The sequence below is a fragment of the Amycolatopsis marina genome (assembly GCF_900111885.1).
In the GTDB taxonomy this organism is placed as follows: Bacteria; Actinomycetota; Actinomycetes; order Mycobacteriales; family Pseudonocardiaceae; genus Amycolatopsis; species Amycolatopsis marina.
Map to the genome: position 1 here is coordinate 115,344 of NZ_FOKG01000004.1, position 55,990 is coordinate 171,333.

Below are 55,990 nucleotides of genomic sequence, written 5' to 3' on the forward strand. Positions count from 1 at the left end.
CACCCCCGAATTCGTCCCGCCCGAATGGCTGGATCCGGAGCGGAAGCCCATACGCAACACCGCACACCACCCGCCCAGCCGACGCGGACGGACATACCTCGCCAACGGCAGGCAACCTCAGCGCCCATACCGGCCGTGTAGGGCACTTTCACCGGAAAGTGCCCTCGACACCTGAGTGCGAGTCACGCCACCGTGCTCAGGTGTCGAGGCTGTCCCGGTCAGCCCACTCGAGCAGAGTGTCCAGCACGTATGCGGTGTCGTCGATGCCGTCGTGCAGGTCGCCGAGCTCCGCGAACCGGCCGGGAACCGTCGCGATGGTGCAGTCGCGTGGCTCGACGTCGTCCACCTCCTGCCAGGTGATGGGGGTGGAAACGGTCGCCTCTGGCACCCCGCGCACGGAGTAGGCGCTGGCGATGGTGTGATCTCTCGCGTTCTGGTTGAAGTCCACGAACACCCGCGCGGGATCGCGGTCCTTGCGCCACCACGCGGTGGTGACCTCGCTCGGCGCGCGGCGTTCCACCTCCTTGGCGAAGGCGAGCGCCGCCCGCCGAACCTCGGCGAAACCCCAGCGCGGCTCGATGCGGACGTAGATGTGCAGGCCGTCGCCGCCCGAGGTCTTGGGCCAGCCGACCATCCCCAGCTCGTCGAGCACCTCGTGGGCGACGTGTGCGACGCGGCGCACGGTGTCGAAGTCGCAGTCCGGCATGGGGTCGAGATCGATGCGCCACTCGTCCGGCCGCTCGGTGTCGGACCTGCGCGAGTTCCACGGGTGGAACTCCACGGTGGACATCTGCACGGCCCACACCACGCTCGCCGCCTCGGTCACGCACAGTTCGTCGGCATGGCGTTTGTACCGGGGGAACTCCACCCGCACCGTCTCCACCCAGGACGGAGCACCCTGCGGAATCCGCTTCTGGTGCACCTTCTCCCCCGCGACTCCGGACGGGTACCGGTGCATCATGCACGGTCGTTCCCGTAGCGCCCGGACGATGCCGTCACCGACGGCGAGGTAGTACCGAGCGAGGTCGAGCTTCGTCTCGCCGCGAGCCGGGAAGTACACCCGATTCGGGTTGGAGATACGCACCGTCCTGGTCCCGACCTCGAGTTCGATCGCGGGATCCTTCGCGTCCTTCGCCATGGAAAGAACGTAACCGGAATCGGGCGGGCCGGCTCCACGAATTGAGGGAGTGCCAGTCACATAAGAGAATGCGCCCTTGATGTGAGCACCGCTCTCGATCTGGAATTGCTCTCGCAGCCGCTCACGGCCAGCGCCGGAGGGGTTTCTCGGAGGCGAGTTCACCTGACCCCGGCGCCGGAGCCCCGCCGGGCAGTGGAGTGTTCCGGACCTGTGGTGGGATCGGCTGCCCGCCGGGTGGGGTGTACGCCCCGTTCGCGTCAGGGATGCGCGGCTGGTGCTCGGCGGGATGACCAGCAAGCGCGTTCTTTTGATCGCGACGTGGCGGGCGGCGGAGGAGCCCGAACAGACCCAGCAGGCCGGCGAGGCCGAACAGGCCCCACAACCCGTCGTTGTTCTCGCCGGTCCGCTCGATCTCCTGAGCCTGTGGCGGTGCCGCGTACCCCTCGTCCTGTGGCGCAGGCTGGGCCGCGGCCACCGACGAGAAAGACATCGCGGCACCGATGGTCGCAGCCGCCACCCACAGCCGAATCCTTTTCGACATCTCGCCAGAGCTCCCAACGTCGAGCACAGCCCCCGAGCCGATCTCCGGGGCGAACCGCCGACATACCCAGTCGCGTGGCGGATCATCAGGTGATCACTCGAATGTGTGTCCGTTTTCGCCGGTTCGGGTGGCGCCACCACGTCTGGAATACCAGACGTAATCTCCTTGTCCACTCTGGAACCGCCATCGTCCGCGGGGTGCAATGGGCCAACTCGGTGACCGGCCGACCGGTCACCGCAACCCGGAGTCGGAGGTGTCCACGCGCGATGACGACGACAGACCCAGAAAGCCCCGCCGTCACCCGCAGACTCGTGCTCGCCACCGTGGGCGGCGCCCTCTTCTTTCTGCTCCCGGTGCGCTGGGACGGGAGCTGGACGGTCCCGTTCGACGTCGCGGTCAGCACGATCACGGGTGAACTCACCTGGCTCGTCGAGTACTACAGCCTCGCCATCATCCTCGGCGCTCTCGCCCTGACCGTCGCGGCGTACGGGCCGCTCGGCGCGCGCTGGTCGTTCGTGCGTGGCTTTCGCGCGCACTGGCTGATGATCGTGTTGCGCGTGGCCGGCGCGGTACTTGCGCTGATGATCGTCACGGGAACTGGCCCGGCCGCTGTGCTCGACCCCTCGGTCGGCGGCCTGATGTACGGCAAGCTGGTCGCCGCGGTCGCGGTGATCGTGCCGATCGGCGCACTCTTCGTGACGCTGTTCGTCGCGTTCGGTGGACTGGAACTGATCGGCACCCTCGCCCGGCCGGTGATGCGCCCGCTCTTCCGGGTACCGGGAAGGGCCGCACTCGACGGCCTCGCGTCCTACGTCGGCAGCTACTCCGTCGGGCTCTACGTCACGAACAAGATGTACCTGGAGTCGCGGTACTCCGCCCGCGAGGCCGTGGTCATCGCCACCTGTTTCTCCACGGTCAGCCTCGGCTTCTTCGCCGTTGTCGCCTCCACCCTGGACCTGCTGCCGTACTTCGGCCTCCTGGTGCTCGTCGTCTCGCTGCTCACGCTCGTACTCTCGGCCATCCTGTGCCGGGTGCCGCCGCTGTCCCGTATCGCCGACACCTACGTGGGCGAGCCGGTCCGGGAAGCCGAAGTGCCCGGCCGGCTGTGGCCCGCGGCGGTCCGTGCGGGCCGCAACCGTGCGGCGGTGTCCGACTCGGTACCGCAGGAGGCGAAAAGGGGCCTGCTCGACGGCTTACGACTGGCCATGACAGTCGTACCCGCGATCCTCACGGTCGGCGTGCTGGCCATCCTCGTCGCGAACCACACTCCGTTGTTCGAGTGGCTCAGCGCGCCGGTGGAGCCGCTCATCTCGCTCGTCGGGATTCCGGACAGCGAGGTGGTCGCCCAGTCCACCGTGATCGGGATAAGCGAGATGTTCCTGCCCGCGCTGCTGGCCGTCGACGTCTCGCTGCAGGCGAAGTTCTTCGTGGCGGCCATGTCACTGACGCAGATCTTCTTCTTCAGCGCCACCATCCCGCTGCTGCTCTCTCTCGAACTACCGGTGCGGTTGTGGCACTGCCTTGTGCTGTTCGTGCTCCGGACGCTGATCAGCATCCCGATTCTCGCGGTCGTCACCCATCTGCTGTTCTGACCGAAGTCCTGTTAGGAGGTCCGTGTTGTGCACGAAGGCGCCAATAGCGCTGCGGGCAGTGCCGCGCTACCTACTTTCGACGGGAAGATTGTATCTCACATTCGGGTACAGAATGGACAGAGAGCGCTAATATCCGGAGGTCAAATCGAGCTAGAGAGCGGACAGATCATGAAGCTTCGTCGTGCCACGGCTGTGGCCCTGATGGCCGCATCGGTCACCATCGCACCAGCCGCGCTGGGGGGTGGCGCCCAGGCGCTCGCGGCGTGCCCCGAGGTGGGAAACGTGTACTACTCCATCTCGAACGGCGCCAAGAGCTGGCTGAAGACCAACCTCCGTAGCGACTACCTCAGGGGCCCGGGGACGATCACCTACAACAAGACCACCACGTCCTCGGTGAACGCGTCGGTCTCGGGCACGACCAGCGCCGAGGCGGGTGTCGTCTTCGCCAAGGCCAGCGTGTCTCTCAGCGTGACCGTTGGTGGAAGCTACTCCAAGTCCGACTCCTGGTCCTACGCCGCCCACGTGGCCTCGGGACAGACCAAGCGCCTGCAGCAGTACAAGGAAAGCCGCTCCTTCACCGCGAAGAAGACGCGCATCGTCGCCCCCTGCACCACGCGGACGGACTGGACGCGCAAGTTCAACGCTCCGGTGAAGAGCGCCACCTACAAGTGGCAGCTCACCAGCTGATCTCGCGGTGGCGGTAGCCCCGGCACGGCCTGGCGAACTCGTTCGCCAGGCCGTTTCTGTGAGCCAGGAAACGCGACGGGGGTCGTGTCGAACACGGCGATCGGGGGTACCGCCCAGGTATCGGCGAACCGAAGGAGGACCATGAGCGAGCAGCGCGGTCGTGACGAGGGTCAGGTGTCCCCGACCCCGGAGAAGGATCCCGGCGACTGGGTCACCGGGGACGAGCCGATGACCGGACCGCAACGGTCGTATCTGCACACCCTGGCACAGGAGGCAGGTGTCGAGGTGCCGGACGGACTGTCCAAGGTCGAGGCGTCCCAGTGGATCGACCGGTTGCAGGAACAGACCGGCCGGGGCGACTGACCGCGGGCCACTCACCCGCGCAGCGGCACGAACCTGCCCGTCTTGATCGCATCCAGCACGGGCAGGGTGTCGAACCTGCGCACGTTCTCATCGCGCATGAAGAGCCGGTCCGACACCTCCCTGCACTCCCCGAGATCACGGGTGACCAGGATGACCAGGTAGTCCCACTCCCCGGCCAGGTCGTAGCACTGCTGCACCCGTGGTTCGGCGAGCATGCGTTTTCTGAAGGACGCGTGATGTTCCGCGGACTCCCGGTCCAGCGTCACCAGGACGGCCGCGAGCGCCGTACTTCCGGCCCTGCCCGGATCGATCACCGCGACCTGCCGCGTCAGGAGTCCCGCGGCGCGGTACCTGGTGAGTCTGCGCTGCACCGCGCTGGGCGAAAGGCCCACCTCGGCGCCGAGATCGTGCAACGGGCGGCCGGCGTCCTGTTGAACCAGATCCAGGAGATGCCGGTCGATCGCGTCGAGAACGAGTGGTTGTTGCACGCAATAATCTTGCGCGATCGCGGGAAAATATTCAATCGTGACCACCGATGGCCGTCCTAACGTGGGGTTCGTCGGCATCCGCCCTGAAGAGGAGTTTCCGTGCGAACCATGTCCCATCGCGACGACGAAGCCGTCGCCGAACTGTCGCTCACCCGCATCGCGAAGGCACACAGCGTGATCGATCCGGTGTTCCGGGACACCCCGCAGTTCGTGGACGAGCAACTGTGCGCGGAGCTGGGCAGGCGAGTACTGGTGAAGGTCGAGACGCTCAACCCGCTGCGCAGCTTCAAGGGACGCGGGGCGCAGGTGCTGGCACAGCGTTTCGCGGGAGGCACCACCCTCGTTTGCGAGTCCACCGGCAACTTCGGGCAGGCAGTGGGCTATGCGGCACTCCGCAGGGGTCTGCACGCGCACGTGTTCATGACCGCAGGGGGAAACCCGGCCAAGATCGCCCGGATGCGGGGCTTCGGCGTGCGCGTGCACGAGACGTCGGGTGACGCACGGGAGGCCGCCGTGGCTTTCGCGGCCGAACGGGCCGACCGGGTGTTCGTGGAGGACGGCGACGATCCGGCGATCGCCGAAGGCGCGGGCACGATCGGCGTCGAACTGCTCGCGTCGGGCCCTGTCGACACTGTGGTGGTGCCCGTCGGAGACGGCAGCCTGATCACCGGCATCGCCCGCTGGATCAAGGACCGCTCCCCCGGCACCCGAGTCGTCGGTGTCTGTGCCGCGGGGGCGACGAGCGTCGCGGAGAGCTGGCGGACCGGGGAGGTGGTGAGCAGGCGGCCGGACACGATCGCCGAGGGGATCCGGATCGAGCGGCCCGTGCCGTCTTCGCTGGCCCGCATGCGGGGTTTGGTCGACGACATCGTCCTGGTCGACGACTCGGCGATGCTGACCGCGATCCACACCGCCGCGGTCACGCTGGGCATCGTGCTGGAACCCTCGGGTGCCGCGGGGCTTGCCGCGATCGCCGGGCATGACCTGCCGGGTGATCTCGTCGCGACAATCCTCACCGGGTCGAATCTCGACCCTTCCCTGTTCGGGACGGTCTTTCCGCGCTGAGCGTGCCCCTGCCCGGGGGAGACTCCGACGGCGTCGGGGTGGTGGGCCACAATGACGCGGTGACCACTTTGCTGGACGTGAGTACCCCCGCCACCCGTTTCCGGCTCGTCGCCGTCGCCGAGGCGATCTCCTGGGCAGGCCTGTTGACCGGCATGTTCTTCAAGTACGTCGTGGTGCACAACGAGATCGGCGTCAAGATCTTCGGGCCGATCCACGGCGCGGTCTTCGTCGCCTACATCGCGATCGCGCTCTGGGTGACCCGGCCACTGGGATGGAGCAAACGCACGATGGTGATCGGGCTTCTCGCCAGTATCCCGCCGTTCGGCTCCGTGTGGTTCGAGCGCTGGGCGGCACGGCGTGGCGCCATGGGTGAGCTCTCCACCGGACAGGGCGAGCCGAAGGGGTGAAGCGGTGGGCCGCATGTCCGGCCCACCGCCGCATCACCCCTGCCGCGACTCAGGTGAGCACAGCGGGCTGCTGTGTCCTGCCGTCGGCGGGTGCCGCCGCGCCGGTGACCGTGCTCCGGAACGCACGCAACCGCAGGCTGTTGCTCACCACGAAGACCGAGCTGAAGGCCATCGCGGCCCCCGCGAGCATCGGGTTGAGCAGACCGGCCGCAGCCAGTGGCAGGGCCGCCACGTTGTAGGCAAACGCCCAGAACAGGTTTCCCTTGATCGTGCGCAGTGTCCTCCGCGACAGCCGGATGGCGTCGACGGCCGCCCGCAGATCACCCCGGACCAGCGTGAGGTCCCCTGCCTCGATGGCCACATCGGTGCCGGTTCCCATGGCGAGGCCCAGGTCGGCCTGCGCCAGTGCCGCCGCGTCGTTCACCCCGTCGCCGACCATGGCCACCACGTGACCTTCGGCCTGCAACCTGGCGACAACGTCGACCTTGTCCCTCGGCAGCACCTCGGCGATCACGGCACCGTCTCCCTCGATCCCCACCTCGGCGGCTACCGAGCGGGCGACGGCGTCGTTGTCGCCGGTGAGCAGCACCGGGGTCAGCCCGAGGCCACGTAGCTGGGAGATCGCCTCGGCCGACGTCGGCTTGACGGTGTCGGCGATCACGAGAATCGCCTTCGCCCGCCCGTCCCAGCCGACGGCGATCGCCGTGCTGCCCTGCCGTTCGGCGGCGGCCTTGGCCTCGGCCAGTTCGTCCGGCAGGTGCACGCTCCACTGCTCCAGCAGCGCGGTCCTGCCCGCGATCACCGCGTGACCGTCGACCACTCCCTGCACCCCGAGGCCCTCGGTGCTGGTGAAGTCCTCGACGTCACCCAGCTCACCGACCCGGTCCCGCGCCCCTCTGGCGATGGCGCGGGCCACTGGATGCTCCGAGGCGTTCTCCAGCGCTCCGGCGAGGCGCAGCACCTCGTCGGACTCGACGCCGGGAACGGTCAGCACGTCCACGAGGGCCATCTGCCCCGTCGTGATGGTGCCGGTCTTGTCGAGCACGATCGTGTCCACCCTGCGAGTGGATTCGAGCACCTCCGGCCCCTTGATCAGGATGCCCAGCTGGGCACCCCGCCCGGTGCCGACAAGCAGCGCGGTCGGCGTGGCCAAACCGAGCGCGCAAGGGCAGGCGATGATCAACACGGCCACGGCGGCGGTGAACGCCGCCGACACCGGGCTGCCCGCACCGAGCCAGAAGGCCAGCGTCCCGACGGCCAGTGCGATCACGATGGGCACGAACACCGCGGACACCCGGTCCGCCAGGCGTTGCACGGCGGCCTTGCCCGTCTGCGCCTCCTCGACGAGGGTGGCCGGCCATCTGCGCGAGTTGCGTGTCGGAGCCGATCCGGGTGGCACGCACGACCAGCCGCCCGCCAGCGTTGACCGTGGCGCCCACGACGTCGTCACCCGGGCCGACCTCGACCGGTACCGACTCGCCCGTGAGCATGCTGGCGTCGACCGCGGAGTTGCCCTCTTCGATCACCCCGTCGGTCGCGATCTTCTCCCCTGGCCGGACGACGAACCGGTCGCCGACCGCCAGCGCACTGGTGGGAATCCGCTCTTCACGACCCTCGCGGAGCACGGCGACGTCCTTGGCGCCGAGTTCGAGCAGTGCCCGCAGGGCCGCTCCGGCCCTGCGCTTCGACCGCGCCTCGAAGTACCGTCCCGCCAGGATGAAGGTGGTGACGCCGGCTGCCACCTCGAGGTAGATGTTCGCGTCCCCGCTCATCCGCTCGATGGTGAACTCGAACGGATGCGTCATTCCGGGGACTCCCGCGCTGCCGAACAGCAGCGCGTACAGCGACCAGAGGAACGCGGCCGTCGTACCCATCGACACCAGCGTGTCCATGGTGGCGGCACCGTGCCGCAGGTTCGCCAGCGCTGCCTTGTGGAACGGCCACGCTCCCCACACCAGCACCGGCGCGGCCAGCGTGAGTGAGATCCACTGCCAGTAGGTGAACTGCAGCGCGGGCACCATGGCCATCGCGATCACGGGTACCGACAGCACGGTGGCGACGATCAACCGCTGCCGCAGGGGCCCGGTGGCGTCCTCCCGCTCGGCGACCGACTCGCCGTCCGGCTCCTCCCGCCGCGGAGCGGGCAGCGCCGCGGAGTAGCCCGCCGCCTCGACCGCTTCGATCAGCACACCCGGGTCGAGTTCGGCAGGACCGGTGACCTTGGCCTTCTCGGTGGCGTAGTTGACCGTGGCGCTGACCCCGTCGAGCTTGTTCAGCTTGCGCTCGATGCGCATCGCGCACGAGGCGCAGGTCATGCCGTCGATCGTGAGTTCGAAGTCCCGCCCCGCTACCTGCTGGGTGTCGCGCACGTTGGCGCTCATCGTGGCGCTCCTTCCGTCTCGCGCTTCAGCCGTGGCCATGTCCGTCACCGCCTTCGCCATCAGCGTCCTGGGACGTGACCTGCGGAGCCGGGACGCGGGAAGCGTCCGCGGTGCTGACGGTGAACTCCGCGGTACGCACCTCGCCCTCGTGCCGGAAGTCCAGGAACAACCGGTAGGTGCCCGCGGAGGGAACCTCGGCGTGAAAGGTGACACCGGGTCCCGCCGCCGTCCTGCCGTCACCCGGAACCCCGTCCGGATGCACGTGGAGATAGGCGAGATCGCCGGCCCGCAGCGCCACCAGGTGCCCGTAGGCGCCGAGGTAGGGCCGCAGGTCGGTCACCACACGACCGTTCCTGGTCACCGTCGCCGTGACGGGCGACGACTGTCCGGGCACGAGGTCTCCGGAGAGGCGCACCTGATAGCCGTCCACGTTCGCCGTGGCGGAGGGCTTGTGGTCGACGGGCCGGAAGTCACCGGGGACCGCCAGGTCGACACCTAGGGTGACGGCGTCCCCGCCGGTGGGGGCGAAATCGGCGAAGGCCCGGTAGCTGCCCGCCATGGGGACGGACAGCGGCACCGTCCAGGTGCCGTCGGCCGCCATGGTGGGGTGCACATGCTGGAACTCGGCGGTATCGCGGCGCACGACGATCAGATGCATGCGCTTCTCGTGTTCCACGTCGAACCCGGTGACGGGCCGCCCGTCCGGACCGAGAACGCGGAAGGTGAAGGGCTGGTTCGCACCCGGCTCGAGCGTCGTACGAGTGGGCGTGAGGGTGTAACCGCCCCTGGACGACGCCAGCCCGCCGGGCTGGTTCTGCTCGGCTCCCGCGACGGTGTCGCTGTGGTCGTCCCCGCGTGCGGCGTCCTCAGCGCCGAGCGCACCGGCGGTGCCGGTGAAGGGACCGACAGCGGAGCCGATCGCCATGGCGCCACCAGCGACCAGGACGAGCGCCACACCGTAGGCGGAAAGCTTGATTGCAGTGTTCATGTCCGTTCCTCACAGCGGGCTGCGGACCCGCGGCTTGAGGAGCTGACGCCTCAGGCGGTCAGCTCGTATCCGGCTTCCTCGACGGCAGCGCGTACCTGCTCGGTACCGACTTCCCGCGCGCTGGTGACGGTGACCGCGCCGGTGGGCAGGTCGACCGACACGTTGGTGACGCCCTCGATCTCGCTGACCTCCTCGGTCACGGAGCGAACGCAGTGGCCGCAGGTCATGCCCTTCACTGTGTAGGTGCTCTCAGCCATGGTGATGTCTCCTTACTCGTGGTGAACGGGTTCTGTGCGACTGAAGACGTCAGGAGCGGACCAGACGGGCGATGGCCTCGCTGGCTTCACGGACCTTCTCGTCGGCCGTGTCGCCGCCCTGGGCGACCGCCTCGGCGACACAGTGCCGCAGGTGCTCGTCCATCAGGCCCAGTGAGACCGACTGCAGTGCCTTGGTGGCCGCCGAGATCTGCGTCAGCACGTCGATGCAGTACTCGTCGTTCTCCACCATTCGCTGCAGCCCGCGAATCTGCCCTTCGATCCGGCGCAACCGCTTCAGGTACGCGTCCTTGTCTCCGGTGTATCCCCGCATGAGCCTCTCCTCTGCTTCTGCCGACGGCTCCACAGACGATACCCCTTACCCCTACTGACCGGAGTCCGGAGCCACTGTTTCACCGACAGCACATTTGTACCCCCTGGGGGTATCGGCGTCAAGGTGACGCATATCGCCGCCGCAGCACAGCCGAAGTGTCCACTGGTGACCAGTGCGGCCACCAGAATGCCGATACTTCTTGAGCTTCCAACGCCAACCAGGGGGCCGAGGCTTGACATTAAGCGTCAATGTGGACAGCAACGGAATACTCCGCCGCCGCATGTGGTTCACTGCTGCCAACACGCTCACATACCCCCCACCCGTAAGGAGTAGTACCATGTCGGCGTCCGAGGACCTCATGCGACACCTGGACCCACTGGAACCCGCGGAGGCGCCACAGAAGTCACGCGAGCTGCTGACCCAGATCATCGAGCGTCACGGCTCGGCGGGCGACATGATCCGCACCATGGCTCACTCCCCCGCCGTGCTGCAGGGCTACCTCGACTTCTCTCGCGCCATGAAGCGGACCAGGCTCCCCCGAGCGCTCAGCGAGAAGATCTCCCTCGCGGTCCAGGAATGGATCGGCTGCGCACTCTGCCTCGAAGCGCACGCCGAGGCGGGCCGCGCCGCGGGGCTGACCGAGACCGACATCGCGCTGGCCCGGGATGCGACAGCGACCGACCGGCGTGAGGCCGCACTGGTGTCGTTCGGACTACGTGTGCTGGCAGAGCCCTCGTCGATCACGAACGACGACGTCGCGGGACTGCGGGCCCACGGATGGAGCGACCGGCTCATCGCCGACGTCGTCGGACTGGTCGCACTCAACCAGCTGACCGGCTCGTTCAACCTGGTTGCGGGTATCGAGCCGACCGCCCCGAACTAGACGTTTGGCTATCGCCGAACCGAGCAACCCCCTTCTGCGGCTGGTCACCCCCCGGCACGGGGGTTGCCGTCTGCCCCCACATCAAGTCGCGGGCGCAGACGCGGAGGAATACGGTCAGAAGTTCCGGCACGAGCGAGCGGGAGGTGCAGGACCGGGTGAATGTCGAGGGAACGCTGCTCCTGCTCGCACTGACCCTCCTGGTCACCGCGGGCATGTACGGGATCGCGTTCCTGGTCCGTCTGGGTAGGACGATCGCCGACGTGCGCCCCTTTCTTTCCGGGCATCCCCCCGCCGAGCACGCGCTCTCCCGCTATCACGTGCGCTGGTACGCGGTCACGATGATCTTCCTCGCCTTCGACATGGAGATGGTGTTCATGTACCCCTGGGCGCTGGTGGTCGCGAAGACCGGCCTGTCGGCGGTGGTGGAGATGTTCGTCTTTCTGGCGATCCTCATGGTCGGCGTCGTCTACGCCTGGCGAGAGGGGGCGCTGCGGTGGACCTGAGAGAGCTTCTGAGAACGACGCTGACGTGCGGTGGCGAGTGGAAGAACGCGTATGGCGAAAGCCCGCGAGCGGGGAGGCGGGGCGCATGAACGACGATGGTGACGTTCGCACACCAGGCCCGGGCCTCGCCGAGTCGATCGTGTCGCGCGTTCGCAGATCAGCACCGAGATCCTGGTTGCTCCGCCGGACGCCGCCGCGCGCCCTGCTGGTGAACACGCCGGGCGGAACCGAAGCGCGGCTGGCTGTCGAGTGTCTCGTGCGGGAGCGAGGATGGCGATTCGCGGTCAGTCCGGCCGAGGCGAACCTGCTGGTGGTGACCGGAGCGGCGGTTGACGGCTTCGAGCGGTACCTCGATCCGGTCTGGCGGGCGATTCCCGCGCCGCGGGTCCGGGCAGACGTGGCGACCGCCCCGGACGCGCTCACCGAACTCGAGCGCGCGGTCGGCGAACTCCGGGACGTGCGCGGACAACGGGCACAGGCACGTCAGGCCGCGAGCGCACCCGAAACCGACCATGACGAACCGCACGACGACAGCCGTACGGAGCACCACAACGACCACGGCGGTCATGGCGAGCACCACGGCGGGCACGGGCATGACATGGGCGGGATGGAGATGCCGGGTGGGATCCCGATGGCCGAGCGGGCCGAGGATCGTGACGGCCTCATGCTCGACCAGCTGCACGTGCCGCTGGGCCCCGTCCTGACCGCCTGGCCCGCCGGTCTGGTGCTCGACACCACCATGCAGGGTGATGTGCTCACCGAGGTCGGGGTGCGCACGGTTGGCCTCTCCGAAGTGCCGGGGAACGCACCGTGGACACGCGTGTGGCGGCGGATCTCGGCCGGGCAGAACGTGCCCGCCGCGGAGCCCGCCCGCCAGGAGCTGGCCCGGCACCTGGACGCGTGCGTCTCCCTGCTGTCCGTAGCGGGCTGGGAGGACGCGGCAGGCAGGGCGAGACTGTTGCGGGACAACGTACTCAGGGAGACGGCGCGCCCGGATGCCGCCCGTATCAGGTCGTGGGCGCGCCGCGTACGGCGTTCGCGCACGCTGCGCTGGCTGCTGTCTGACGTCGGCGCGATCGCGCACGATCCCGGAACCCCGCAGGCGTTGACCGGTGATGCGCTGTCCAGGCTGAACCGATGGCTCGACACGATAGGTGAACTGAGCGAGCACGACGAACCGTGTGAGCCGAGTCCGCAGGACGGTGAAGGCAGGACGGCAGAGCGCGAGCACGAGACACGATGGACGCTGGATGCTCTGCCAGGACTGCTGTGCGGCAGCGAGCTCGCCATCGCGCGGCTCATCGTCGCAAGCCTCCACCTCGATCTGGACCTCCTTCCCGCCGCCCACGGAGTGAGTCATGGCTGAGGTGGTGGCGACGGGCTGGGTGGGCGCACTGCTGCTCCCCGCCGTGCTGTTGGCGTTCGCGCTGGCCGCGGTGACGTTCGACGCCGTCCTCGCGGCACGGGCGGCCGGAGCTCCACTGGCGGACTCGGCCCGTGTGCCTGTGCGGGCGGTGGCGGGGCTGCTGGTCCAGCAGCGGCGGCGGACGCTGGCCGCCGACGATCTACTGTGGCGCCTGGCCGGCGTGGTGCTGCTCGCCGCCGCGGTCATGGCCGCACTGGTCACGCCGCTCGGGTGGCACGCGGTCGCTGATCTCTCCGTCGGCATCGTCTGGTTCAACGCCATGGAGATCGTGGCGTGGGCGGCGGTGTGGCTGGCCGGGTGGAGCGCGAACTCCGCGTTCGGCCTGGTCGGCGGCTACCGGTTCATCGCGCAGGGCGTGGCCTACGAGTTGCCGCACATGTTCGCTCTGACCGCGGTGGCGGTCGGCGCGGGTTCACTGCGTGTCGCGGACATTGTCGCTGCCCAGCAGGATCTCTGGTTCGTCGTGTGGATGCCGCTCGCGTTCGTCGTATTCCTGCTCTCCGTACTGGCCATGGCCTTCTGGGGCCCGTTCGACCAGCCCGTGGCCCGTGATGTCGCGGGCGGCGCGGTGGCCGAACTGTCTGGTGTGGACCGGCTGGTGTTCCTGACAGGACGGTGGGTCCTGCTGGTGTCCGGTGCGGCGATGGCGGTGCCGCTGTTCCTCGGCGGTGGAGCGGGACCGGTGCTGCCCGCCTGGTTGTGGTCGGTACTCAAGACCGCGGCGGTGCTGGCGGCTCTCGTCTGGGTGAGCCGCAGGCTGCCGACGATCCGGATGGAGCGGTTCACCGAGATCTCCTGGATGGTGCTGATCCCCGCGACCCTGCTGCAGGCCCTGTTCGTGTCCCTCGTGGTGATCGGATAAGGAGGCACGGAAACTTGTCAGCCGACATCGCGTTCTGGTTGTGTGCCGTGGGAGCGGTACTGACCGGCATCGCCGTCTTCCGGGTCGACTCCATGGCGAGGGCGACATTCGCGTTGCTGGCATCGTTCGTCTTCGCCGCGGGCACGGTACTGCTGGTCGAACTGACCTACCTCGGGGTGCTGGTCATCCTGATGATGATCATGGAGATGGTCATCATGGTGGTCTTCATGTTGATGTACATGATGAATCCCGGCGGGCTGATGCCGATGACGATGGTGCACAACCAGAAGGGATCACTGGCGATCGCGGCCGGCACCTTCGCCGTGCTCGCCGCGGGCGTCATCCTCGTCGACTGGCCGGATTCCCCGCCACCCCGTCCCGCGGATCCGACCCTGGCACTCGGCGAGGCGCTCATGGGGTCGAAGATGCTGGTGATGATCGTGCTGGGACTCGGTCTGTTCGCCACGATCGTCGCGACCGTGGTGCTCTCCACCCAGCGCGGCCGCTATGACCGGTTCGGCGACCGGCTCGATCGCGGGAAACCCGACGATCCGGTTCAGGGAGGAACCGGTGGCCGACGGCGAGCGCGGCAGAAGACATGAGCCTTCAGGACTATCTACTTCTCGCCTCGGCCCTGTTCAGCGTCGGGTTGTACGGCGCGCTGTCGCAGCAGTCGATCGTGATGGTGATGATGGGCCTCGAACTGATGATCAATGCGGTCATCGTCGGGGCCGCCGCGTTCTGGTACTTCACCTCACCGGCGAACCCGGACGGGCAGGTGGTCGTCGTGCTCGCCGTCACCGCGATGGCCATCGAGATGGCCATGGGTTTCGCGGTCACCACGGCCCTGTTCAGGGCACGCGACGTCGACATGACCGACATGGCCGCGGATCTCAGGGACTGATTCGATGCTCTGGCTGCTGATCGCCGTGCCATTGGTGGTAGGCACCGCACTGCTCCTCGCGGGCAGAACGGCGAACCGGATCGCACCCTCGGCCGGAATGTGCGTCGCCGTGGTGACACTCGTGCTCGCGTCGCTCACCGCTGTGCGGCGGCCCGGGGTCTCGGCGGCCCTGCTGGACGGTGTTCCTTTCGGTCTGCGGGTGGACGGCCTGTCGTCGGTCATGGTGGTCACGGTGGCGGTCGTCCTGCTCGCGGTTCTGGTGTTCGCCACCGGTGAGTTCGCGGGCACGGAGACCTCCGCTCGGTTCTTCGGACTCATGCTGCTGTTCGCGGGTGCGATGCTGGTGACGGTCACAGCGACGACGTTGCTGTCCCTGCTGATGGCATGGGAGGTGATGGGTGCGGCGTCCTACGCGCTCATCGGCTTCTGGTGGCGTGACTCCCGCCGGGTCGATTCGGGCAAGATCGCCTTCCTGACCACCCGCGGCGCGGACCTGGGGCTGTACCTGGCAGCGGGCGCCGCGCTCGCGGGCGGAGCGGGAGGACTCGCGCTGAACGAACTGTCCGGGCTCCCACCTGGCTGGCGGGACGTGGTCACCGCGGGAGTGGTGTTGGCCGCGCTTGGCAAGTCGGCGCAACTGCCGTTCAGCTTCTGGCTCTCCCGTGCGATGGACGGTCCCAGCCCGGTGTCGGCGATGCTGCATTCGGCCACAATGGTCGCGGCAGGTGCGTACCTGCTGCTGCGGCTGGAACCACTGTTGTCCGCCACAGCATGGGCGGGCGCTCTTGTCGCGTGGGCGGGTGTGCTCACCGCGCTCGCGCTCGGCGCCGTCGCCGTGGTCCAGCAGGATCTCAAGCAACTGCTCGCGGCGTCCACCTGTGCGCAGGTGGGATTCATGGTGCTGGCCGCCGGCCTGGGTGCGGTCGCGGCAGGCAGCGGGCACCTGCTGGCCCACGCGCTCACGAAGAGCCTGCTGTTCCTGACAGCGGGCGCCTGGCTCGCCGCACTCGGCACGAAGAGTCTGCCCGCGCTGCGCGGGGTCGCCAGGCGGTACCCGGTGGTCGGCATCAGTTTCACCGTCGGCGCGGTCGTCCTCGCCGGGATACCACCGCTGTCGATCTGGGCGACCAAGGACAGGGTGCTCGCCGCCGCCGTGCACGAGTCCGCACCACTGTACCTCGCGGGTCTCGCGGCGGCGGCGCTCAGCGCGGCTTACGCGGGTCGCGCTGTGGCGCTGGTCTGGTCCGCCGTGCCCTCCACGGAATCCAGCAAGACCGAAAAGGACGGTTCACCGCGGGGATCAGGCAGGATCACCGACGGCCAGTGGCTGGCTCTGCCCCCACTCGCCGCAGGCGCGGCAATTCTCGGTGTGCTGGCCGTTCCGCGAGTGTGGGCCGAGTTCTCCGGAGCAATCGGGGCGCCTGGCGAACCGGCACCCCGATGGTGGGAGGTCCTGGTGTCGGCCATTGTCGCACTGAGCGTGGCGGGGATGGCGGCAACCGTCGTTCGCCGCCGCGGTGATGTTCCGGACCAGCCGAAGCCGCGCGAATGGTTCGGCCTCGAGACCCTGGCCACGCGGGCGGTGGCCGCTCCCCTGCTCGGAACGGCACGGGCGCTGGCCCGCTTCGACGACCGCGTGGTGGACGGGGGTGTCCGGGCGACCGCCAGGTTCACCGCGCTGCTCGCCCGCGGGGCGAACCTGCGGGTCGAACACGCGGTGGACACGGCGGTGCGCCTCGTCGCCAGGAGCTTTCGCGGGCTGGGTTCACTGGCCCGGCGACCGCAGACCGGGCAGTCACACCACTACTACGCCCAGGCCGTCGTCGCCCTCGCCGCACTCGCGGCGCTGCTGGCGGTACTTCGATGAGCCGCGAGCGTCAGATGAGCCAGGACACAGGTTTCCCCAACCGGGCTGTGAGGTCGGATCAGCGTGCTTAGCATCGTGGTTTTCCTGCCGCTCGCGGTGGCGGCGCTCCTGCTCGTGCTCCCGAGGACGAGTGACACCGTGGCGCGTTGGGCCTGGATCGCGACGAGTGCGGTCGACCTGCTGCTGGTCGTCGCGCTCTGGATCGGCTATCCGCGAGCGGGCGCGTTCGGCGGGCCTGGCTACGAGGTGAACGTGCGGTGGATCCCGAGCGTGAGTTCGGGCTATCACATCGGCGTCGACGGGCTGAGTCTGCCTCTGGTCGCCTTGACCGCGACGATGTTCCTGGCCTGCGCGATCTACTCCCTGCGACAGACGGAACGAGTCCGCTCGTTCGCCGCGTTGTTCCTGTTCCTGGAAACCGTCTGTCTCGGGCTGTTCGTCTCCCTCGACCTCATTCTCTTCTTCGTCTTCTTCGATCTGTCCATTGTGGGCATGTACCTCGTGATCGCCGGATGGGGACACAAGGACGCGGCGAGGGCGGCGCTGAAGTTCTTCCTCTACACCTTCGTCGGATCACTCGCATTGCTCCTCGGCTTCATCGGGCTCTACCTCGCGGCCGAACCACACACCTTCGACATGGTTCTGCTCGCCGAACAGAACCCACTGGCGGGCCAGGGCGCGAAGGGCACGCTGGTGTTGCTCGCACTGGTCGTCGGGCTTGCCGTCAAGACGCCGACAGTGCCGTTTCACACCTGGTTGCCACCCGCGCACACCGAGGCACCGACAGCGGGCTCGGTGATCCTGGCCGCGGTGCTGTTGAAGATGGGGACGTACGGGTTCGTCCGGATCGTGCTGCCGATGCTGCCCGAGCAGTGGAACCGGTACGCACCTGTCATCGTCGTCGTCGGCGTCGTCAGTGTCCTCTATGGAGCTTTGGTGGCGCTGGCCCAGCAGAACTTCAAGCGGATGATCGCCTACACCTCGGTCAACCACATGGGCTACGTGGTGCTGGCCGTCGGCGCTGCCGGATTGATCTCCACCTCCGACGCGCAGGCGAAGAGTCTCGCGGTCACCGGCGCGGTGACGCAGATGGTCAGCCACGGGCTGATCACCGGCGCACTGTTCCTGCTGGCCGGAGTGCTGTACGACCGGGGCGGCACCTACGACCTCGACTCCTACGGCGGTCTGGCCGCCCGCACGCCCAGATTCGCCGGTCTGGCGGCCATCGCCGCGTTCGCGTCACTGGGACTGCCCGGCTTCGCGGGCTTCATCGCGGAGTTCCAGATCTTCACCGGCTCACTGGCGGGCGCACCGGTGGCCACGGCGCTGGCGTTCCTCGGAATTCTACTCACCGCGGCGCTGTTCCTGCGCGCCTACCAGCGAATTTTCCTTGGCGCGGAAGGAAAGGGCGTTGGAGGCATGGGAGACCTCAGATCGAGCGAGGCGGTGTCGATCGTGCCGTTGCTCGCACTCGCCGTCGTGATCGGGTTGTTCCCACGCTTCCTGTTGGACGTCATCGAGCCCGCCGCACGGGCACTCGGCCTGGAACTGGGCCGCTGAGATGGCGTCGATGATGACCCAGGATCTCATCCGGCTGTTGCCCGAGGCGTCGCTGGCAGGTAGCGCCGTGGCCGGGCTCCTGCTCGGTTCGTATCTGCCCCGGCACCGGCAGTGGCCGGTACGGGCGCTGGCCGTCGTGGCCTGTGCCGCCGGGCTGGTGCTGACCGTGGCGTCCTGGCCCGGTCCCGGGATGACCGTTTTCGAAGGCACCTACGCGGTCGATGTGCCGACGGCTGGCGCGCGAGTGGTGGTCCTTGTCTCGGTTCTGTTGATACTGGCCATCTCGGCCGAGCAGACACGGGGTGACCGAAGGGAGAGCGAGTTCGTCGTCCTGGTGCTGCTGGCAGCGCTCGGCGCTGTGCTGCTCGCGGGCGCGGGCGATCTCCTGCTGCTGATGGCGGCATACCTGCTGGCGAGCGTTCCGCTGTACGCGTTGACCGGATTCGCGAAGGACGCCCCGGGGACGGAGGCGTCGCTGAAGTACTACCTGCTCGGTGCGCTGCTGGGTGTCTGCATGCTGTTCGGGGTCATGCTCCTGTTCGGCGCCGCGGGCGCGACCCGGTACCCGGAGCTGCACGAGCGGCTCGCGGGCGCACCGGTGGCGCTCGTCGTGGTGGGCGCCGTCCTCCTGCTCGCTGGGCTGCTGTTCAAGGCAGGGGCGGTTCCCGCGCATTTCTGGGTACCCGACGTCACCGAGGGCGCCCGCCCACCCGTCGGCGCCCTGGTCACCACTGTGCCGAAGGTCGGCGCTGTCATCGCGATCTATCGGCTTGTCGAAAGCGCACTGCAGCCGAGCGGCCTGAACTGGGCGTTGCTGGTGGCGGTGATCGCGGCGGTCACGATGACGCTGGGCAACCTCGCCGCGTTCTTCCAGACAAGCGTGCGCCGCCTGCTCGCGTACTCGACGATCAGTCAGGTCGGGTACCTCCTCATGGCCGTCGCGGCCGCTGGCCACAGCACACTGGCCCTGCCCGCCGTACTGCTCTATCTCGGCGCGTACGCGGTCACGAATCTCGGCGCGTTCGCCGTGGTGTGCGCACTGCCCGGCGCACGCTCCCTGGACGACTACCGCGGACTGCGCGGGCGACATCGCTGGCTCGCCCTCAGCTTGGTGGTATGTCTGCTCGGGCTGGTCGGTACCCCGCCGACCGGCGTTTTCGCGGGGAAACTGACCGTGTTCACCGCCGCGTTCGACGCCGGGCTGGGCTGGTTGGTGGTGCTCGCCGCGGTGAACACGGTGGCCAGCCTGTTCTACTACCTGCGGTGGCTCGCACCCGCGCTCGGCGCGACCCCGGGAACAAGCCCGATCGAACGGCCGGGCAGGTGGGCTGCGACGACGGCGTACGTCGCAGCCCCGTTGTCGGTCGCGGCCGGGATCCTTGCGGGCCCGCTCCTCTCGGCACTACACGGTGAGCTGCTCATGTAGCCAGCGGCAGGGTTTCGCCCCGCCGGAGCACCCGCACCGAACTTCCGAGGCCCCGCCGCTCGGTTTCCACGAGGAAGTTCGACAGCGGCGAACCGAAGACCCCGTAGTCGTCGAAGTGCACAGGCACCACGTGCCCAGGGCGCAGCAACTGCAGCAGGTCCGCTCCCTGCTTGTCGTCCATGGACAGCAGAATCCCGAGCATGCGCGCACCACCGAGATGTAGCACGGCCAGGTCGATCTCCGGGAAGCGCTCGTGGATCCGCCGTAAATCGTCGTGCATCACGGTGTCCCCACTGACGTACAGCCGCAACGGAGTCACGTCCGGAGCCGACCGGTACTCGTACACGCTACCGATCACCGGCGGGAGCATCCGGTTGACGATTCCGGCAGTGTGTCGCGCGGGGACGGCGGTAATCGTCAGCGTGGCATCGCCTTCGGTCAGTGTCTCGCTCGACCAGGTGGGCAGGGCGACGGTCTGCCGGAAACCCCGCCTGCTCAGGCGATGTGCCGCGTGGCCGGTGGTCAGTATGGGCAGATCGGCGGACAATTCCCGGCCCGCGATACGGTCAAAGTGGTCGCCGTGCAGGTGCGAGAGCACGACAGCGTCCAGCGCGGGCAGGTCCGCAACCTGAGCCGCGGGCTCGGTGCGCCGTCGCGAGACCATGCCTTGGCCGAGGTACGACCACTGCCCGCGGTGGAGGAAGTTGGGATCGGTCAGCACGGTGAACGGCCCGAGCCGGAGCAGGACCGTCGCCGTGCCGATAAAGGTCAGGCCATCACTCATCCAGGCCGGATACCCGTCGCGCACCTGGTGAACCGGGGGACCTTCCCGGCAAGTGTGGATGGGGGTGGTTGGCGGCATGGCTGATCTTGCTTGGTGGTACTTGCGGACGCCCCATCCCTGTACCGCACTTTCCCGGGAAAGTGCGGTACCCCGCGCACGCAACTAACGCACTTTCCCGGGAAAGTGCGGGGGTTAGGTTTCCTTCTGGGGGTCACTGGCGTCGGAGGCCTCCTCGGAGGGGGCCCTTGTCTGCTGGCGGGGACGGTTGCCGAACATTTCGGTCACGTGGTTCTGGTTGCGCAGTTGCTCCACCGTTCCCGGGTAGTGCAGTTCGAACGCGGGCCGTTCGGAGCGGATTCTCGGCAGGTCGAGGAAGTTGTGCCGTGGCGGCGGGCTGGAGGTGGCCCACTCCAGCGAGTTTCCGAATCCCCAGGGATCGTCGACAGCCGCGGGTTCGCCGAAGCGGTAGCTGCGAGTGACGTTCCAGAGGAAGGGCAGCACCGAGAGGCCGAGAACATACGCGCCGATCGTGGACACCACGTTCAGCGCGGTGAATCCGTCGCTGGCCAGATAGTCGGCGTAGCGCCGGGGCATGCCCTCCGCGCCGAGCCAGTGGTGCACGAGGAACGTGGTGTGGAAGCCGATGAACGTCGTCCAGAAGTGCAGCTTCGCCAGCGGCTCGTCGAGCATCCGGCCAGTCATCTTCGGGAACCAGAAGTAGACGCCGGCGAACGTGGCGAACACGATGGTGCCGAAAAGGACGTAGTGGAAGTGCCCCACCACGAAATAGGTGTCGGTCACGTGGAAGTCCACGGCCGGGGCCGCGAGCAGCACGCCGGTGAGTCCGCCGAACAGGAAGGTCACCAGGAAGCCAAGGGACCAGAGCATCGGTGACTCGAAGGTCAACTGCCCCTTCCACATCGTGCCGATCCAGTTGAAGAACTTGATGCCCGTCGGCACCGCGATGAAGAACGACAGAATCGAGAAGAAGGGCAACAGCACCGCCCCGGTCGCGAACATGTGGTGCGCCCACACGGTGGCCGACAGGCCGGTGATCGCCACCGTGGCCCAGACCAGCGCCTTGTAGCCGAACAACGGTTTTCGGCTGAACACGGGGACGATCTCGCTGATGATCCCGAAATACGGCAGGGCGACGATATAGACCTCCGGGTGGCCGAAGAACCAGAACAGGTGCTGCCACAGGATCGCCCCACCGGTCGAGGGGTCGAACACGTGCGCACCGAGATGCCGGTCGGCCAGCAGCCCGAACAGTGCGGCGGTGAGGATCGGGAACGCCAGCAGCACCAGGATCGCCGTGAAGAGGATGTTCCAGGTGAAGATCGGCATCCGCCACATCAGCATGCCCGGCGCCCGCAGGCACAGGATCGTCGTGATCATGTTCACGGCGGCCAGAATGGTGCCGAGGCCGCTGACCAGCAGGCCCGTGATCCACAGGTCACCGCCGACGCCGGGCGAGAATCCCGCTCTCGACAAGGGTGTATAGGCGAACCACCCGAAGTCCGCCGCGCCGCCCGGCGTCAGGAACCCGGCCATGAGGATCAGCCCACCGAACAGGAAGAGCCAGTAGGAGAAGGCGTTCAACCGGGGAAACGCCACGTCCGGCGAACCGATGTGCAGCGGGACGAGGAAGTTGGCGAAACCGAACGCGTTCGGTGTGGCGTACAGCAACATCATCACCGTGCCGTGCATGGTGAACAGCTGGTTGTACTGCTCGTTCGACAGGAACTGCATACCCGGCTGCGCCAGCTCACTGCGCATCAGCAGCGCCATCGCGCCGCCCGCCATGAAGAAGCCGAACGAGGTGACGAGGTAGAGGAGCCCGATCTCCTTGTGGTCGGTGGTCTTGAGCAGCTGCAGGAACCGGGCGCCGCGCGGTTCCTGCTTCCGGGGCCGGTGAGCGGTTGCTGTGGGAGTGGTGAGCACGCCCTGTCCACTCATCGAATCGACCACCGTCCGCACCTTCCGCTCGCGCCGTTCAGTCCGCGACGCGCGGCTACCCCGTCCTCCACTTCCCTACTCCTGCGATCTCCGCGCAGGTGGCGCGCGGATGCCCGGTTTGACCGTCCCGGACCGGGTACCCCGACGACAACCGCCGCTCGACCGCCGCGTTAGTGGGGAGGAAGCATGTCTTCTCCTAGCAGGGGCCCACTGCTGCCTCGGCTGATCGCTCTGGTGATCGGCCTTGTGTACCTGACCCTCGGCCTGCTCGGGTTCTTCGTCGCGGAGCCGACACACATGGGCCACGATCCGGGCAACGCCGTCTGGATCTTCAGTACCAGCGCACTGCTCAACATCGTGCACACCGCGGTGGGAGCACTGGGGATCGCGGCGGCGACCAAGACCGCGGGCGCCCAGTTCTACGGCTGGGCACTGTTCGTGGGCTTCACCGGCTTCACCATCTACGGGGTCTTCGCCGCGGCCGCGGGCAGCCCGGGCGACCACGTGAACATCGACTGGGCGAACAACTGGTTGCACGGCGGCACCGCGGTGCTGGGGCTCGTCCTGGGTTTCCTGCAGCCCAAGAAGCAGCCGGCTGACGCCCGCGAGGCCCGAACCGGTCACGCCGAGTAGTAGTACTCCGGCACGAGGTTTACCCAGCGGCACAGCGGCAACTACTCCTTCATGCTCGACATGAACCGAGAGTTGCGGGTGCTGGTGTGGCACGTGCATGGATCCTGGACGACCTCGTTCGTCCAGGGCCGGCACCAATACCTCATCCCCGCACTGCCCGAAGGCGGCCCGTGGGGCCTCGGCCGCTGCGGCCGCCCATGGCCCGACCGTGCGCACGAAGTGCACCCGGACCAGCTCGACGACCTCGATGTCGACGTGGTGGTCCTGCAGCGCCCCGAGGAGATCGAGGTCGCCGAGCGCTGGCTCGGCAGGCGTCCCGGCAGGGATGTCCCCGCCGTGTACGTCGAGCACAACACGCCTCGCGAAGCGGCGGCCACGACCCGGCACCCGCTCGCCGACTCGGACGGCATCCCGGTCGCGCACGTGACCCACTTCAACGACCTGATGTGGGACTGCGGACGGGCGCCGACCTCGGTGATCCCGCACGGCATCGTGGATCCCGGCCATCGCTACACCGGTGAACTGCCACACGCCGCGGTACTGATCAACGAGCCGGTCCGGCGCTGGCGCATCACGGGTACAGATCTGCTGCCCGCGCTCGCGGAAGCCGCGCCGATCGACGTGTACGGCATCGGCGTGGACGGACTCGCCAAGTCCTTGCCCGCAACCACCAACCCGGTGCGCGGCATCGCGGACCTCGATCAGGAGACCCTGCACACCGAGGTCGCGCGCAGGCGGGTCTACATCCACACCGCCCGTTGGACCTCGCTGGGCCTCTCCCTGCTCGAAGCCATGCAGCTGGGCATGCCGGTGGTCGCACTCGCCACCACCGAGGCCATCGCGGCCGTGCCCGACGAGGCGGGAGTGATCTCCACCGACATCACCGCCGTCACCGCGGCGGCCAGGCGGTTCGTGCACGAGCCGGACCTCGCCGCGGTCGCCGGAAAAGCCGCGCGGGAGTACGCACTCACCCATTTCGGGCTGGAGGCATTCCTGCGGAACTGGGACGTCCTCCTCTCGGAGGTCGTGCGATGACAACAAGAGAGTCCGGCTCCGGGAGGGAACCGATGAGAATCTCCATGGTCTCCGAACACGCCAGCCCATTGGCAGCACTCGGCGGAGTCGACGCGGGTGGGCAGAACCTGCACGTCGCCGAGCTGTCGGCCGCACTGAGCAGGCAGGGACACGACGTCACGGTGTACACCCGCCGCGACGACCCCGACCTGCCGGAGGAGGTGCGGACGCCCTCGGGCTACCGCGTCGTACACGTGCCGGCCGGTCCGCCCAGGACCCTGCCGAAGGACGACCTGTTGCCACATATGGGTGACTTCGGCAAGTTCCTCCGGGAACGCTGGTCCGCGGACCGCCCCGACGTCGTGCACGCACACTTCTGGATGTCCGGCCTCGCCGCCGTGCTGGCCTGCAGGGAACTCGACATCCCAGTGGTTCAGACCTTTCATGCGCTCGGCGTCGTCAAGCGCCGCTACCAGGGCGCCAAGGACACGAGCCCGCCGGAACGGCTCCAGCTGGAGCGGCTCATCGGCAGCAACGCCACCAGGGTCGCGGCGACCTGTTCCGACGAGGTGTTCGAGCTGGCCAGGATGGGCGTCCCCCGCTCGCGGATGTCCGTCGTCCCGTGCGGGGTCGATCTCGAGCGGTTTCGTCCCAACGGCCCGACGGCGCCGAAGTACCAGCGGCACCGGGTGCTGACGGTGGGCAGGCTGGTGCCGCGTAAGGGTTTCGACACGGTCATCGAAGCACTGCGGCTGCTGCCGAACACCGAACTCGTCATCGCGGGAGGGCCCGAGGAAGGTGCTCTCGCCGATGATCCCGAGGCGCAGCGGCTGCTCGACCACGCCGACGAGCTGGGTGTCCGTGGCCGGGTGCTGATGGCGGGTCAGGTGTCCCGCGACGAGATGCCCGCGCTGTTGCGCTCGGCCGACGTCGTGGCCTGCACGCCGTGGTACGAGCCGTTCGGCATCGTGCCGCTCGAGGCCATGGCATGTGGCGTCCCGGTGGTCGCGTCGGCGGTCGGCGGGCTCACCGACACCGTCGTCGACGGCGTCACCGGGCTGCTGGTCCCGCCACGCAGTCCGGAGGACCTCGCCGCCGCGCTGCGGCGGTTGCTCACCGACCGGACGCTGCGCGAGGGCTGCGGAATCGCGGGGTGCGACCGGGCGGCGTCCCGGTACTCCTGGGACCGGATCGCGGCCGACACGCTACGGGTCTACGACCGCGCGGTACCCACGGCGGCGCCGGTCACCGCGAGTACGGAACTCTCGAGCGCAGGGCAGGTGGCCAGGTGAGCGCGGCGGTCGACATTCCTGCCGGTCGCGAGCAGGACGCCCAGGACGCTGCGGTGATCGAGATTCACAATCCGGACGACGGCCAGCTCGTCGGCACCGTGCCGATGGCGACGCGGACGGAGGTCGGCGCCGCACTGGACAAGGCCAGGCAGGTGCAGCGGGAATGGGCCAGAGAAGCGCCCGCGGCGAGGGGCGAGATGCTGCGGGCAGCCGCTGCGGCACTGCGCGAGCAGGTCGACTCGCTGGCCGCGCTGAACGAGGCGGAGACGGGCAAACCGCGTTCCGAGGCCGTCGAGGGAGTACTCGCCGGCGCGGGGACGCTGGAGCAGTACGCCGAACTCGGCCCGGTGCACCGGGGCAAGAGCCTGCGCGGTGAGTTCTCCGCGACCGACCTCATGGTGCCCGAGCCACGGGGTGTCGCGGTCGCGCTGACGCCGTGGAACGACCCGGTCGCGGTGAGCTGCGGGCTGATCGGCGCGGCGCTGGTCAGCGGTAACACGGTGATCCACAAGCCGAGTGAACGGGCGCCGTACACGGGTGCCGTACTCGGCAGGGTTATCGCGGGCGTACATCCCGAGGGTGTCCTGCAGACTCTCGACGGCGACGGTTCGGTGGGCGCCATGCTCACCTCCGACGACCGGGTGGACGTCATCGCGCACGTCGGCAGCACCGCGACCGGCAGGGCCATCGCCGCCTCGGCGGCCCGGACCGGCGCGAAGACGCTGCTGGAGAACGGCGGGAACGATCCGCTGGTCGTCGACGCCGACGTCGACCCGGAATGGGCGGCCGAGCAGGCGGCACTGGGCTCGTTCGCCAACTCGGGGCAGATCTGCGTCGCCGTGGAGCGGATCTACGTGCACCGGGCCGTCGCGGAGCCCTTCCTCGACGCGCTGGTCCGGCAGGCGGAGGACCGCAAGCTCGCTCCGCTGGTGGACGTCCGCCACCGTGATCAGGTGCACGAGCACGTGGTGGATGCCATCGAGCAGGGTGCCACCGTGCATACCGGCGGCAACGTCCCGAACGGTCCCGGCGCGCACTACCCGGCCACGGTGCTGAGCGGTGTCGAGCCGGGGATGCGGGTGCTGTCGGAGGAGACGTTCGGGCCGATCGCGCCGGTCCGGGTCGTCGAGGACTTCGACCAGGGGCTCGCCGAGGCCGCCGAGGGCCGCTACGGGCTGGCGGCCACCGTGCTGACCGGCTCGATGGCACACGCCCAGCGGGCGTGGCGCGAGCTACCCGTCGGCACCGTGAAGGTCAACGCCGTGTTCGGCGGGGCGCCGGGAGGTGCGGCCGAGCCGCACGGCGAGAGCGGGAACGGGTTCGGATTCGGCCCGGAACTGCTCGACGAGCTCACCCAGACCAAGGTCGTCCACATCGAGCCACCGCCAGATCTCCCGCGGTGAGGCCGTTCGGGCTTCCCTGCCGCGTTCCCGCGCGCAGGGAAGCCCGAACGTCTGTCAGGCGGGCTCCGCGGCACCCTCCGTCACGTCGAAGGCGAGGGAGTCCCCCGTGCTGCTCACGCGGACCCGGGAGCCGGCCTTGACCCTCCCGTCCAGCAGCATCCGCGACAGTTCGTTGCCGACCTCGCGTTGGATGGTGCGCCGCAGCGGCCGCGCGCCGAACTCGGGCTGGTAACCGGTCTTACTCAGCCATTCGACGGCGCTGGTGTCGAACTCGAGGCGCACGTCCTGTGCGTGCGCACGACGCCTGGTGTCCTCGAGCAGCAGCTCGGTGATCTGGTTGAGCTGCTCGGACTCGAGCCTGCGGAACACGATGATGTCGTCGATCCGGTTGAGGAACTCCGGCCGGAAGGACTCGCGCAGCTTGCGCATCAACCGCTCGCGCAGCGGTCCTTCGGTGTCGTCCTCACGGACGGGCGTGAAGCCGAGCGCGCCCTGGGTGCCACTGACGATCAGCTCCGAGCCGAGATTGCTGGTCATGATCAGCACGGTGTTGGTGAAGTTGACCGTCCTGCCCCTGCCGTCGGTGAGCCTGCCGTCGTCGAGCACCTGCAGCAGCACGTTGAACACCTCGGGGTGCGCCTTCTCGATCTCGTCGAGCAGCACCACCGAGTAAGGCTTCCGGCGCACGGCCTCGGTCAGCTGCCCGGCGTCGTCGTAGCCGACATACCCCGGCGGTGCGCCGATCAGCCTGCTGACGGTGTGCCGCTCGCCGTACTCGCTCATGTCGATCCGGATCATCCGGTCCTGCTGCCCGAACAGCGCCTCGGCGAGTGCCCGCGCCAGTTCGGTCTTGCCCACACCGGTGGGGCCGAGGAACAGGAAACTGCCCGAGGGCCGGTCCGGCTCGGCCAGGCCGGCGCGCGAGCGCCGCACCGCCTCGGCGACCGCCTGGACCGCCTCGTCCTGACCGACCACATGGGTGTGCAGGTGTTCCTCAAGACTGAGCAGCCGCTCCCGTTCCTCCTTGGTCAGCTGACTGACCGGAATGCCGGTGAGCCGGGCCACGACCTCCGCGATGTCCTCTGCGGTCACCTCGATCGAGTCCACCGGACTCTCGTCGTCCGTGCGCGCGCTGCGGATGCGCTCGCGCAGTTCCGCGATCTCGTCCCGCAGGATCGACGCGCGCTCGTAGTTCTCCTCGCTCACCGCCTGGTCCCGGTCCCTGCTCAGCTGGTCCAGCCGGGACTCGAGATCGCGCAGTTTCGCCGGTTGCCTGCCCGAGCGCACCCGCACCCTGGCGCCGGCCTGATCGACCAGGTCGATGGCCTTGTCCGGCAGGAAACGGTCGGCGATATAGCGGTCGGACAGGGTGACAGCGGCGTGCAGCGCCTCGTCGGTGAACCGCACCTGGTGGTGCGCCTCGTACTGGTCCCGCAGACCATGCAGAATGGACAGCGCCTGGTCCACTGAGGGCTCGGGCACCAGAATCGGCTGGAACCGGCGCTCCAGCGCGGGGTCCTCCTCGACGTTCGAGCGGTACTCGTCCAATGTGGTCGCGCCGACGATATGCAGCTCGCCACGGGCCAGCGCGGGCTTGAGCATGTTGCCCGCCCCCATCGAACCCTCGGACGAGCCCGCGCCGACCACCGTGTGCAGCTCGTCGATGAACACGATGAGCTCTTCGCGGTGCGCGCGAATCTCTTCGAGCAGCTTCGTCATCCGCTCCTCGAAGTCGCCCCGATAGCGGGTGCCGGCCACCATCGCCGTGAGATCGAGTTGCATCAACCTGCGGCGGGTCAGGTTCTCCGGCACCTCACCGTTGACGATGCGCCGCGCGAGCCCTTCCACGATGGCCGTCTTGCCGACACCGGCCTCCCCGATCAACACCGGATTGTTCTTCGTTCGCCGGGACAGGACCTCGATCGTCTGCTCGATCTCTTCGTCGCGGCCGACGACCGGGTCGATCTCGCCGTTCCTGGCCATCGCGGTGAGGTCCCGGCCGAACTGGTCGAGCGTCTCCGTCGCGGACGGTCCCTGCTGCGGTTGCCCGCCGGCACGTGACCCCTCGGGCGCGGGTCCGCGCCGCATCGACTCCGGTGTGACACCGTGCCGGGCGAGCAACCGGCCGGCCGACGAGTCCGGGTTGGCCGTCATCGCCAGCAGCAGGTGCTCCGGTCCGATGTACGACGAGCCGAGGCCTCGGGAAATCTGGTGCGCGTCGAGCAACGCGCGCTTGGCGCCCGGCGTCAGCATGGCCGGCGGGCGGCGCGTTTCGCCGCTGCCTTCCACGGAGCCACCGCGGTCGAGTTCGGCGGCGAGCACGTCGGGATCGGCACCAACCCGATCCAGCAGATCCCGGCTGCCCGGCGCCTGTGTCGCCGCCCACAGCAGGTGCGTCGTATCCAGCTCACCGCTGCCCTGCTCCGCCGCACGCGTGGCCGCGGCTGTCAGCAACTGCCGTGACTGTTCACTCATCAACCGGGTGATGTCGACGGCGTAGGGACGGCGACCGCCCCCCGCACCGCCGAAGAACTGCGTGATGAACTCGTCGAACGGGCTCCCACCGGGGCCGGGAGCGAAGAAGCCGGTCATTCGCTGCCTCCATCCAAGGCGCGGTCGTGTGCCTCGATGGACTTTCCGTAACCGGGGCCGGGCAAACCAGATCGGCCGGTGACCCTGTCCCGAATACGGGGTGCCCGGCGCGCCAGCGCGCGGTCGCAGGAGAAGTCGCTCCGCTGAGTAGCAGCATCCTGGGGTTTTGTCCTCGTCCGGTTTAGCAGTCACTGCGGGGGGTAGCGCTAGACCGAGAACGGGTAGCGCAGAGCGACCCGGATGGACCGGATCAAGGAGGGCGGATGTCCGCACCAGGGACCGGCACCAGCGTCCGCGACACACTCGCGGACGCCCCTTTGCGCGCCCCTGTCCAGACCCCCGCCGCGCTCCTTTTCGACCGCGACGACACCGTTATCGTGGACGTCCCCTATCTCGCCGACCCCGCACTCGTGCGTCCGGTGCCCGGCGCCGTCGAGACCCTGCGATCGTTGCGTGCGGCCGGAGTTCCCGTCGGCATCGTGAGCAACCAGTCCGGTGTCGCACGAGGGCTCATCACACCGGCACAACTCGACGCCGTGAACGCACGCGTCGAGGAACTGCTCGGGCCGTTCGACACCTGGCAGGTTTGCGTGCACGGTGACGACGACGGCTGCGAGTGCCGCAAGCCCGCGCCCGGCCTCGTCCACCGCGCGGCCGCAGCACTCGGCGTCGACGTCCGGCGCTGCGTCATGATCGGCGACACCGGTGCCGACGTCGCCGCGGCCTCGACCGCCGGGGCGCGTGGGATTCTCGTGCCGACCCGGCGGACGCTGCCCGTCGAGATCCACGACGCCCGCAGGAACGCGACCGTCGCGGGCGACCTCATCGAAGCGGTCCGGGCGGCGATGGCGGGTGAGCCGGGATGAGGGGACGGGTGCTGGTGGCCCGGATGGACAACGTGGGCGACGTCCTGCTCTCGGGGCCCTGTGTGCGCGCTGTCGCGGCCGGGTCCGATGCCGTGACGATGCTCGCCGGCCCCCGCGGCAGGGCGGGCGCGGAGCTGCTCCCCGGCGTCGACGACGTGATCGAGTGGTGCGCCCCGTGGATCGACCCTGAGCCACCGGAACTGACCGACGACGCCGTCGACTCCCTGGTCAAGCAGGTCCGGGACGTGCGGCCGGACGCCGCACTGATCCTCACCTCGTTCCATCAGTCCCCGCTACCGCTGGCACTGGTGCTGCGGATGGCGGGCGTGCCGTGGATCGGTGCCATCAGTGAGGACTACCCGGGGTCGCTGCTCGATCTCCGGCACCGGGTGAACGGCGACCCGCCCGAGGCCGAGCGAGCCCTCTCGCTGGCCGAGGCGGCGGGCTTTCGCCTGCCTGACCACGATCATCGTGCACTGGCCGTGCGCAGGCCGTTGCCGGACACCACGGAGCTCACCGGCGAGGACGGCTACGTGGTGCTCCATCCGGGTGCCTCGGTACCCGCACGGCAGTTGTCCGCACACCGCTGCCGCCAGGCGGTGCGGGCACTCGCCGACGCCGGTCACCGCGTCGTCGTCACCGGCCACCCCGGCGAACGGGAGCTGACCGCGGAGGTCGCGGCGGACGTCGCGCTCGACCTCGGCGGCGCGACGGACCTCACGGGCCTGGCGGGCGTGCTCGACAGGGCGTGCGCCGTCGTTGTGCCCAACTCTGGGCCCGCGCATCTCGCCGCCGCGGTCGGGACCCCGGTGGTCTCCCTGTTCGCCCCTGTCGTGCCGGCTGCCAGGTGGGCCCCCTACGGCGTTCCCACCGTGGTGCTCGGAGACCAGACCGCCCCGTGCCGCGACAGCAGAGCACGGGAATGCCCGGTTCCCGGCCATCCCTGCCTGGAATCCATCACTCCAGGACAGATCGTCGCGGCCGTGGCGGAACTCACGGAAGGCGGGCAACGGACCCGCCGAACAGGAGGTAGGTCGTGATCGAGGAACACTTCACGGCGTTGGGGGCGGCACTGGACAGCGCCCGCTCCGCCGCACCACGGATCGAGCGCTGGGGACGGCACCTCGCGCACGTCTTCGACCAGGGCGGGCGGCTGCTCGCCTGTGGCAACGGTGGCAGTGCCGCCGAGGCCCAGCACCTGACGGGCGAACTGGTCGGGCGTTTCCTGCACGACCGCAGGCCCCTCTCCGCGATCGCGCTGCACGCGGACACCTCGGCGGGCACCGCGATCGCCAACGACTACGGCGAGCACGAGTTCTTCGCGCGGCAGGTCCGGGCGCACGGACGTCCCGGCGATGTGCTTGTCGCCCTGTCCACGAGTGGGCGCAGCCAGAACGTGGTCGCCGCGGCGAAGACCGCACAGGAGGTCGGCATGATGGCATGGGCCCTCACCGGTCCCGCACCCAACCGCCTCGCGGCGCTGTGCGACGACGCGATCGCGGTGGACGCGCCGAGCGTCGCCACGGTCCAGGAGATCCATCTCGCCGTCGTGCACGCGCTGTGCACCGTGCTCGACGAGTCGCTGGGGGTGCCCGCATGAGGCCGCTGGTCGTGGTCGGGGACGCGCTGCTCGACATCGACATCGACGGCAGCGCCGAACGGCTGTGCCCCGAGGCGCCGGTACCGGTCGTGGACATGGGCCGGGAATGGTTGCGCCCCGGTGGGGCCGGTCTGGCCGCTCTGCTCGCCGCGCGCTCGGCGTCGGAAGTGGTCCTGCTGAGCGCATTCGGCGAGGACGGAGCCGGGCGCAGACTGATCGAGCTGCTCGAACGCGAGGCCGATGTCGTGCCGCTGCCGCTGACCGGCAGCACCGTGTGCAAGACACGGGTTCGCGCCGGTGGGCAGTCAATGCTGCGTCTGGACTCCGGTGACGGCAGGGCCGCGCACACCGCCCTGCCGGCACGCGCCGAGCGGGCGCTGCGTGGCGCGGGAGCCATCCTCGTCGCGGACTACGGTAGGGGGATGGCGGGCCATCCCGGTCTGCGGGAGCTGCTGACCGAACTCGCGCCGACGGTGCCGGTCGTGTGGGACCCCCACCCGCGTGGGCCCGCCCCCGTGCCGGGTACCCGGCTGATCACGCCGAACGAGTCGGAGGCCGCCGCGCTCGCGCCGGGCACCGGATCCCCCGAGGTGCTGGCGAAGAGCCTGCGCGAGCAGTGGTCGTCGGACGGGGTCGCCGTCACGATCGGATCCCACGGCGCCGTGCTCGCCGACGCGAAGGAGACGAGGACGTTCCCGATAACCGGAACCTCCCGGCTCGTGGGGCACGCGAGGCCGGACACCTGCGGTGCGGGTGACCGGTTCGCGACGGCCGCGGCGGCCGCCCTGCTCGGCGGCGCGGATCTGGCGGGTGCCGTCACCGAGGCGGTGGACGCCGCCGCTCGCTTCGTCGCCGCGGGCGGGGCCGCCGCACTGTCGCTCGCCGACGGTCCCGGCACGTCCCCAGGACGTCCTGACGGTGCTGCTCGCGCCGAGCGCAACGCATTCGAGGTCGCGGCCAGGGTCCGGCGCGACGGCGGCAGGCTCGTCGCGACGGGTGGCTGCTTCGATCTGCTGCACCCCGGCCACGTGACGCTGCTGCGCAAGGCACGGGCGCTCGGCGACGCACTCGTCGTCTGCCTGAACTCCGACGAGTCCGTACGCGCGCTCAAGGGCGAGACCAGGCCCATCGTGACGGCCACGGACCGGGCCAGGCTGCTGGCCGAACTCGAGTCCGTCGACGCGGTTGCGGTGTTCGACGAGACCTCCCCGGCCACCCTGCTGGACCGACTCCGTCCCGACGTGTGGGTCAAGGGCGGGGACTACGCGGGCACCGACCTGCCCGAGGCGGACGTCGTGCACCGCCACGGCGGCGAGGTCGTGCTGATCCCGATGGTCGAGGGCTATTCGACCTCGCGGCTCGTCGCGGCCGCCAACTCGGGCAACTGATTCGACAGGAAAGGAGTTCGATGAACTCGCCAGGCAATGTGCTGATCACCGGCGGGGCCTCCGGCCTCGGCGCCGCCACCGTCGAGGCGGTACGCCAGGCAGGCGGCAGGCCGTTGGTGATCGACAAGACGGAGCCGGCGGCTCCCGTGGACCACGTGATCGCCGACCTCGCCGACTCCGCGGCCACCGAGAACGCGGTCGAGGAACTCGTGCAGCGCGCGGGAAACCACCTCGACGGTGTCTTCACCGCCGCGGGCATCGACGCGTGCGGCCCGCTCGGCTCGGTCTCGACGAAGGACTGGGAGCGGGTCATCCACGTGAACCTGCTCGGCACAGCGGCCGTGGTGCGCGCAGCGTTGCCACACCTGGAGCGTTCGCACGGCACGGTCGTCACCTGCTCCTCCACGCTCGGGGTGAAGGTGGCCGGGGACGCGACGGCGTACTGCGCGTCGAAGTACGGCGTCGTCGGCTTCACCAAGGCCCTCGCCGCGGAAACCGCGGGACGGGTCGGGGTGACGCTGCTGATTCCGGGCGGGATGCACACGAACTTCTTCAACGACCGGGACGAGCAGTACAAGCCGCCACCCGACGCGAAGCTCAACCAGCCGGAACACGTGGCCCGCACGGTGCTGTTCGCCCTGAGCCAGCCGCCCGGTTGCGAGGTCCGCGAGCTGGTCGTCTGTGCCTCCGAGGAGGGCTCCTGGCCGTGAGCGGAACCGACGCCGAAGGCGTCCTGATCCTGCGCGCGCTGGGGATCGGCGACCTGCTGGTCGCCGTCCCCGCGCTGCGCGGGCTGCGCGCTGCCTTCCCCGGCGAACGCCTGGTACTGGCGGCGCCGAAGTCACTCGGCGAGCTGGTCGAGCTGATCGACGCCGTCGACGAACTGCTGCCCACGGCGGGTCTCGGCACACTCGACTGGCCGGGTCCGCCACCGCCGGCTGTCGGGGTGAACCTGCACGGCAGCGGTCCGGAGAGCACCAAGGACCTGACCGCGACGCAACCGGAACGGCTGATCACCCACCGCCATCCGGACGTCGCGGGAAGCGCCGGCCCGGAGTGGGTCGAGGAACAGCACGAGGTCCAGCGGTGGTGTGGGCTGCTGGAATGGCACGGCATCGCCGCCGACCCCGCCGATCTGACCCTGCCCGCTCCGCCCGGTCCGAGCCCCGCGCCCGACGCCGTCGTCATCCATCCCGGTGCGGGCCTGCCGCCACGCCGCTGGCCGGCCGAGCGGTTCGCCGAAGTGGCCCGTGCTCTCGCGGCGGAGGGACACTCCGTCGTGGTCACCGGTAGTCCTGGCGAACGGGAACTCGCACACGAGGTGGCCGGAAAGGCCGGCCTTTCCGCGGACTCCGTGCTGGCAGGCCGCACCGAACTCGCCGAACTGTGCGCCCTGATCGCGGGGGCCGCGCTCGTCGTGTGCGCGGACACCGGAGCGGGCCATCTGGCCACCGCGTTCGGCACGCCCTCGGTGGTGCTGTTCGGCCCGACACCACCGCAGCGCTGGGGTCCACCTCCCGAACGCTCCCAGCACGTCGCGCTGTGGGGCGGCAACGTGGGCGATCCGTTCGGCAGCGAGCCGGACCCCGGCCTGCTGCGGATCTCCTCCGGTGACGTACTGGCCGCGGCTCGCCGGGCCGTGGCACATCGGGCCTGACACATCGAGAAGCCCCTGAATGCACTGTTTCGCATAGAGCCGATCGGCGGCGAACCCTGGACCGAACAGGGCAACTGCGGCCATTTCCGTTATCCCCGCTTCGGTCCTGGGTAATGGACGCCGGGTGATGGGCATACGTCGTCGCCCCGTAGGAGTGGCCGTGACCGGCATCCGGCAGTGGTACCTGACGACGTCCGTTGCCGTGGCCACGGCAACCGGCGTCGCGATCATCAGCATCGCGTTCTCCCCGGCATTGGCGCTCGTGCTGCTGCTGACGGTCGTGGGCACGTTGCTCGTGTTCGCGGCCGTGACCGCCCTGCGCGGGGGAGAGCGCAGCCTCAAACGAATCCTGCGCGAGGAACTGGACCGCCGGTGACGCTGTCAGAGACCGCACTTTCCCGGGAAAGTGCGATGCTTGCGCGCGCACGTGTCGCACTTTCCCGGGAAAGTGCGGTTGGTGTAGCGGTGCCGCGCAGCGGGTATACCCCAGCTCATGAGTGGCATCAGGGTCGTCGTGACCGGCGCGACCGGCAACGTCGGTACCAGCGTGGTCGAGGCGCTCAGCGAGGACGAAAGGGTGGAGTCCATCACCGGGCTCGCTCGCAGATCCACGCAGTGGTCCCGGCCAAAGCTGCATATGTCCACTGTAGATCTCGGGACGGTGCCGGACGGGCGGCTGGACCGGCTGCTCACCGGTGCCGACGTCGTAATTCACCTCGCCTGGCTGTTTCAGCCGACCAGGGATCCGGCGGTGACCTGGCGGACCAACGTACTGGGCAGCATCCGGGTGTTCGAGGCCGCCGCCCGGTCGGGGGTCAAGTCCGTGGTTTACGCCTCGTCGGTCGGCGCCTACTCCCCTGGTCCACAGGACACACGGGTCGACGAGACGTGGCCGACCCATGGCTGGCCCGGTGCCGCCTACACGCGAGAAAAGGCCTATCTGGAAAGGTTCCTGGACGGATTCGAACGGAGCCATCCGGATCTGCGGGTGGTCCGGATGCGTCCGGGGTTCATCTTCAAACGGGAGTCAGCGTCCGAGCAGCGCAGGCTGTTCGCGGGACCGCTGCTGCCCGGCCCGCTCGCTCATCCCGCCCTCCTGCCGGTCATCCCCGAACTGCCGGGGCTGCGTTTCCAGGCGTTGCACAGCAGTGACGTCGCCGATGCGTACCGCAGGGCGGCCCTCAGCGACGTCCGCGGCGCTTTCAACCTGGCCGCGGAGCCCGTCGTCGACGCGCGGTCGCTGGCCGGACTGCTCCACGCGAGACCGATCTCGATGCCCGCCTGGCCGGTTCGCGCCGCGGTGGCCGCGGCGTGGCGGCTGCACGCCATCCCGGCGGCGCCGGGACTGTTCGACGCGGTGCTGCGGCTACCGTTGATGGACACCTCGCGAGCCAGGACCGAGCTGGACTGGGCGCCCCGGTTCACCGCGCTGGACGCACTCGCCGAGTTCCTGAAGGGGCTCAGGGAAAAGGCAGGAATGGCCACCCCTCCGCTTGCCCCCAGCGTTCGTGGCGGCAGGCTGCACGAACTGCGTACCGGAGTCGGCTCCCGCCCCTGAACCACCGCCGGGTCCGCAGCCCTCGAGCGTGCGCCTGCCGACCGAAGTAAACGGACAAAAAGCCTTCAAACAGTCACCGGCCCCGACAGAGTCACAGTGGACCACGGCCGAACACCGTGCCGGGTCGGTGTGGGCGAGTGCGGGTGTGGGTACCCGGATGAGCAGCAGAGCCCGGGCTGCGCCGGGCAGCGTGAACGACTGGAGGTGGCCGTGAGCCAACCGGGCGTACTCGACGACCTCGGGACCCTGTTCGACAACATCGTGGAGCTGCGAATCCCGGCCGATGTCGCGCAGCTGGCGATTCCCCGCACGGTGGCCGAGACCCTCGCGATGCGACAGGACTTCGACCTCGACACCGTGGCGGACATCAAGCTTGCCACGGACGAGGCGTGTTCCACCCTTGTCTCCGTCGCTGTACCGCACAGCATGCTCACCTGCCGGTTCGAGATACTCGCCAGTTCGCTGGCCATCGGCGTCTCCACCACTGTCACGCGGTCAGGGGCCCCTTCGACCAGCGAGTTCGGTTGGTATGTGCTCGAGATCCTGACCGACACGGTGAGCGCGACCCAGGCTCCCCATGACTCGGTCAAGGGCGGTTACCCGACGGTGATCGAGTTCACCAGGTCCGGAAACAGGGTCGCGGCGTGACGGCCGCGAACCAGCAGGGCGGGGGGTCCTCACACGCCAACGACTACAGCGACGTAACCCCCTTGTTCGAGAAGATGGCCGCCCTCCCGACCGGCGATCCCGGCCGGGAGGGCCTCCGTGAGCAGATCATCACCCGCTGCCTCCCCCTTGCCGAGCACATCGCCCGCCGGTTCAGCGGCCGGGGCGAGGCCAGGGACGACCTGGTACAGGTGGCCAGGCTGGGGCTGCTCAATGCCGTGGACAGGTACGAGGTCGGCAGGGGCAGCGAGTTCATCTCCTTCGCCGTCCCGACCATCATGGGCGAGGTTCGCCGTTACTTCCGCGATTCCAGTTGGGCGCTGCGGGTACCGCGCAGGCTCAAGGAGCTGCACCTGGCGATCAGTCAGGCCAGCGGGGTGCTGGCCCAGCGCCTCGGCAGGGCGCCGACCCCGAGTGAGCTCGCCGCCGAACTGGACCTCGATGCCGAGGAGATCGCCGACGGCCTGCTGGCAGGCAACGCCTACCAGTCCATCTCCGTGGACAACACCGTGGGAGACAAGGAGGACGGCCTCGCGCTGGTCGACACAATAGGCGACTACGACGCGGACCTGGAGAACGTGGAGAACCACGAGGCGCTGCAGCCACTGCTGCGGGAACTGCCCGCCCGCGAGCGGAATGTGTTGATGTTGCGGTTCTTCGGCAACCTGACGCAGACCCAGATCGCCGAGCGGGTGGGCATCTCGCAGATGCACGTTTCCCGGCTGTTGTCCCGCACGCTGCAGCACCTGCGCGAGGAACTCACGGAGTGACGACGACGACCCGCCCAGCGCGGGATAACGCCAGGAGACCTGGGTATTCGTCCGGAATGCGCCTTCGCCGCAGTGATCCCGACGCTCCCGGCATCCGCAGGCAGCGCTGCGGCCGCGGCTTCCGCTACTTCGCGCCCGACGGGTCACCACTGACCGACGAGGAGACACTGGGACGCATCCGGCATCTCGTGATTCCCCCCGCATGGCGCGAGGTGTGGATCTGCCCGCAGCCCGGCGGGCACATCCAGGCGATCGGAACCGATGACGCGGGCAGGCGCCAGTATCTCTACCACGAGAAGTGGCGGGAGAGGCGGGAAACCGAAAAACACCAGCGGGTACTGACGCTGGCCCGCAAACTACCCCGATTCCGTGCCTCGGTCATGGCGGATCTGTCGGCCAGCGGTGTCGGCCGGACAAGGATGCTCGCCGCTGCTCTGCGCATGCTCGATATCGGGATCTTCCGAACCGGCAGCGAGGAGTACGCGGAGGAGAACGGCACGTACGGTGTGGCCACATTGCTCCGCAGCCATGTCACGGTTCGCGGCGACGATGAACTACTCGTCAGCTACAACGCCAAGGGCGGGTTGGCACGGTCGGTGCGAATCCGCGACACGGATCTGGTGCGGGTGGTCAGGGCAGTGCGCCGGGCACGTCCACCGACCGACCGACTGCTGGCCTACCGGGAGAACGGGAGCTGGCACGAGGTGCATGCCGATGACATCAACAACAGGTTCAAGGAACTCGTCGGCGATCAGTTCACCGGCAAGGACCTGCGCACCTGGAACGCCACCGTACTCGCCGCGACGGCGTTCGCCGAGATCGACCGCCCGCACAGCCAGCGTGGAATGAAGCGAGCGAAGTCGGCGGTGATGCGGGAAGTCGCCGAGGAACTGGGCAACACTCCCGCGGTTACTCGACGCTCCTATGTGGATCCTCGGGTGGTACGGGCCTTCGAGCAGGGAATCACGGTGCGGAAGGCTGTGGCCCGCGCCAGGGCGAAATCCGAATCGGATTCCGGCGCCAATGGTATGGATCCGGCAGAAAGCATGCGCACCACCATCGAACGCGCGGTGGTGCGCATGCTCAGCGAGATGGATCCGGAGCCACCGTAACGGCTGCGGGCCCGTCAGTCTCCCGGCCAGTCGCCGGTCGCCTTGCGGTAGCCCTCCGCGCCCGCGCGGTCGACGGCGGCCTTCACCGCGCCGAAGATGGCTCCCTGGATGGCCGCGGCCAGCACGACCTGCCGCCAGTTGTACGAGCTGTCCGTCGCTTCCGGCGGCTCCTCACCGTTGCCGATCCGCTTCCAGACCTGCTTGAACGCCGCGGTGGCAGCGACCCCGCCGAGCGCGCCGACGACCATCCCCAGCGGCTTGTAGAGAACCTTGTTCATCCGGACTTCCTTCCACCTTTCAGCTTGCGAACCAGGATCACCAGCACAACGACCGCCGCCGCCGTGGCCAGCGGGTTCTGCCGCGCCACTGCTACCAGTTGCTCGGTGCCGGCCACCACGGGCTGGGGCAGCCGCTCCCGCAGCTCGTCAGCCGTGTGCCTGGCCTGTTGCCTGGCCTGCTCGGGCACATTGACCTTGTGGGCGAGTTCCTGCACGGTCTCACCCAGTTCCTGCCTGGTCAGGTCTCGGTCGACCCGCGCCTGCTCCGCGTCACGGGGAAACTCCGGCGGGGACTTGTCTTCCTTTGAGCGTTTGCTCATGGGCGGGCGTTCTCCTTCACTACCTGGACGTCCTGTTCGATTCCGGCTATCGCCTCACGGGGCAGTGGCGGCGTGGCTCGCTTCAGCTGCTTCCCGCCGACGGCCCCCAGAACCGCGGCCACCAGCAGCAGACCCGCGCCGACGATCAGCGCCGCCGCCCACGCGGGAAGCACCAGCGCCAGTGCCAGCACCACACACGCCACGAGCGTGCCCGCTCCGAGCATCGCGGTGACACCTGCGACACCGGCCAGCCCGGCGCCGATACCGGCTCGCTTTCCCTTGGTCCGCAACTCCTCGGTCGCCAGCCGCAGCTCATCTCGCACGAGCCGGCTCATCTGCTCCGACATGTCCGAGACGAGTTGGGAGATCGAGCGCTCACCGTGCTGCGGCGAGCCGCTGTCCACCTGTTCCGTCATCAGTCACTCCTGCCACTCCGTACTGAGGACTACCCAGCGCGCAGGACCGTCAATCCCCCGAACGAGCACGAGGTGCTGCGATGTGTAGTCCTGCTACGGCACGGGTACGTCCTCCCGGTACGAAGGGAGTGACGATGAATCTAGATCGTGCCGATGCCGCGAAGGCTCACCACGGTGACCCGCTGCGTCCGGTCATGGAAGCGGACGAGCCGGCGCGCGCCGAAGGCCCGTCGGTCGTGTTCGAGGGCAACGAGGCCGGGCCCACGGTACTGGTCCTCGACCCTGCGGGAGCCGCGAAACACGCCGAGGTGCCCGCCACGTGGCGAGGTCTCGCCGAGGAGCGCAAGCTCGTGTGGTGCAGGTTGCCCGCCGACGGATCGCTGTCCGAGGCGGAGGAGCTCCTCGCCGATCCCGACGTGTTGCGAGGCCCCATTGACGTGGTCACCAGCGGTCCCGCGGTACCTGTCGTCGTGGACCTGTTGAGCAGGCACGCCGATGTCGTGCGGTCGCTGCTGCTGATCGATCCGGGCGGCGGTGTCGGCGATCGCACGGAGCCGCCCGCCGTGACGCGCAGGCGCGAGGAACTGCGGGAGGCCGGCGTCACGATCGAGACGGTCGCGCAGAGCCCCGGTGGCACCAGGGACCGCGTCGAACCGCCGATGCCGCTCGGCCATCCCGACGTCCTGGACGCCGTCGAACGCGCACTCGGCTCCCTGGACTGGCAGAGCTGAGCCCGAGGCGTTCAGGTCCGCCGACCACCCGTTCAACCGCTCTCTCCCGGAAGGAATCCGTATGACGCTGCCGCTCGCGCCGTTGTCGAACGACCGCCTCGACCGGCTGGACGAATACCTGGGGGCCGCCGCGGACGATCTGTTCAAGAACGACGACCGCGTCCGGGGACTGGGAGTTGAGGTGTCGTTTCACGGCGGAGTGGCGCACGTGACGGGCTCGGTGGATCACCAGGAGGACCTGGAGCTGGTTCGCACGCTCGTCGGCAGGCTCAGCGGAGTACTCGGGGTGTGGGACCGGGTCCGGGTGGCTGGCAGGGATCCGGTGATTCTCGACATCGGCTGCGGTGACACCAAGCAGTACCCGGGCAACATCGGCATCGACGTGCGGGAGGCCGACGGTGTGGATGTCGTCGCCGATCTTTCGAATGGCATCCCGTTCCCGGACGACTCGGCGGACCGGGTGTTCGCCGTGCACATCCTGGAGCACCTGGTCGACTTCCTCCCGTTGGTGGACGAATGCCACCGCGTGCTGCGGCCGGGAGGCATCCTGCACGTGCTCTCCCCCTGGTGGCGCTACGTGAACGCGGTCGCGGACCCCACGCACGTCCGGCTGTTGGACGTGCAGACCTTCAAGGGAATCTGTGCCCGGCCGGGCAGCGATCTTCGGTGGTATCCGCTGCACGCGGGCTGTGACGGCGCCAGCATCTTCGCCGATCTGAGACCGTTGCGTGCCGGCGAACCGGAGGCGGACGCGGTGCAGCTGGCGAGGTGGTTCGACTGAGGCGGCAACGAAAATCAACCACAACAAAAGCCCCCCGCCGAAGGAGAACGCACGCGACGCTGAGCTCGCGAAGCGCCGCAGATCAGACACCGACTGAGGCGGCAACGAAAATCAGCTACGACGAAACTTTCCCGCCGAAGGAGAACGCACGCGACGCTGAGCTTGCGAAGCGCCGCAGATCAGACAGAGCCTGAGGTCGCGCACGGACGCCCAAAAAGAAGCCACCCGAGAGCTCCCACGACACACCCCACCCCCAAACCCGAACACCGACAAGGAGAACGGCGATGCCGCGTCCGGGAGAGAACCGACCGGAAGCCAGAACCCGACCGGGACAGTACGGCCGGGCGGCGGTCGAGCATGTCCTCGCGACGGAGCACTGGCACGGCTGGGAGGAGATGCTCGCCTGGCTCAGGGCCAGTGGGAACAACGATCCCGAGCTGAATCCCGACGAGATGCGCGGTATCCGCCAGGACGCGGAGCGTGCGTGGGAGATGGGCCTCCCGTTCAGCAACGACGCCCAGCAACTGAAGTCCACTCTGAACCAGGCACGCAGGGACCGGGGTTGACTGTCCGGTCACCGGTCAGACGATCACCGACACGCTGACGGGGAGCCGGACGAGCGCCACAGAGGCGATCCAGCCGCCGCCGTAGCGGCTCTGGCCGGTTTACCCGCAGTCCTACACGTGGCACTGTTCCACCGGGACGGTCATTCCCGATCCCGCTGCCGTTCTTGCTGCCCGTTCTGCAGAAAGTACGCCCCGAGCGAGGCCGCGAGCGTCGCGAAGACGACGACCGAGTACACCGCGAGCACAACCTCGATCACCCTCGCCACCGGGCCCTCCGCCGCGACCGTCTCGCCGGTGACTGTGGCCAGCGCGGCATCGTGCAGTGCGGCCGCGTAGCTCGGGTAAGTGGTGAAGGTGTACAGCAGCTGGCTGCCGGCGAGCGCGACGATCGCGCTCAGCGACGCCAGCCACGCGACCCGGCTGGAGAGCAGACGGCCCGCCGAGCGACTGCCCCGCACGGTCGAGCTCAGCACCCGGCCCAGTCTGCCGAGCCTGCCGATTCCGGCCAGCCGCAGGAAACGCAGGAACGGCACGACGAGAAAGACCAGCTGCCACCAGGTACGACGCAGGAAGGTGACCCGATCCGGCGCGACATAGAGTCGCAGCGCGTACTCCCCGACGAACACCAGCCACAGTGACCAGCTCAGCACGGACAGCACCGTGACCATGGTGGTCCGGGTGGCGATCGCCTGGCCGAGCACGACGAGCAGGAACAAGACGCCGAGCACGCTCATCGGCCGGTCGAGCCGGTCGGCGAGGTCCTCGGCCCACGCCTGCCGTCGCTCGGTGTCGGCCTTGGCGGGTGGGCTCACCGAGTCGTAGTACCCGTACCGCTGCCGACTGACACCGCGGCTCACTCCACGGCGCGGGAGACGGGCATCCCCTCGAAGGCCGGAGCCGCCAGCTCCACGGCCTCGTACAGGAGGTTGACGGCAGCCAGCATCGATTCTTGGACACTCGCGGTCGTGCCGGGGAGGCACACCGCATCCTCGACGGCGTTGGCGAGCTGATTGGGACAGTGGCCGGTGAAGGCGAGTGTGGTCGCACCGCTGCGGTGCGCCGCACGAGCTGCCAGCACGAGAGTGTGGTCCCGCCCGCTCGGCGAGAGCAGCACGACGACGTCCCTGGCACGGGCGTGGGCGGTGACCTGCCTTGCCAGTGCGTCCTCTCCGTCCTTCTCGGAATACCCGAAGCCCGCGAGGTCGGGGCCGGTGGTCCGCAGCGCGATCGCGGACAGCGGATTCCGGTCCCCGCGGTCCAGCGCGATCAGTTCCGCGGTCAGGTGTTCCGCGTCGGCAGCCGATTCACCGGCGCCTGCGGCGAGCAGCCGGCTGCCGGAACCGAGCCGCTCGGCGAGCAGCCGCCCCCAGCGCTCGATCCGGCCGGACTGTCCACGCAGGGCGGCAAGGGTGTCCATCAGCGTGGCGATGTGCCCACGGGCGATATCGGGCATGGTGCTCGTCATCGACGGCCTCCCCGTCGGAACGAACACGGGCGTCGGCCGGCCGCCCGGCTCCGGACGCGACTGTGTCCCGTCACCACCGCGACACCGCGGACTGTCCGTTTCATGCGGTCTTGGGTTACCGAGGAGCACCACCGTAAACATCAACAGCGACGGTGCTCTCCTGCTGTGACCAGCGGCCGGTTTCGCCCGGTCCAACCAGGGGAAACCCCCTTCATGATTGCTTCACTGCTACGCGGAGTCGCTGCCGGGGCCGCGGGTACCACGGCGCTCAACGCCGCGACGTATCTGGACATGGTGGTGCGCGGTCGGCCGGCGAGCAGCACCCCGGAGAAGACGATCGAGCGGCTGTCGGAGACGACAGGAACGCCGATTCCCGGCGACGACAGGCACCGGCAGAACCGCGTCTCCGGACTCGGCGCACTCACCGGGATGCTCACGGGTGCCGGCGTGGGCGTCGCATACGGTGCCGCCCGCGGGCTCGGTTGGCAGCCGTCGTTCCCGGTCGCCGTCGCCGCCACCACCGCGGCCGCGACGGCTGGTTCGAGCGCCCCGATGACGTTGCTCGGCGTCACCGATCCACGGACCTGGAGCGCGAGCGACTGGCTGAGCGACCTGATCCCGCACCTGGCCTACGGCGTGACCGCGGTCGCCACCTACGCACTCACGGACCGTACCCCGAACGCCTAGAACGACGTCAGCGGCTCGCCACCGGGACCATTGGCGGAAGGAGCATCATGGCCGACCGGCAGGACAGCACGGAGCGGCAGCCCTTCACGCACCTGGACGAGGTGGCGGGCGCGCTGGAAGCCCTGAGCGGCGACCTGGATCGTGAGCAGGAGTTGGGCGTGCTCCTGCAACGGGTCTGCGAACAGGTGGTGCGCGCCGTCCCGGATGCGGATCTTGCCGGAGTCATGATGAGCCGAGACGGCGTACCGGAGACGGTGGCGATCACCGACGAACGGGTGCACGATATCGACGATGCCCAGTACCAGGCCGGCGAAGGCCCCTGTCTGCGCGCGATGGGAACAGGGGAACTGGTACGGAGCAGTGCCGAGGAGGCCAGGGAACGCTGGCCCGACTTCGCCCGCGCGCTCGCCGAGGCCCACGTCGGCAGCTTCCTGTCCGCTCCCCTGGTAATCGACAGCCAGTTCTCCGGCGCGCTGAACCTCTTCGGATTGCAGCCACACGGGTTCCAGGAGCTGGAGGCACGGATCCTGGAGATCTACGCGATCGCCGTGGAAACGGCATTGCGCAGCACATGGCGCTATCTGCAGGCGCGGACCAAGGTGTCGCAGTTGGAGCAAGCCCTCACCTCGCGGGCAGTGATCGACCAGGCGAAGGGCATCCTGATGGCCGCACGTGGCCTCACCGCCAACGAAGCGTTCCAGGAACTGGTCAAGCAGTCGCAGCGGGAGAATGTCAAACTCCGCGACTTCGCGGAGGAGTTCGTCGCGAAGGTCACCGGACAGAAGAACTGAGCGGGGCGGCACGCCACCACCCGGCTCAGTTCGAATCCATCAGCCGATCAGTTCCACAACCTCGCGCAGCGCGTCCTCCGTGGACACTGTGTCCACAAAGGACACGTTGTGCGCACATCGGGGCAGATCCTCGCGGGTGCAGTCGACCCCGCATATCGGGCACGTCGCTGTCCAGGCGATCAGCACCCTGTCGTGCAATCGACCGAGCGGTCCGGCGTTGATGACGTTGCCCATCCAGAAGATCCCGACTGTCGGCGTGCCCAGCGCTTTCGCCAGGTGCCGGGGACCGCTGTCGTTGCCGATCAGCACGGCGCTGCGCGCCAGGACGCCACAGAGCGCGGAAAGGCTGAGATCCGCGTGTCCCCGGACCGCCTCCGCCGCCGTTCCCGGTAGCCGTTGCCGGGTCAGCTCGGTCACCTCGGCGACCAGTTCCCGTTCGTCCGGAGCACCGAGTACCACCACGGAGGCCCCTTCCTCGGCGCACTTCGCGGCGACCTCGGCGAACCGCTCGGGAGGCCACTGCCTGCGTGGATCGGTGGCGCCGGGGTGCACGGCGAGCAGCGGCTCTGGCAGGCCGCGCAGCGATTCCGCCGCGACATCCAGATCGGCCTGGGTGAGCGCGATCCTCGGCTCGAGGTAGACGGGTGGCGCTCCAGCGAGACCCACGATTTCCAGCGCCCGCATCATCTCCTGCTGGTAGAAGCGGTACGGCAACCAGCGGCTCATGGGTGCGGCGTCTTCGGTGCGCGCCCCCACCGTCCATGTCGGGTCGAGCCGGTGCAGAAAGGCGTTCGACCACCGTCCTCCGCCGTGCAACTGCACAGCGAGATCGACCGGTTCCCGTGCGACCTCGCGAAAGAACCGCTCCTGCTCGGACTCGTCGGGCGCGCGGTCCTTCGGTTCATGCACCCCGGTCGCGACCGGAAGTGTGCTGACACGGCTCACCGGGCCTGGCCGGTCGTGCAGAAGGGCCGCGTGCAGTGGGGTGCCGAGCAGGACGAGCTCCGCGTCCGGATACGCGGCTGCCAGCGCGTGGATGGCGGGCATCGCGAACAACAGGTCACCGAGACCGCCGCCACGCAGCACCGCGATTTTGCGGACGCCCGGCCAGGCCGGCTCGATCGGGCCGACGGAAGGTACCGGGACAGTCGTCTTCTCGATGTCGCCGTTCACCTTTTCCTGGCCTTCGCGGTCTCCTTGTCGTTCGCCCGTTCGACGGCATCGACGAGTTCCTTCTTGCTCATCGAGGAGCGACCCTTGATGTCGAGCTTTTTCGCCAGCTCGTAGAGATGTTCCTTGCTCGCGTTCGCGTCGACGCCACCTGCGGTGTCCCCGGAGCGGCGGCCTGCCCCGCGCGCGGCCTGCTTGTCCGAGGGCCCCCGCTGCTTCTTGGGCTCCCAGTGGTCGCCGACCTTCTCGAACGAGTGTTTCAACGCCGCGAAAGCCGTGCGATGGGCTCGCTCACCCTCGCCGTAGGTCTCGACCGCGGAGTCGTGCGCCTCGACCCACGTGCGCTGGGCTTCCTCCGGGGAGCGTTCCAACGTGCTCGGCATGCTCTCGCGTCCGGGCATGCGGCTCACCTCCGACTCCATCTCCACACCGCCGGGTGGCGGTACTGCTACTTCTGGGATTTCCCTCTTCGGAGTCGGCGAAACCACCACATGGCGGCCTCCATCACGTTTGTTCCGGAACCAACGGGGCATTGCAGTACGAGAAGAGCGAATCGTCACGAGAACAGTGGCGCGGAGGTGACTGGTGGAGATCTCGGCAGGTATACCGCCCGACGAGGCGACCAGGGGCGGTGAGGGACTGACTCCGGAACTGGCCGGACGTCTGTTTCGAGCCGGGTCGAAAGTCGTGGTACTCGGTGACGCGATCCTCGACGTCTGGCTGTCCGGCCAGTGCGACCGGCTGTGCAGGGAGGCCCCTGCCGCGCCGGTCGTGGACGTCCGGCAGCAGGCCTTCGCACCGGGAGGAGCGGGCAACACCGCGGTGAACCTCGCCGCACTCGGTGCCGACGTGCACATGGTCACCGCCGTCGGCGACGACCTCGCGGGGGCCATGGTGCTGGAGGAGTTGCGCGGCCGGAATGTCCGGACCGACCACGTCGTGGTGAGTGAGAACAGGGCGACCGTCAGCAAACGCCGGGTCGTCGCCGCCGATCAGGTGCTGCTGCGGTTCGACGACGGCGACCGGCACGACGGCGACGACGGGGAGACAGCGCGACTCCTCGATGCCCTGCGAGTCGCGCTGGACGCTGCCGACGCACTCGTCGTCTGTGACTACGGCAACGGCGTTCTCGGACCCCGGGTCCGGCGCGCGCTGGCCGACCTGCGGCCCGGGTTGCCGCTGCTCGTGCTGGACGCGCACGACGTCCGCCGATGGCGGTCGGTGAGCCCGGACGTGGTGACCCCGAACGCGGCCGAGGCCGGTGCCGTGCTGCAGGTCCGGCTACCACAGGACAGCGACGCGCGGGTGGAGTTCCTCGACCGGCACCGCGAACAACTTGCCGAGGCGGCGGGCGCGGACTCGGTGGTCGTGACCCTCGACAGGGACGGCGCGGTGCTGCTCACCGGGGATCAACCGGTGCACCGGACCTGGGCGCGCCCCGCACCGGATAACCACACCTCGGGAGCGGGTGACACCTTCACCGCGGCACTCACCGTGGGGCTCGCGGGAGGCCTTCCCGTCACGACGTCCGTCGAACTCGCCCAGGCCGCCGCGGACATCGTGGTCCACCGCCCCGGGACGGCCGTCTGCACGGCCGCCGAACTGGAACAGCGGTTCGGCACCTTTCACGACGCGGCCGTGGGCCCCGAACAGCTCGCCAGGATCGTCGCGGAGCACCGCAGCGCGGGGCGCAGAGTGGTGTTCACCAACGGCTGCTTCGACGTCCTGCACCGCGGGCACGTGGCCTATCTCAACGAAGCCAAGCGGCTCGGTGACGTGCTGATCGTCGCGGTGAACGCCGACGAGAGCGTGCACCGGCTGAAGGGCCCGGATCGCCCGGTGAACAACGTACGGGACAGGGCGTCGGTGCTGGCGGCGCTGAGCTGCGTCGACCACGTCACCGTGTTCGATCAGGACACACCGGTCGAACTGCTGCGCGAACTGCGCCCCGACGTCTACGTCAAGGGCGGCGACTACACCCCCGAGATGCTCAGTGAGGCTCCCGTCGTGCGGGCCTACGGCGGCCAGGTGCGCGCGCTCGGGTACGTACCGGACCACTCCACATCGGCGATGATCGAGCGGATACGGTCCACCGTCGCTACAGGAGGGACTACGTGAGCGAGCACGAACTGGACGTGCTGATCCCGACCCGAAACCGCCCTGCCGAGCTCGCGACCACCCTTGCCGGCCTTGCCGCGCAGGACTTCCCCGGATTCGGCGTGGTGGTGAGCGATCAGTCCGACGGAGACCCCGGCTACGACACTCCCTCGGCCCAGACCATGGTCCGGGTGTTGCGCGGAGCCGGGTGCGCCGTCCGGCTGGGCCGGAACCTGCCCAGACGCGGGCTCGCACAACAGCGTGCCCACCTACTGGCGCGGTCGGAAGCCAAGTATGTGCTCTATCTCGACGACGACGTGTGGCTGGAGCCGGGGACGTTGTCCCGGCTGCACTCGGCGATCGAGAAACTCGGCTGTGGTCTCGTCGGCAACGCGGTACAGGGTCTGTCCTATATAGACGACTACCGACCACACGAGCTGGCTCCGTTCGAGGAGTGGCACGGCGAACCCGAGCCGGAGCGGATCACCCCGGACGATCCCGCCTGGCAGCGGTGGACCTTGCACAACGCCGCGAACCCGACCCACCTCGCGAACGATCTCGGCCTCGCGGCCGGGGACTGGGTCGCGTACAAGATCGCCTGGATCGGCGGGTGCGTGCTCTTCGACCGGGCCGCACTCGTGCGGGCGGGCGGTTTCGAGTTCTGGTCCGAACTTCCCGCCGAGCACTGCGGCGAGGACGTACTCGCCCAGCTCAGGGTGCTGGCGGAGCAGGGCGGCGCAGGCATCCTGCCCAGCGGGGCGGTCCATCTCGAAGCGCCGACGACGGTGGTGCGACGCGACGTCGAGGCCTTCGAAGTCGTGCCGCACTGACTGACCCGGGTTCGGTGCCGGTGCACCGGCACCGAACCACCTGCTCCTATCGGGACGAACGCTCGTGCTCGCCGGTCTCGGCCCGGCGCTGAGACGGACCACGCGAAGTTCCGAGGTTGAACGCGGTGTCCACCAGTGGGATGTGTGAGAGCGCCTGCGGGAAATTGCCCACGAGCCTGCCGGAGTGCGGGTCGAACTCCTCCGAGAGCAGGCCGACGTCGTTGCGCAGATCCAGCATCCGTTCGAACAGCGCTCTCCCCTTCTCCACCTCGCCCTGCAGAATGTAGTTGTCGGCGAGCCAGAACGTGCACGGCAGGAACGCACCCTCACCTTCAGGGAGCCCGTCGACGTGCTGGGTCGCCGCGGACATCGAGTACCGCTGCACGAACCCGTTCTGCATCAGCTCCTTCTCCACCGCCTCGACCGTTCCCCGTACCCGCCGGTCGGTGGCCGGCAGGAAGCCGATGTTCGGCATCATCAACAGCGATGCGTCCAGTGCCTCGGACCCGTAGTACTGGGTGAAGGTGTTGCGCTCGGGGTCATAACCCTTCTCGCACACCTCGTCGAATATGTCCTGGCGTAGCCGCTTCCACCGGTCGACCGGACCGTCGAGTCCGAACTCCTCAACGGCCTTGACGGCCCTGTCCGCGGCGGCCCAGGCCATCATCTTCGAGTGGGTGAAGTGCCTGCGGGGCCCGCGAACCTCCCAGATTCCGTTGTCCGGGTCCTGCCAGTGCTCCTCCACGAATTCCATCAGCCTGCGCTGGAGCAGCCAGGCGTTCTCGTCCGGCGGGATGCCTTGTGCCCGCGCCTGGTGCAGCGCGTCCATCAGCTCGCCGTAGACGTCGAGTTGGTACTGCCGGGCCGCCTCGTTGCCGGTCCGCACCGGCCGGGACCCCTCGTAGCCCGGCAACCAGTCGAGTTCCAGTTCTGGCAGTCTGCGCTGACCGTCCACTCCGTACATGATCTGCATCTGCTCCGGCCGCCCCGCGACCGCGCGGACGAGCCATTCCCGCCAGGCACAGGCTTCCTCGGCGTACCCGGCGGCGAGCAGCGCCAGCAGGGTGAACGTGGCGTCGCGGATCCAGCAGAACCGATAATCCCAGTTGCGCACCCCGCCGAGTCGCTCCGGCAGAGACGTGGTCGGGGCGGCCACCATACCCCCTGTCGGCGCGTACGTGAGCGCCTTGAGGGTGACTAGCGACCGCACCACCGCGTCCCGGTACTCCCCCTCGTACGTGCACCTGGCGACCCAGTCCTGCCACCACTTCTCGGTGGTCACGATGATGTCACCGACGTCGAGGTCCGTGATGTCCTCGTATTGCGGATTACTCCAGGTGAGCCGGAAGTCCACCGTGTCACCCTCGTCCACAATGAACTCGACGGAAGGGTGCTCGGCATCCGAGAGGTCGAACTCCAGATCCGCGTCCATGGTCAGATGGTCCGGCCCGGCGATCGCGTGCAGCCTGCGGCCCTCCGGCCGGAACCAGGGAACGACCCGGCCGTAGTCGTAGCGCGGCACGAGGTCACTGCGCATCGTGACGCTGCCCCGAACACCTTCGACACGGCGCACCAGATCGGGCTGAGCCCCGCGAATCGGCATGCAGTCGACGACCCGCACCGCGTTGTCCCCTTGGGAGAAAGTGGTCTCCAGCACCAGGCTGTCGCCGCGGTAGCGGCGCTCGGCCCGCCAGCCTTCGCCGGATGGTGACATCGTCCAGCGGCCGTGTTGGGGGCCGCCGAGCAGTGCGGCGAAACAGGCACCCGAGTCGAACCTGGGCAGGCACAGCCAATCGATCGAGCAGTCCCTGCTCACCAGCGCCGCGGTGTAGGTGTCACCGATGAGCGCGTAGTCCTCCAGGGGCGTCGACACCAAATTCCTCCTCAGGTCGGTCCTCCTCGTGCTACCCGTTTCCGTTCAGGGGTAATCCGCGTTCACGGGTAACCGGCCGGGGGCTGGACAGCCAGGGTGTAACCGCTGGCAGGCCGGGTAGCCGGAAAGGAAACCACCGGGCACACCTCGATCTCGACGTGGAGGAGGAGCTGCGAATGTCAGGCAGGGGCGCGGGCAGAGTAGTCGCGGTTACCGGCGCCAGTGGCGGAATCGGGCGTGCCGCGGCACGGGCCTTCGGCGAACGGGGAGACCGGGTCGCCCTGCTGGCCAGGGGTGGGAAGGGCCTCGACGCCGCGGCGGAGGACGTCGAGAGCGCGGGCGGAAAAGCCTTGCCCCTCACCGTGGACACCGCTGACTTTCGGCAGGTCGACGAAGCCGCGGACCGGATCGAGAAGGAGTTCGGGCCCATCGACGTCTGGGTGAACGATGCCTTCACCTCGGCGTTCGCGCCGTTCACCGAAATCGCGCCCGACGAGTTCAAGCGAGTGACGGATGTGACCTACCTCGGTTATGTGTACGGCACCAAAGCGGCACTGAACCGGATGCTGCCCCGGGACCGGGGCAGCATCGTGCAGGTCGGCTCGGCACTCGCCTACCGCGGGATCCCGCTGCAGTCGGCCTACTGCGGCGCCAAGCACGCAATCCAGGGATTCACCGAGTCCCTCCGCTGTGAACTGTTGCACGACAAGGCCGGAGTCCACGTCACCATGGTGCAGATGCCCGCGGTGAACACTCCGCAGTTCGACTGGGTGCTCTCCCGGCTGCCGAACAAGGCCCAGCCGGTTCCACCGATCTACCAGCCCGAGGTCGCGGCCGACGCGATAGTCTACGCGGCCGACCACCCGAAGCGCCGCGAGTACTGGGTCGGCGGGTCGACGGTGGGCACGATGCTGGGCAACAAGTTCACCCCCGGGCTGCTCGACCGCTACCTCGCGAAGAAGGGCTACGCGGCGCAGCAGACCAGCGAGCGCCGGTCGCCCGACCGTCCTTCCAACCTCTGGGAGCCGGTGGACGACGAGGACGGTCAGGACTTCGGTGCGCACGGGCGGTTCGACCGCAGGTCCCGCGCCAGGGACATCCAGATATGGGCTTCGCGCCACCACGGCCTGCTGGCCGCGACGAGCGGTGCGCTCGCGTTCGGCGTGGTACGCAAGGCAATGCGGCACTGATCAGGAACCGGGCGCCGGCGATTCCGGGCGCGGCTTCGCCGCACCAGGTTTCCGACTGTCGCTCCCGGGAACACCCGGCCAATGCCCGAACAGTCATCCCGGCCCCGGCCGCCGAAGAATGCCCGCACCAAGCTCCAGCAGACCGCGGAAGAGGCGTTCGGCTGGACCCGGTTGCGCCCGGAGCAGCTGACCGCCATGGAACAACTGCTGGAAGGCAGGGACGTACTCGTCGTCATGCCCACCGGTTCCGGGAAGTCCGCCATCTACCAGGTGCCAGCGCTGGAACTGCCGGGCCCGACCGTCGTGGTGTCGCCGCTGATCGCACTCCAGCGGGACCAGGTCAACTCGCTCGAGGAGAGCGAGGCTCCGGACGCGGTCGCGGTGAACTCGGCGCAACGGGCCGGGGACAGCACGCGGGCCTGGAAAGCGGTCGGCGACGGCAACGCCGAGTACGTCTTCCTGTCACCGGAGCAACTGGCGAAGGAGGACGTGCTCGCTGAGATCGAGCGGGCACGCCCGACACTGTTCGTCGTCGACGAGGCGCACTGTGTTTCCGCGTGGGGACACGATTTCCGGCCCGACTACCTGCGTCTGCGCCACGCCATCGACCGGCTCGGCCACCCACGGGTACTGGCGCTCACGGCAACGGCGGGCGGACCGGTCCGCGACGACATCGTCCGCCACCTCGGCATGACCGACCCGGTTCGCGTCGTCGCCGGCTTCGACCGGCCGAATCTGTATCTGGCGGTACGCCACGCGGGCGACGGCGACGACAAGCTCACGGCCGTGGCCGACTGGGTCGAGTCCGCTCCGAAACCGGGCCTCGTCTACGCGGCCACGCGGAAGGACACCGAGCGGTGTGCGGCGATACTGACGGATCGCGGGGTACGAGCGGCGGCCTTCCACGCCGGGCTCAAGCAGGGCGAACGCGGGGACGTCCAAGAAGAGTTCATGGCCGATCACCTCGAGGTCGTGGTGGCGACGTCCGCCTTCGGTATGGGGATCGACAAGCCGAACGTGCGCTTCGTGGTGCACGCGTCCGTGCCCGAGTCGCTGGACGCCTACTACCAGCAGATCGGCAGGGCAGGCAGGGACGACGAGCGGGCGGACGCCCTGTTGTTCTACCGTCCCGAGGATCTCGGGTTGCAACGGTTTCTCACCGCCCACCCGCTTGACCCTGACGACGTCAGGGAAGTCGCGGAGGCCGTGCTCGACCACGATGGCCCGGTGAGTCCGACCGAGGTCGACCACGAGGTCGGCCAGTCCAGGCGCAAGGCGATGAACAGCCTCAACCTGCTGGAGCAGGCGGAGGTCGTGCGGACCACCGACCGGGGCCACTTCGACTACGACGACAAAGACACCGCACCGCAGGACGCGGCCGAACAGGCCGCCGAGGTGGCCGAGAAGCGCAAGCGGCTCGACCGGTCGCGCATCGAGGTACTGCGCAACTACGCCGAGACCTCGTCGTGCCGCCGCCAGTTCCTGCTCGGCTACTTCGGTGAGTCACTTGCGCAGCCGTGCGGTTTTTGCGACACGTGTGCGGCGGGCACGGCGGCCGAGCACGCGGCGCCCGCGGACGCCGAGTTCCCGGCCGACAGCCGGGTGCGGCATCCGGAGTGGGGCCAGGGCACCGTGGTCAACCAGGAGGCCGACCGGATCACGGTCCTGTTCGACGACGAGGGGTACCGCACGCTGTCACTGGCCGCGGTGCAGGAGAACGACCTGCTCGTCGCGGACTGAGAGGCAGTCAGCCCGTTGCCGCCCGACCTGACGGGACGGGTCAGTAGCCTGCGCTGTCCCGGCCGGGCGACCTGCGCTCCAGGGCGGTGCCCAGCAGGCCGAGGGCGATCATGCCGAGCCCGAGTCCGAGGTGCAACCAGTTGTCGGCCGGGTTGACCGGCAGGAAGTTGGCGTCCGTCGCCCGGTCGATCGGCAGGCCGTACACGCACAGCAGGACGTAGAAGCCACCGCCGATCATGAGGAAGGCCCTGGAGAGGGCCAGCGTGGTCGCCGCGACAAGGCCCAGCACGCCGAACAGGAGGTGGACGAGGTTGTGCAGTACCGACACCCCGAACAACCCGAACAGCAGGGCCATGGAGTCCGGTCCGGCGAAGCCCATCTCGTTGTATTCACTGGTGATTCCCGGGATGAAACCGAGCACCCCCACCGCCAGGAACACCACTCCGACCAGTGTCGCGAAAAGCTGAACCGGCTTCCTGCCCGTTCGCGAGTGCGTTCGGCCTTCGGTCACGGCTGCCTCCTCTCGTCCGTGCCCGGCTACCCGTGGGAGCAGGGTCGAAACTGCAGCCGGGTTACGCGCGGCGATCACGAGGGTTTACAGGGTCACATCGCGATATCGCCATGAATCACCCGGCAAGCGGTACGTCGAGCGGGTTAGGCCTACCTACCTTGGAAGCTGTCCTGACCTGATCGGCGAAGGGATGGTGATCGACATGGGCGGATGTAACTGTTGCAGCTCGTGCACAGGCTCGGGTTGCGGCTGCTGCAGCAGCTGCAGCTGAATTGGGGTGGCCCGGTGTGGCCTTCGGGGACGAGACCCGAAAGCCACACCGGTGCGGCTCAGCCTTTGAGGAGTTGGCGGGCCATGACCAGGCGCTGGATCTGGTTCGTGCCCTCATAGATCTGGGTGATCTTCGCGTCGCGCATCATCCGCTCCACCGGGAAGTCCCGCGTGTACCCCGCCCCACCGAACAACTGCACCGCATCCGTGGTGACCGCCATCGCCACATCCGAGGCATACGACTTCGCCGCACTCGCCATGAAACTCGCCCGCGCATCCCCACGCTCACTCGCCGCCGCCGACGCATACACCAAATGCCGCGCCGCCTCGATCTTCGTCCCCATATCCGCCAACATGAACTGCACCCCCTGAAACTCCCCCACCGCACGCCCGAACTGCCGACGCTCCTTCACATACCCCAACGCCGCATCCAACGCACCCTGCGCGATCCCCAACGCCTGCGCCCCGATCGTCGGCCGCGTGTGATCCAACGTCCGCAACGCCGTCCGCAACCCCGTACCCGGCTCCCCGACAATCCGATCCCCCGGAATCACACAATCCTCGAAATGGATCTCACACGTCGGCGACCCCTTGATCCCCAACTTCCGCTCCTTCGCCCCCACCGAAAACCCCGGATCATCGGCATGCACCACAAACGCCGAAATCCCATCCGCCTTCTTCTCCGCCGCCGGATCCGTCACCGCCATCACCGTGTACCACGACGACACCCCCGCATTCGTGATCCAGCACTTCGTCCCATTGAGCACCCACTCATCCCCCGACAACCGCGCCCGCACCCGCATCGACGCCGTGTCCGAACCCGCCTCCCGCTCCGACAACGCATACGAGGCCATCTCCCCCGCCGCGATCGCCGGCAACACCAACTTCTTCACCTGCTCCGACCCCGACAACAAAATCGGCTGCGTCCCCAACTTGTTCACCGCGGGAATCAACGACGCCGACGCATCAACCCGCGCGACCTCCTCGATCACAACGCACGCCGACACCGCATCCGCACCCTGACCCGCGAACTCCTCAGGAATATGCACCGCATTGAAACCGGAGGCGTTGAGGGCGGTCAGAGCTTCCTGAGGAAAGCGGGAGTCCTCGTCGACCTCCGCCGCGTACGGGGCGATCTCCTTCTCCGCCAGCGAACGCACGGCAGCCCGCAACTCCACTTATGCCTAGGCGTTGAGGGCGGTCAGAGCTTCCTGAGGAAAGCGGGAGTCCTCGTCGACCTCCGCCGCGTACGGGGCGATCTCCTTCTCCGCCAGCGAACGCACGGCAGCCCGCAACTCCTCGTGCTCCTCA

Annotated in this window: 56 protein-coding genes and 3 pseudogenes (1 of these 59 running past the window's edge); 38 read left to right on the top strand and 21 right to left on the bottom strand. The window is 68.7% G+C overall.

The features are described from left to right. Positions 1-196 precede the first annotated feature (196 nt). Positions 197-1,138, bottom strand: a complete 942-nt coding sequence (gene ligD / locus BM199_RS08435) for a non-homologous end-joining DNA ligase (RefSeq protein WP_091671787.1) — start codon at positions 1,136-1,138, stop codon at positions 197-199. 121 nt (positions 1,139-1,259) lie between these two features. Further along, positions 1,260-1,679, bottom strand: coding sequence for a WGxxGxxG family protein (locus BM199_RS08440; protein WP_342741698.1), 420 nt, complete (start codon positions 1,677-1,679; stop codon positions 1,260-1,262). A 266-nt stretch (positions 1,680-1,945) separates the two neighbouring features. Here BM199_RS08440 and BM199_RS08445 point away from each other — a divergent pair, with 266 nt between their 5' ends. From BM199_RS08445 to BM199_RS08455, 3 genes are all read left to right on the top strand, one after another. Continuing rightward, on the top strand, positions 1,946-3,271 hold the full coding sequence (locus BM199_RS08445) for a YjiH family protein (protein ID WP_091671791.1): 1,326 nt from the start codon (positions 1,946-1,948) through the stop codon (positions 3,269-3,271). 168 nt (positions 3,272-3,439) lie between these two features. After that, on the top strand, positions 3,440-3,958 hold the full coding sequence (locus tag BM199_RS08450; RefSeq protein WP_143101799.1) for a hypothetical protein: 519 nt from the start codon (positions 3,440-3,442) through the stop codon (positions 3,956-3,958). Positions 3,959-4,099: 141 nt separating this feature from the next. Further along, positions 4,100-4,321: a DUF3072 domain-containing protein gene (locus tag BM199_RS08455; protein WP_091671795.1), complete on the top strand. Its 222-nt coding sequence runs from the start codon at positions 4,100-4,102 to the stop codon at positions 4,319-4,321. A gap of 11 nt (positions 4,322-4,332) precedes the next feature. Here BM199_RS08455 and BM199_RS08460 read toward each other — a convergent pair whose 3' ends face one another. Continuing rightward, a complete protein-coding gene (locus BM199_RS08460) occupies positions 4,333-4,809 on the bottom strand; it encodes an Lrp/AsnC family transcriptional regulator (protein WP_245788227.1) in 477 nt (158 codons plus the stop codon). A gap of 108 nt (positions 4,810-4,917) precedes the next feature. Here BM199_RS08460 and BM199_RS08465 point away from each other — a divergent pair, with 108 nt between their 5' ends. Next, entirely contained in the window at positions 4,918-5,874 is a 957-nt protein-coding gene (locus BM199_RS08465) for a threonine ammonia-lyase (RefSeq protein ID WP_091671799.1), read from the top strand. 59 nt (positions 5,875-5,933) lie between these two features. Further along, on the top strand, positions 5,934-6,281 hold the full coding sequence (locus tag BM199_RS08470) for a DUF3817 domain-containing protein (protein WP_177242531.1): 348 nt from the start codon (positions 5,934-5,936) through the stop codon (positions 6,279-6,281). A gap of 49 nt (positions 6,282-6,330) precedes the next feature. Here the strand turns inward: BM199_RS08470 and BM199_RS08475 are convergent. From BM199_RS08475 to BM199_RS08490, 4 genes and pseudogenes are all read right to left on the bottom strand, one after another. Continuing rightward, positions 6,331-8,662, bottom strand: a pseudogene (locus BM199_RS08475) (heavy metal translocating P-type ATPase). A 25-nt stretch (positions 8,663-8,687) separates the two neighbouring features. After that, positions 8,688-9,650: a hypothetical protein gene (locus BM199_RS08480; protein ID WP_091671801.1), complete on the bottom strand. Its 963-nt coding sequence runs from the start codon at positions 9,648-9,650 to the stop codon at positions 8,688-8,690. Positions 9,651-9,700: 50 nt separating this feature from the next. Next, on the bottom strand, positions 9,701-9,907 hold the full coding sequence (locus tag BM199_RS08485) for a heavy-metal-associated domain-containing protein (protein WP_091671803.1): 207 nt from the start codon (positions 9,905-9,907) through the stop codon (positions 9,701-9,703). Positions 9,908-9,956: 49 nt separating this feature from the next. Further along, positions 9,957-10,238 (bottom strand): metal-sensitive transcriptional regulator, encoded by a 282-nt coding sequence (locus BM199_RS08490; protein WP_091671805.1) that lies wholly within the window; start codon positions 10,236-10,238, stop codon positions 9,957-9,959. Positions 10,239-10,575: 337 nt separating this feature from the next. Here BM199_RS08490 and BM199_RS08495 point away from each other — a divergent pair, with 337 nt between their 5' ends. From BM199_RS08495 to BM199_RS08535, 9 genes are all read left to right on the top strand, one after another. Further along, entirely contained in the window at positions 10,576-11,121 is a 546-nt protein-coding gene (locus tag BM199_RS08495) for a carboxymuconolactone decarboxylase family protein (protein ID WP_245788228.1), read from the top strand. Between the two features lie 155 nt (positions 11,122-11,276). After that, positions 11,277-11,624 carry an NADH-quinone oxidoreductase subunit A gene (locus BM199_RS08500; protein WP_091672096.1) on the top strand — a complete coding sequence of 116 codons (348 nt, stop codon included), beginning with the start codon at positions 11,277-11,279 and terminating at the stop codon, positions 11,622-11,624. 85 nt (positions 11,625-11,709) lie between these two features. Then, positions 11,710-12,990, top strand: a complete 1,281-nt coding sequence (locus BM199_RS08505) for a hypothetical protein (protein ID WP_177242532.1) — start codon at positions 11,710-11,712, stop codon at positions 12,988-12,990. Further along, on the top strand, positions 12,983-13,912 hold the full coding sequence (locus BM199_RS08510; protein ID WP_091671807.1) for a complex I subunit 1 family protein: 930 nt from the start codon (positions 12,983-12,985) through the stop codon (positions 13,910-13,912). The genes BM199_RS08505 and BM199_RS08510 overlap by 8 nt, the downstream gene beginning before the upstream one ends. A gap of 14 nt (positions 13,913-13,926) precedes the next feature. Continuing rightward, positions 13,927-14,514 carry an NADH-quinone oxidoreductase subunit J gene (locus BM199_RS08515; RefSeq protein WP_091671808.1) on the top strand — a complete coding sequence of 196 codons (588 nt, stop codon included), beginning with the start codon at positions 13,927-13,929 and terminating at the stop codon, positions 14,512-14,514. Then, on the top strand, positions 14,511-14,816 hold the full coding sequence (nuoK, locus tag BM199_RS08520) for an NADH-quinone oxidoreductase subunit NuoK (RefSeq protein WP_091671810.1): 306 nt from the start codon (positions 14,511-14,513) through the stop codon (positions 14,814-14,816). Before BM199_RS08515 ends, nuoK begins: the two co-directional genes overlap by 4 nt. Before the next feature lie 4 nt (positions 14,817-14,820). After that, on the top strand, positions 14,821-16,683 hold the full coding sequence (locus tag BM199_RS08525; protein ID WP_091671811.1) for a proton-conducting transporter transmembrane domain-containing protein: 1,863 nt from the start codon (positions 14,821-14,823) through the stop codon (positions 16,681-16,683). 63 nt (positions 16,684-16,746) lie between these two features. After that, a complete protein-coding gene (locus tag BM199_RS08530; RefSeq protein WP_091671813.1) occupies positions 16,747-18,243 on the top strand; it encodes a complex I subunit 4 family protein in 1,497 nt (498 codons plus the stop codon). Between the two features lie 13 nt (positions 18,244-18,256). Next, complete coding sequence (locus tag BM199_RS08535) at positions 18,257-19,669, top strand: NADH-quinone oxidoreductase subunit N (RefSeq protein WP_091672100.1); 1,413 nt, start codon at positions 18,257-18,259, stop codon at positions 19,667-19,669. Here the strand turns inward: BM199_RS08535 and BM199_RS08540 are convergent. Then, positions 19,662-20,453, bottom strand: a complete 792-nt coding sequence (locus tag BM199_RS08540) for an MBL fold metallo-hydrolase (RefSeq protein ID WP_091671815.1) — start codon at positions 20,451-20,453, stop codon at positions 19,662-19,664. The two genes, BM199_RS08535 and BM199_RS08540, sit on opposite strands and share 8 nt — an antisense overlap. A gap of 192 nt (positions 20,454-20,645) precedes the next feature. Next, positions 20,646-22,412, bottom strand: coding sequence for an aa3-type cytochrome oxidase subunit I (gene ctaD / locus BM199_RS08545; RefSeq protein WP_091672102.1), 1,767 nt, complete (start codon positions 22,410-22,412; stop codon positions 20,646-20,648). 186 nt (positions 22,413-22,598) lie between these two features. Here ctaD and BM199_RS08550 point away from each other — a divergent pair, with 186 nt between their 5' ends. The 4 genes from BM199_RS08550 to BM199_RS08565 are packed head-to-tail and all read left to right on the top strand — an operon-like array spanning position 22,599 to position 26,754. Further along, entirely contained in the window at positions 22,599-23,045 is a 447-nt protein-coding gene (locus BM199_RS08550; protein ID WP_091671817.1) for a DUF4383 domain-containing protein, read from the top strand. 51 nt (positions 23,046-23,096) lie between these two features. After that, positions 23,097-24,080, top strand: a complete 984-nt coding sequence (locus BM199_RS08555; protein ID WP_245788229.1) for a glycosyltransferase — start codon at positions 23,097-23,099, stop codon at positions 24,078-24,080. A 32-nt stretch (positions 24,081-24,112) separates the two neighbouring features. Beyond that, positions 24,113-25,351: a glycosyltransferase gene (locus tag BM199_RS08560; RefSeq protein ID WP_091671819.1), complete on the top strand. Its 1,239-nt coding sequence runs from the start codon at positions 24,113-24,115 to the stop codon at positions 25,349-25,351. After that, on the top strand, positions 25,348-26,754 hold the full coding sequence (locus tag BM199_RS08565; protein ID WP_245788230.1) for an aldehyde dehydrogenase family protein: 1,407 nt from the start codon (positions 25,348-25,350) through the stop codon (positions 26,752-26,754). Before BM199_RS08560 ends, BM199_RS08565 begins: the two co-directional genes overlap by 4 nt. Before the next feature lie 54 nt (positions 26,755-26,808). On the opposite strand, the gene BM199_RS08570 is transcribed toward BM199_RS08565, so the two are convergent. Next, positions 26,809-29,346, bottom strand: coding sequence for an ATP-dependent Clp protease ATP-binding subunit (locus BM199_RS08570; protein WP_091671821.1), 2,538 nt, complete (start codon positions 29,344-29,346; stop codon positions 26,809-26,811). A gap of 344 nt (positions 29,347-29,690) precedes the next feature. Here BM199_RS08570 and BM199_RS08575 point away from each other — a divergent pair. The 11 genes and pseudogenes from BM199_RS08575 to BM199_RS08625 all read left to right on the top strand — a co-directional run. Further along, a pseudogene (locus tag BM199_RS08575) lies at positions 29,691-30,212 on the top strand (D-glycero-alpha-D-manno-heptose-1,7-bisphosphate 7-phosphatase); the annotation flags it as partial. Continuing rightward, positions 30,209-31,252 carry a glycosyltransferase family 9 protein gene (locus BM199_RS08580; RefSeq protein WP_091671825.1) on the top strand — a complete coding sequence of 348 codons (1,044 nt, stop codon included), beginning with the start codon at positions 30,209-30,211 and terminating at the stop codon, positions 31,250-31,252. The pseudogene BM199_RS08575 and the gene BM199_RS08580, both read left to right, overlap by 4 nt. Next, entirely contained in the window at positions 31,249-31,812 is a 564-nt protein-coding gene (locus BM199_RS08585; protein WP_091671827.1) for a D-sedoheptulose-7-phosphate isomerase, read from the top strand. The genes BM199_RS08580 and BM199_RS08585 overlap by 4 nt, the downstream gene beginning before the upstream one ends. After that, positions 31,809-33,200 carry a D-glycero-beta-D-manno-heptose 1-phosphate adenylyltransferase gene (gene rfaE2 / locus BM199_RS08590; RefSeq protein WP_091671829.1) on the top strand — a complete coding sequence of 464 codons (1,392 nt, stop codon included), beginning with the start codon at positions 31,809-31,811 and terminating at the stop codon, positions 33,198-33,200. Before BM199_RS08585 ends, rfaE2 (BM199_RS08590) begins: the two co-directional genes overlap by 4 nt. Positions 33,201-33,220: 20 nt before the next feature. Next, on the top strand, positions 33,221-33,910 hold the full coding sequence (locus tag BM199_RS08595; RefSeq protein ID WP_091671831.1) for an SDR family oxidoreductase: 690 nt from the start codon (positions 33,221-33,223) through the stop codon (positions 33,908-33,910). Continuing rightward, positions 33,901-34,857 (top strand): glycosyltransferase family 9 protein, encoded by a 957-nt coding sequence (locus BM199_RS08600; RefSeq protein ID WP_091672107.1) that lies wholly within the window; start codon positions 33,901-33,903, stop codon positions 34,855-34,857. Before BM199_RS08595 ends, BM199_RS08600 begins: the two co-directional genes overlap by 10 nt. A gap of 160 nt (positions 34,858-35,017) precedes the next feature. Further along, the gene (locus BM199_RS08605; RefSeq protein ID WP_091671832.1) at positions 35,018-35,233 is read left to right on the top strand and encodes a hypothetical protein; all 216 of its coding nucleotides are present in this window, start codon (positions 35,018-35,020) and stop codon (positions 35,231-35,233) included. A gap of 117 nt (positions 35,234-35,350) precedes the next feature. Then, positions 35,351-36,415, top strand: coding sequence for an NAD-dependent epimerase/dehydratase family protein (locus BM199_RS08610; RefSeq protein WP_177242533.1), 1,065 nt, complete (start codon positions 35,351-35,353; stop codon positions 36,413-36,415). Positions 36,416-36,625: 210 nt separating this feature from the next. Then, positions 36,626-37,063, top strand: a complete 438-nt coding sequence (locus BM199_RS08615; protein ID WP_218160314.1) for an ATP-binding protein — start codon at positions 36,626-36,628, stop codon at positions 37,061-37,063. Beyond that, the gene (locus BM199_RS08620) at positions 37,060-37,851 is read left to right on the top strand and encodes a SigB/SigF/SigG family RNA polymerase sigma factor (protein ID WP_091671834.1); all 792 of its coding nucleotides are present in this window, start codon (positions 37,060-37,062) and stop codon (positions 37,849-37,851) included. Before BM199_RS08615 ends, BM199_RS08620 begins: the two co-directional genes overlap by 4 nt. A 56-nt stretch (positions 37,852-37,907) precedes the next feature. After that, positions 37,908-38,963 carry a DNA topoisomerase IB gene (locus BM199_RS08625; RefSeq protein WP_091671836.1) on the top strand — a complete coding sequence of 352 codons (1,056 nt, stop codon included), beginning with the start codon at positions 37,908-37,910 and terminating at the stop codon, positions 38,961-38,963. Positions 38,964-38,977: 14 nt separating this feature from the next. Here BM199_RS08625 and BM199_RS08630 read toward each other — a convergent pair whose 3' ends face one another. Genes BM199_RS08630 through BM199_RS08640 form a run of 3 tightly spaced genes read right to left on the bottom strand, consistent with a single transcriptional unit; the run spans position 38,978 to position 39,977 of the window. After that, entirely contained in the window at positions 38,978-39,241 is a 264-nt protein-coding gene (locus BM199_RS08630) for a DUF4235 domain-containing protein (protein ID WP_091671838.1), read from the bottom strand. Continuing rightward, entirely contained in the window at positions 39,238-39,561 is a 324-nt protein-coding gene (locus BM199_RS08635; protein WP_091671840.1) for a DUF3618 domain-containing protein, read from the bottom strand. The genes BM199_RS08630 and BM199_RS08635 overlap by 4 nt, the downstream gene beginning before the upstream one ends. Next, positions 39,558-39,977, bottom strand: a complete 420-nt coding sequence (locus BM199_RS08640; protein ID WP_091671842.1) for a phage holin family protein — start codon at positions 39,975-39,977, stop codon at positions 39,558-39,560. Before BM199_RS08640 ends, BM199_RS08635 begins: the two co-directional genes overlap by 4 nt. Positions 39,978-40,111: 134 nt before the next feature. Between BM199_RS08640 and BM199_RS08645 the strand changes: the two genes are divergently transcribed. The 3 genes from BM199_RS08645 (at position 40,112) to BM199_RS08655 (ending at position 42,055) form a co-directional block, all read left to right on the top strand. Further along, a complete protein-coding gene (locus BM199_RS08645) occupies positions 40,112-40,708 on the top strand; it encodes a hypothetical protein (protein WP_091671844.1) in 597 nt (198 codons plus the stop codon). A gap of 61 nt (positions 40,709-40,769) precedes the next feature. Beyond that, positions 40,770-41,489: a methyltransferase domain-containing protein gene (locus BM199_RS08650; RefSeq protein ID WP_091671846.1), complete on the top strand. Its 720-nt coding sequence runs from the start codon at positions 40,770-40,772 to the stop codon at positions 41,487-41,489. Between the two features lie 284 nt (positions 41,490-41,773). Beyond that, positions 41,774-42,055, top strand: coding sequence for a hypothetical protein (locus BM199_RS08655; protein ID WP_091671847.1), 282 nt, complete (start codon positions 41,774-41,776; stop codon positions 42,053-42,055). 140 nt (positions 42,056-42,195) lie between these two features. On the opposite strand, the gene BM199_RS08660 is transcribed toward BM199_RS08655, so the two are convergent. Next, the gene (locus BM199_RS08660; RefSeq protein WP_218160315.1) at positions 42,196-42,867 is read right to left on the bottom strand and encodes a hypothetical protein; all 672 of its coding nucleotides are present in this window, start codon (positions 42,865-42,867) and stop codon (positions 42,196-42,198) included. A 41-nt stretch (positions 42,868-42,908) separates the two neighbouring features. After that, a complete protein-coding gene (locus tag BM199_RS08665; RefSeq protein ID WP_091671849.1) occupies positions 42,909-43,520 on the bottom strand; it encodes an SIS domain-containing protein in 612 nt (203 codons plus the stop codon). Positions 43,521-43,733: 213 nt separating this feature from the next. Here BM199_RS08665 and BM199_RS08670 point away from each other — a divergent pair, with 213 nt between their 5' ends. Together BM199_RS08670 and BM199_RS08675 are read left to right on the top strand one after the other, a co-directional pair. Beyond that, positions 43,734-44,207: a hypothetical protein gene (locus BM199_RS08670; protein WP_091671850.1), complete on the top strand. Its 474-nt coding sequence runs from the start codon at positions 43,734-43,736 to the stop codon at positions 44,205-44,207. A gap of 47 nt (positions 44,208-44,254) precedes the next feature. Next, entirely contained in the window at positions 44,255-44,998 is a 744-nt protein-coding gene (locus BM199_RS08675; protein WP_091671852.1) for a GAF and ANTAR domain-containing protein, read from the top strand. Positions 44,999-45,037: 39 nt separating this feature from the next. On the opposite strand, the gene BM199_RS08680 is transcribed toward BM199_RS08675, so the two are convergent. Together BM199_RS08680 and BM199_RS08685 are read right to left on the bottom strand one after the other, a co-directional pair. After that, a complete protein-coding gene (locus BM199_RS08680; protein ID WP_245788231.1) occupies positions 45,038-46,171 on the bottom strand; it encodes a glycosyltransferase family 9 protein in 1,134 nt (377 codons plus the stop codon). Continuing rightward, complete coding sequence (locus tag BM199_RS08685; protein WP_091672115.1) at positions 46,168-46,569, bottom strand: ChaB family protein; 402 nt, start codon at positions 46,567-46,569, stop codon at positions 46,168-46,170. The genes BM199_RS08680 and BM199_RS08685 overlap by 4 nt, the downstream gene beginning before the upstream one ends. A 184-nt stretch (positions 46,570-46,753) precedes the next feature. Here BM199_RS08685 and rfaE2 (BM199_RS08690) point away from each other — a divergent pair, with 184 nt between their 5' ends. Then, positions 46,754-48,286 carry a D-glycero-beta-D-manno-heptose 1-phosphate adenylyltransferase gene (gene rfaE2 / locus BM199_RS08690; protein WP_245788232.1) on the top strand — a complete coding sequence of 511 codons (1,533 nt, stop codon included), beginning with the start codon at positions 46,754-46,756 and terminating at the stop codon, positions 48,284-48,286. Continuing rightward, on the top strand, positions 48,283-49,095 hold the full coding sequence (locus BM199_RS08695; RefSeq protein WP_091671853.1) for a glycosyltransferase family 2 protein: 813 nt from the start codon (positions 48,283-48,285) through the stop codon (positions 49,093-49,095). The genes rfaE2 (BM199_RS08690) and BM199_RS08695 overlap by 4 nt, the downstream gene beginning before the upstream one ends. A 46-nt stretch (positions 49,096-49,141) precedes the next feature. Here BM199_RS08695 and BM199_RS08700 read toward each other — a convergent pair whose 3' ends face one another. Further along, a complete protein-coding gene (locus tag BM199_RS08700) occupies positions 49,142-50,968 on the bottom strand; it encodes a glycoside hydrolase family 15 protein (protein ID WP_091671855.1) in 1,827 nt (608 codons plus the stop codon). Between the two features lie 176 nt (positions 50,969-51,144). On the opposite strand from BM199_RS08700, the gene BM199_RS08705 reads away from it, so the two are divergent. Both BM199_RS08705 and BM199_RS08710 read left to right on the top strand, forming a co-directional pair. Beyond that, complete coding sequence (locus BM199_RS08705) at positions 51,145-52,158, top strand: SDR family oxidoreductase (RefSeq protein WP_091672118.1); 1,014 nt, start codon at positions 51,145-51,147, stop codon at positions 52,156-52,158. A gap of 81 nt (positions 52,159-52,239) precedes the next feature. After that, the gene (locus tag BM199_RS08710) at positions 52,240-53,898 is read left to right on the top strand and encodes a RecQ family ATP-dependent DNA helicase (protein WP_091671856.1); all 1,659 of its coding nucleotides are present in this window, start codon (positions 52,240-52,242) and stop codon (positions 53,896-53,898) included. A 40-nt stretch (positions 53,899-53,938) separates the two neighbouring features. Here BM199_RS08710 and BM199_RS08715 read toward each other — a convergent pair whose 3' ends face one another. The 3 genes and pseudogenes from BM199_RS08715 to BM199_RS35170 form a co-directional block, all read right to left on the bottom strand. Then, complete coding sequence (locus BM199_RS08715; protein ID WP_091671858.1) at positions 53,939-54,409, bottom strand: DUF4383 domain-containing protein; 471 nt, start codon at positions 54,407-54,409, stop codon at positions 53,939-53,941. 329 nt (positions 54,410-54,738) lie between these two features. Next, positions 54,739-55,533, bottom strand: coding sequence for an acyl-CoA dehydrogenase family protein (locus tag BM199_RS08720; RefSeq protein WP_425425510.1), 795 nt, complete (start codon positions 55,531-55,533; stop codon positions 54,739-54,741). 12 nt (positions 55,534-55,545) lie between these two features. Next, a pseudogene (locus tag BM199_RS35170) lies at positions 55,546-55,990 on the bottom strand (acyl-CoA dehydrogenase family protein) (its annotated part continues 32 nt past the right edge of the window); the annotation flags it as partial.

Coding starts and splice junctions, on each gene's coding strand:
- ligD (WP_091671787.1), bottom strand. CDS start 1,138: ATGGCGAAGGACGCGAAGGATCCCGCGATCGAACTCGAGGTCGGGACC.
- BM199_RS08440 (WP_342741698.1), bottom strand. CDS start 1,679: ATGTCGAAAAGGATTCGGCTGTGGGTGGCGGCTGCGACCATCGGTGCC.
- BM199_RS08445 (WP_091671791.1), top strand. CDS start 1,946: ATGACGACGACAGACCCAGAAAGCCCCGCCGTCACCCGCAGACTCGTG.
- BM199_RS08450 (WP_143101799.1), top strand. CDS start 3,440: ATGAAGCTTCGTCGTGCCACGGCTGTGGCCCTGATGGCCGCATCGGTC.
- BM199_RS08455 (WP_091671795.1), top strand. CDS start 4,100: ATGAGCGAGCAGCGCGGTCGTGACGAGGGTCAGGTGTCCCCGACCCCG.
- BM199_RS08465 (WP_091671799.1), top strand. CDS start 4,918: ATGTCCCATCGCGACGACGAAGCCGTCGCCGAACTGTCGCTCACCCGC.
- BM199_RS08480 (WP_091671801.1), bottom strand. CDS start 9,650: ATGAACACTGCAATCAAGCTTTCCGCCTACGGTGTGGCGCTCGTCCTG.
- BM199_RS08485 (WP_091671803.1), bottom strand. CDS start 9,907: ATGGCTGAGAGCACCTACACAGTGAAGGGCATGACCTGCGGCCACTGC.
- BM199_RS08490 (WP_091671805.1), bottom strand. CDS start 10,238: ATGCGGGGATACACCGGAGACAAGGACGCGTACCTGAAGCGGTTGCGC.
- BM199_RS08495 (WP_245788228.1), top strand. CDS start 10,576: ATGTCGGCGTCCGAGGACCTCATGCGACACCTGGACCCACTGGAACCC.
- BM199_RS08505 (WP_177242532.1), top strand. CDS start 11,710: ATGAACGACGATGGTGACGTTCGCACACCAGGCCCGGGCCTCGCCGAG.
- BM199_RS08510 (WP_091671807.1), top strand. CDS start 12,983: ATGGCTGAGGTGGTGGCGACGGGCTGGGTGGGCGCACTGCTGCTCCCC.
- nuoK (WP_091671810.1), top strand. CDS start 14,511: ATGAGCCTTCAGGACTATCTACTTCTCGCCTCGGCCCTGTTCAGCGTC.
- BM199_RS08525 (WP_091671811.1), top strand. CDS start 14,821: ATGCTCTGGCTGCTGATCGCCGTGCCATTGGTGGTAGGCACCGCACTG.
- BM199_RS08535 (WP_091672100.1), top strand. CDS start 18,257: ATGACCCAGGATCTCATCCGGCTGTTGCCCGAGGCGTCGCTGGCAGGT.
- BM199_RS08540 (WP_091671815.1), bottom strand. CDS start 20,453: ATGAGTGATGGCCTGACCTTTATCGGCACGGCGACGGTCCTGCTCCGG.
- ctaD (WP_091672102.1), bottom strand. CDS start 22,412: ATGAGTGGACAGGGCGTGCTCACCACTCCCACAGCAACCGCTCACCGG.
- BM199_RS08550 (WP_091671817.1), top strand. CDS start 22,599: ATGTCTTCTCCTAGCAGGGGCCCACTGCTGCCTCGGCTGATCGCTCTG.
- BM199_RS08555 (WP_245788229.1), top strand. CDS start 23,097: ATGCTCGACATGAACCGAGAGTTGCGGGTGCTGGTGTGGCACGTGCAT.
- BM199_RS08560 (WP_091671819.1), top strand. CDS start 24,113: ATGAGAATCTCCATGGTCTCCGAACACGCCAGCCCATTGGCAGCACTC.
- BM199_RS08570 (WP_091671821.1), bottom strand. CDS start 29,346: ATGACCGGCTTCTTCGCTCCCGGCCCCGGTGGGAGCCCGTTCGACGAG.
- BM199_RS08580 (WP_091671825.1), top strand. CDS start 30,209: ATGAGGGGACGGGTGCTGGTGGCCCGGATGGACAACGTGGGCGACGTC.
- rfaE2 (WP_091671829.1), top strand. CDS start 31,809: ATGAGGCCGCTGGTCGTGGTCGGGGACGCGCTGCTCGACATCGACATC.
- BM199_RS08595 (WP_091671831.1), top strand. CDS start 33,221: ATGAACTCGCCAGGCAATGTGCTGATCACCGGCGGGGCCTCCGGCCTC.
- BM199_RS08610 (WP_177242533.1), top strand. CDS start 35,351: ATGAGTGGCATCAGGGTCGTCGTGACCGGCGCGACCGGCAACGTCGGT.
- BM199_RS08625 (WP_091671836.1), top strand. CDS start 37,908: ATGCGCCTTCGCCGCAGTGATCCCGACGCTCCCGGCATCCGCAGGCAG.
- BM199_RS08630 (WP_091671838.1), bottom strand. CDS start 39,241: ATGAACAAGGTTCTCTACAAGCCGCTGGGGATGGTCGTCGGCGCGCTC.
- BM199_RS08635 (WP_091671840.1), bottom strand. CDS start 39,561: ATGAGCAAACGCTCAAAGGAAGACAAGTCCCCGCCGGAGTTTCCCCGT.
- BM199_RS08640 (WP_091671842.1), bottom strand. CDS start 39,977: ATGACGGAACAGGTGGACAGCGGCTCGCCGCAGCACGGTGAGCGCTCG.
- BM199_RS08645 (WP_091671844.1), top strand. CDS start 40,112: ATGAATCTAGATCGTGCCGATGCCGCGAAGGCTCACCACGGTGACCCG.
- BM199_RS08650 (WP_091671846.1), top strand. CDS start 40,770: ATGACGCTGCCGCTCGCGCCGTTGTCGAACGACCGCCTCGACCGGCTG.
- BM199_RS08655 (WP_091671847.1), top strand. CDS start 41,774: ATGCCGCGTCCGGGAGAGAACCGACCGGAAGCCAGAACCCGACCGGGA.
- BM199_RS08665 (WP_091671849.1), bottom strand. CDS start 43,520: ATGACGAGCACCATGCCCGATATCGCCCGTGGGCACATCGCCACGCTG.
- BM199_RS08670 (WP_091671850.1), top strand. CDS start 43,734: ATGATTGCTTCACTGCTACGCGGAGTCGCTGCCGGGGCCGCGGGTACC.
- BM199_RS08675 (WP_091671852.1), top strand. CDS start 44,255: ATGGCCGACCGGCAGGACAGCACGGAGCGGCAGCCCTTCACGCACCTG.
- BM199_RS08685 (WP_091672115.1), bottom strand. CDS start 46,569: ATGCCCGGACGCGAGAGCATGCCGAGCACGTTGGAACGCTCCCCGGAG.
- BM199_RS08705 (WP_091672118.1), top strand. CDS start 51,145: ATGTCAGGCAGGGGCGCGGGCAGAGTAGTCGCGGTTACCGGCGCCAGT.
- BM199_RS08710 (WP_091671856.1), top strand. CDS start 52,240: ATGCCCGAACAGTCATCCCGGCCCCGGCCGCCGAAGAATGCCCGCACC.
- BM199_RS08720 (WP_425425510.1), bottom strand. CDS start 55,533: ATGGCCTCGTATGCGTTGTCGGAGCGGGAGGCGGGTTCGGACACGGCG.